The organism is Actinophytocola sp. (assembly GCF_035634895.1).
Lineage (GTDB): Bacteria > Actinomycetota > Actinomycetes > Mycobacteriales > Pseudonocardiaceae > Actinophytocola.
On record NZ_DASQCC010000210.1, the window covers coordinates 1 to 55,226 of the forward strand.

Here is a 55,226-nt window from a genome sequence, read left to right on the forward strand (position 1 = left end):
GTGGATCCAGGTTTCCGCTGGCAAGGCGCCGATTCGCCCTCGTACTGGACCGTACTTGGGCGGATCGGCAACGCCGTCTCGCCGGCCCGGTGCTCGCTGGGCCGCCGAGAGACCCGGCGAACGTTGGTGGACACCGCACTAGACCCGGTCGGGGCGTGCCCACTGGACGGACGCGATGAGGGCCGTGGCCAGTCGGACGCCGTCCCGTCCCAGGAACGTCCGGAACGTGCCTATCCGGGTCAGGGTGTCCTGGTCGGCGTCCCCCAGGCCGTAGGCGATCATGTTCGGGCGGGAGGTCCACGCCGGGTCCGTCAGGGAGGCGTACGCCGCCGGCCAGGTCACCGGATCGGTGGGTTGCCCGTCCGACAGAAAGAACACGATTGGGCGGTGGACGTTTACCTTATGTGACTTTAGGGTGATCACGTCCTGGTCGATCGCTTCGCGGAGGAGTGTGAATGCCGGGCCGAAGTTGGTGCCGGCGCAGAGTTCCAGCGTCGGCAGGTCGGTCAGGCTCGCCGTGGGGTGCAACGGCTGCAGTACCTGCGGTTTCTCCGCGAAGCTGACCACGCAGCAGCGGATCAGCCTCCCCACCGTCGCGTTCGCGTGGACCGCGCCGCGGAACTCCCGCAGGCCCGCGTTCACCTCCTCCATGTGGTCGGTCATCGATAACGACATATCGCACACCACGTAGCACGGCAGCACCTCGGATCCCATGTGTCCGAGCGTTCTCTGTCCGTGTTGATCCGGCGTGGACGAAACGTGACTACCTACCCCGCCGACTTGCGTGGTGTGATTTGCGGGCTGCACAGCTTTCACGCCGGGGAGGCGCAGTGGAGTTTCGGATGCTGGGGCCGTTGGAGGCGTGGCACGACGGCGTCCCGGTCCAGCTGGGTGACCAGCAACAGCGGTTCGTCCTGGTCGTGCTCCTCCTGAATGTCAACAAACCGGTGACCGCCGATCGGATGACGGACATCGTCTGGGGTGGCAACCTCGCCCGCCGGGACATGGTGCGCACCTACATCAAGCGGCTGCGTGACACGTTCAAGGACGCCGCTGACGTCACCATCGAGACGACCGCGACCGGTTATTTGTTGCGGCTCGACGAGGACAAGCTCGACACCGTCCGGTTCGATCGGCTGCGGGCCGAGGCCGAGGAGGTCCGGGCCAGTGACCCGCGGCGGGCGATGGTGCTGCTGCGGGAGGCGGTCGGCCTCTGGCGCGGGTGGTTCCTCGAGGACATCGACATCGATCGGGTGGGTGGCACGGATGTGTTCGTCCCGAACGAAAGCCGGCTTGACACGATCGGGGACCTGGCCGAGCTGGAGCTGACCACGGGCGACCACCGGTCGGCCCGGGACCGGTTGCGGGCCTCGCTCCAGCTCGCCCCTGACCGGCAGCGGTACGCCGAGCTGCTGATGCGGGCACTGCTCACGAACGGCGACCGGGTAGCCGCCATCCGGGTCTTCCACGCCATTCGAACGGCTCTCGCCGAGATCGGGCTCGAACCCGGCACGGTGCTGCGCAACCTGCTCGCGCAGGCGGAGCGCGGCGACCTGCCCAGCTCACTGCCCTCCCGCTCCGCCGTGTTCACCGGACGGGACGCCGAGCTGGCCACGATCGAGACCGCCCGGCACACCCTGTGGGTGAGCGGGCCGCCCGGGGTCGGCAAGACCGAGCTCGCGATCGAGGCGGCGCACCGGCTGCGTGACCGGTTCCCGGACGGTCAGCTCATCGCCCGGCTGAACGGGTTCACGCCCGGGATGCCGGCGACGTCGGTGGGGGACGCGCTCACCCAGTTGTTGGTCGAGCTCGGTGAGCCACCCGAGCAGATCCCGGCCACGGTGGGGCGGAAGGTCACCCTCTACCAGACGCGGCTGTTCGGTACCCGGACGCTGGTGGTGCTGGACAACGCGGGCTCGTTCGACCAGATCCGGCCGCTGGTGCCCGAGGAGCCGGGCTGTCTGGCCATCGTGACGAGCCGGCGGATGGGTGCCGGTGAGCACATCCGGCTCTCACCGCTGATGCCGGACGAGGCCGTCGAGCTGTTCCGCACGCTCACCGACCAGGGCCGCATCCTCGGCCGGACCGCCGAGGTCGCGGCGGTGGTCAAGCTCTGCGGCTTCCTGCCGATGCAGATACAGGTGGTCGCCGGGCTGTTCCGCCGGCACGCCGGGTGGCCGCTGGAGCACCTGCTCCACCTGCTGGAGGAGAACGGGCCCTGGGACGAGGAGGGCAACGCGGCGATGCGGGTGTCCTACCAGCAGCTCGACGAGCCCCGCCAGGCCATGTTTCGCCTCTTCGGCCATCTGCCGGGTCCGGACCTCGACGTGACCGCCGCCGCGGCGCTCGCCGGTGTGCCGAGCGCCCGGATGCTGCTCGACGAGCTGCACGAGGTGAGCCTGGTCGAGGAGGGCACGCCCGACCGGTACCGGATGCTCGACCCGCTCAAGGAGTTCGCCGCCGCGCAGGCGCCGGCCGACACCGGCGCCATGCTCCGGCTCCTGGACTACTACCTCGTCACCCTCGCCGCCGCCGTCGGCGCCGGCTACCCCTTCGACCGCACACAGCTCCCCACCGGCAACACCTCCTCGCCGGCGGCGTTGGACTTCGACAGCGAGGACGCCGCGCTGGCGTGGATCGCCGCCGAGCGGGACAACCTCGTCGCCGCCATCCACTACGCCGCCACGCACGACCTGCCCGACCACACCTGGCGCCTCGCGGTGCTGATGTGGCGTCACTTCAACACCACGGCCCAGCTCGAGGACTGGCTCGGGACGCTGACCCGCGCCTGGGAGATCGTCGCCGCCGACCCGGCCAACGAGTACGGCCAGGCACACGTGCTGCTCCGCCTGTCCATGGCCCACGACCGGCTCGGCCGGCTCGGGGAGGCACTGGAGCTCGCCGCGCGCGCCCTCCCCAGGTGGATCCGGCTGGGTGACGTGGGCGGCGAGGCGGCCACGTTGACCGCGCTCGCGTTCCCCACCATGAAGCACGGCAACCACGACGAGGCCATCGCGAACTTCGCCGCGGCGCTCGAGAAGTACGAGCAGATCGACGACCTGCGCGGCCAGGCCCACGTGCAGAGCATGCTCGGCTACCTCAACGAGCTCATCGGCAACCTCGACGACGCCCTGCGCCAGCAGCAGGCGGCGGCGCGGATGTCGCGCGAGATCGGCGACGTGCGCGGGATGGCGCACACCCTGAGCAACCTCGGGTCGGTACAGCAGAAGCTGGGACTGCTCGCCGAGGCGCTGGAAAGCTACACGGAGGCACACCGCCACGCCGCCGACGCCGGCGACCAGTGCGCCGCGGCCTATGCGCTCAACGACATCGGCAACGTGCACCGGCTGCGTGGCCGGCTCGCCGAGGCCGTGCGCTACCAGGAACAGGCCAGGGTCGCCGCCGCCGACGTGCAGGACGCGGACCTGCTCTTCCAGCTCTACCTCGACCGCGGCGCGACCGCCCAGGCGAGAGGCGAGCTGGCGGACGCGCTGCGCGCCTGCCAGGCGGCACTGGACCTCGCGGACGGCACCACCAACCGTCCACACCAGGCGTCCGCCAACCGCGACGTCGCGAGGATCCTGCACGCGATGGGGCAGCACGAGCGCGCCATCCCCCACTGGGACGCGGCCGAGACCGAGTTCGCCGCGCTCGGGTTCCCGGAAGCGGCGGAGATCTGCGCCGAGCGTGGAGCCCTCACGTGTGCGTGCCGTTCCGTGCGGAAAGGCTGACCGTCCGCTGGCACAGTTTCCTTCACGGCATCGCCTGGTGACGCTGCAGCACCCTGTTGAGACTCGGGAAGATCTCCCTGACCGCGTGATGCCCGCGCCAACGGCTCAGGCACCTGCTCAGCTCCCGCAGGTCCATCCGCACGGTCGCGGAGTCGACCTGCGCCGCGTCGTCGATCGTCTCGGCCAGGGTCGCACAGCTCTGGTCGATCTCGCCGGCGAGCGCGTAGGCCAGCGAGTTGCGTGCGCCGAACCTCGCCCTGGTGCGCCGGTTCGTCACCGGTAACTGCGTCAGCACCCGGTCCAGCACCGCCGACGCCTCGTCGACGCGGCCCAGGTCGACCATGGACCAGCCGCGGGCCAGCGTCAGCGGGTCGGGCGCGGTCGAACCCAGCACGGGATACGCCCGAACGTCCACGGTGTACGAGTCGAATAGCTCCTCGGCCCTGCCCAGCGCACGCTCGCAGGCGTCCCGGTCGCCGGCCAACGCGTGACCCTGCGCCTCACGCCGGGCGGCGAGGCCGAGAGTGCGCGGGCTGGCGTTCCGGTCCTGCTGTGCCTGCTGGGCGAGGTCGATCGTGGTGATCCCGTCCTGCCGGTACAGCGCGAGCCCGGCCTCCCGGATCAGCGTGTAGGTCACGATGTCGCCGTCGCCGTCGCCGCTGGCGCGGGCGAGGTCCGCGGCGTAGCGGGTCCACCACAGCGCGCCCTGCTCGTTCCCGGCCTCCTGGCTCAGCCAGCCGACGTACTCGGCGATCCGGCCCGCGAGCAGCAGCAGCCGTGACCGTGCCGGGTCGGGGTTCTCCCGTGCCAGCGCCTGCACCGTGCGCACCTGCGCGACCAGTGGCTCGAGCACGACCGTCGGGCTGGTCCGCATGCCGAGAAGGCGCAGCTGTTCGAAGGACGTCCGCAGTCCGGTCACCACGCCCTCGTCCGGCACCGGTCGTGGGCCGCCGGCCAGCGCGATGCCGATGAGCGAACCGGCGCCGGCCAGCATCGTCCCGGCGAGCATCGAGCGCCGGTCCAGGCCCCCGAGGTCCACGGCGGGCTGAGGCCGCTCGCGTGCCGCGTGCTCGGCGTTGATGAGCGTGCCGCCGGCGTCCAGCGCGTTGTCGCAGAGCCGGGCGAAGTTCGCGTTCGGCGGTTTGACGTCGTTCTCGATCTTGCTGAGATAGCTCTTGCTGTAGTTGACGCGCTTGGCGAGCGCGCCCATCGACACGTCGGCGGCCTCGCGGCATTTCCTGAGGAGCTCCCCAAAAGATTCGGCCATCGACGTCTCCATTCAGGCTGGTGCCGAGTACATCATTTCCACCGGGTAATACGCAATTGCCGGGTCACCCGCCGGTCCGCGGGTGACCCGGCTTTCAGCGCACCGTCAGTTGTGCCACGGGTGGCCGTCGGCGCAGTAGTGGCCGGGCGGCAGCAACGCGTCGACGCAGGTGGTGGTGCTTGCCGACGCGGTGGCGCCCATCGCGAACAGCGTGGCGACGACGACGCCGGTCATGGCGAGCGCCCCACCGATTTTGGACAGCAGACTGGACATGGACATGACAAATCCTCCACAGGAATTACCCGATTGTTTGGGGCGCCGGAGGCAATTTCCGCGCCCACCACAGAGGATTCGCGATGGGAGATTTGCCAACAAGGAGTTGACCGTTGACCGGTGCCAACGGTCAACAGTGCGCGAAATGCCGTGAGGGGCACCGTCGCGACGTCGAGGTCGCGACGATGCCCCTCACGGCATCGGGTTCAGCGGCGGGCTCGGTCCAGGACCTCCTCCAGCCGCAACGGGCCGGGTGGGTGGTGGCTCAGGCACAGCGGCGCCCGCATGCGGCGGAACCCGAAGGTCTCCCCCGTCACGTAGAACTGCCCGCGTTCCAGCCGCGAGATGTCCGCGACCGTGCTGCCCTTGGCCCTGGCCAGCTCGTTCGCCGCGGCGATCTGCGCCGGGCTGTTCAGGCGGCCGAAGAACTGCGTGGTCGCGTTGCCGGTGACCTGGTTGTGCAGGCCCTTCGGCGCCTGTGTCGCGAGCAGGAGCCCCAGCCCGTACTTGCGTGCCTGCGAGGCCAGCAGGATGGTGGTCTGCGTGCTCGCCGTCGACGCGCCGGACGGCGCGATCGTCTGGGCCTCGTCCATGACGAAGAGGCCGCCGAGCGGCCGGTCCGTCGCGGGGTTGCGCTTGACCCAGGCGAACACCTCCAGCTGGAGCTGGCTGATGAAACCCTGCTTCTGCTCGTCGGACGGCAGCCCGACGAAGCTGATCACCGAGACCCGCGCCCGCTTGCCCCCGGTCGGGGTGAGTAGCGCCGCCGGGTCGGCCGGCTCGCCCGCGCCACCGAGAAGCGGGTCGTTGACCATCGCGGCCCGCAGTGTCTCGGCCAGGTCGGCGGCCATCTTCGTGGCGGTGCTGAGCTTGCTGACGCCGTCCGGCAACTCGGCGAGCACGTCGACGAAGCCGGACAGGCTGCGCGCGTCCCTGCGGGCGTAGTGCGTCAACGCCTCACGCAACACGGCCCGACCACGCACGGCGGCCTTCGCGCCGCCGGCGACCCGGGCATGCGGCACCAGGGCGGCCACGGCCGCCTCGATGGAGGCGGTGAACTCGTCCGGGTCGTCCCGCACCCCCGCGAAGTCGGGCAGCGGGTGGAAGCTGAGCGGCCGGCCGCTGGTGCGTCCCGGGGTCCACACCACGACCTCGGTGTTGGCGAGGTACTCGGCGGCACGGTCCGCGTCACCCGGCCGCCAGCCGTCCGGTGGTCGCGGCCAGGCGTCACCCATGCGCGCGAGGTCGTTGTTCGGATCCAGCACGATCGCCGAGACACCCTGCAGGGCGCACTCCTCGATGATCCGGCGCAGCAGGACGGTCTTCCCGGTGCCGGACCCGGCGAAGATCACCGCGTGCTTGCGCAGCGACTCCAGCTCGATGCGGATCTCGTTGTCCATCCCGAGCAGGATCTCGCCGGGCTTCGGCGGCTGGGAGGACGTGCCGGCGGCCGGCGACGGTTGCGGCGACGGGCCGTCTGCCGGGCGCTGGGTCGTGCTCTGTGCGGGCGGTTGGGTCGTGCCGCGGGCCGGCGGTGGGCGCGTCTCCTGGTGGTCGGCGCCCGTCTGCGCGGGGATGGGCAGAATCTCCCGCAGGAACGTGGTGTGGCTCGCCGGTTTGCGGACCACGAGCCAGTTCAGCAGCTCGTAGGTCTGGTTGGAGAGCATCTCCTTGAGCGCCCAGAAGGTTCTGACGTCGTCCCTGGAGATCTCCAGGCGTGGGCTGCCGACCTGGGCCAGCTCACTGACCTCGGCCCTGGTCTTGGCGCCGGTCCAGCCCTTGCCGCCGTGGTGCAGCAACACGAGGTGCCGGTTGCGTACGCCGTTGCGGATCCCGGCGGCCTCCTTGGCCTCCCGCACCAGGCGCAGCACGGTGTTGCCGTGCCGGCCCGCGATGGCACGGAACATCCAGCGTTCGGCGAGGTCCCGTTCCTCGTCGAGGGTTCGGCGCAGCCCGGCGTGCAGGCGGCGGCCGCCGTCCGGTGGCGGCTCGGTCTCCCAGGACCTGTCGTCGTTGCCGATCTCGGTGATCCACGAGCGCAGGGCGGCATGCAGGAGGTCGGGCATGACCGTGTCCTCGGTGTGCTGGTTGAGCGCTGCCTCCACGTCGGCACGCTCGCACAGCTCCTTGAACCGGCGGTCGAACTCCGCGAAGTACTCGGGTTCCGGGCCGACCTGTTGCGGTGCCTCGACGACGATCTCCTCGTCGAACGAGGTGAGCTCGCGGATCTCGCCGTGCAGGCACACCTCCGCGTGCTCCTGGAGGCGCCGGAGCAGCTGTCTTGGCGTGTAGGGGATCCAGGACTCACCGAACGCGCTCGACGCCACCGGCCAGGTGGGGTGTGGCGGCGTGAAGCCGATCGTCTGGTAGGTCACCCCCAGCCACTTCGCGACCAGCTCCCTGGCGAGCCCTGGATCGTTGATGGCGCCGAGAATCGGCGTCTCGGTGAACCGGTCCCCCACGGTGTCGGACGACACCGAGTGCAGCATCGTCCAGGTGTTGGGCAGGCAGGCCACGATGGACAGCGTGCGTCGCGTCGTCTCCCGCAGCTGCAGCAACCCGTCGGCGATCACCGCCAGCTCGCCGACGAGTGCCGCGTCGGTGACCGTCTCCTCCATCCTGCTGTTCGCCTTGGCGACCAACGTGTCCAGCTGGTCGATCGCGACGACGCTCGGGCCGGTGAGTGCCAGCACCCGGGAGATCTCGGTGACGAGCGTACGAAACGACTTGGGTCTGGGGTGGATGCCCCAGGCCTGCCGCTCGCCGGGTGTGGCCTCCGGCAGCCCGGCGAGGTAGTCCCTGCCGATGTTCATCTTCACGTTGTCGGTGGCGGCGTAGAGCACCAGTGCCCGGATGGTGTCACCGCACTCGACCGCGACCTGGACGTCGACTCCGCGCAGGGCGCCGACGAACTTGTGCAGGTCCTCGACGGTGAGGGAGAGGCCGCCCAGGACCGCCCCGTCGACCGTGGCCGGCACGTTCGCCTTGTCACACAACCGTCGTAGCAGCTTGGTCAGCTGGAACTCGCCGTCGTCGTTCGTCCGCAGCAACTCACTGCGCATGGCCTCCGCGACGTCCTCCCAGAACGCCGCGCCGGTGGTGAGGTCGATCAGGAAGAAGTAGCCGTCCTCGAGTTGCACGGCCCGCCGGACGCCGCCCAGCAGGTGGGTCTTGCCCACGCCCTTCTGGCCCTGCAGGGCGAGTCCGATGGGGCTGTGCCCCGAGCTTTCCTTGGCGTCGAGGATGCCGGCCTGGACTCGGTGCACGGCCCTGGTGTGCAGACCATCCACATGGGACGGTGAGGTCTGCCAGACGTCGTCGGGCGTCTCGGCCGAGTTGAAACGGAGTCGTGCGAGTGCCTGGCGTTGGGGTGCGGTCATGATTCCTCGATGGCCACGAGGTGTTTGTCCTCCTTGCCGATCCTGATGGCGGCGGTGCGGTCCGCATCGGTCAGCGACTTGCGGTCGGAGTCCGGGGCCAGGTGGACGAGGCCGGTCCTGGTCATGGCCAGCAGGACCTTGTCGACCTCGTCCTTGCCGGCGCCGTTGAGCCTCGGGCGGAGCCGCGCGAGGCGTACCCAGTCCTGCGGCTTGCCCTTGAGGTCGTCGTATGCGCTGCGGATCAACGACTCCAGGGTGGTCGTCACCTCCGCGTCGGTGGTGCGGAGGACGTCGGTGAGGCGGATGTTGTGTTGCTGGAAGTACTTCACGAACGGGCGGAGCACGTCGAAGATCACGCTGAGCAGGACCGGGGCGCGTGGCGGTAGCTCCATGGAGACGAGCACCTCCTCGCACCTCGTCACCCCCGCGTCGGTGATCTTGTGCGTGTGTGGGCGCGCGTCGGTGTAGCTGGTGATCAGGTTCTCCTTGTTCAGCTTCTCCCTGGTCTCCTTGCGGAGGTCGATTCCATGGCGTTTCTTGAGGTCCGGAGTGGACACTTCCTCGCCGACCAGCATCAGTGCGATCAATGCGGCCTTCTCCGGGTTTCCCAGTGATGAAGCCATTCCGCCACCCTTCACTTGGTGTACACATCTATCCGTCGGTCGAGCCGGTCCAGCAGGGCGTCGATCCAGGTGCGCAGCTCGTCCGGGGCGGTGACGCGGGCACCGTTCGCACGGACCTCGTTCAGCAGCTCCAGGTCGACGGTCAGGTCCCGCAGCAGCCCGAGGTCACCGGCGTCCAGCGCCTCGGCCATGTCGTGCGCGGTCTGCTCGATGAGCGCCCAGCGGCCGCGGTTGGCCACCTCGCCGGGTACCTTGCGCAGTGCGAACGCCGCGTCCCGCAACGCGTTCAGGTCGTTGTCGGTGCGCTTCGGCGGGGTGTCGGCGATGAAGTCGTGCAGCTGCCGGGCGACCTCTCTCGGGCGCACCGCCGCGTTGAACCGGAGATGGCGGAGGTTGCGCAGGAACACCGGCAGGCGCTCGGGGTCGGTGTTGCGCGTCAGCACACAGAACAGCTGCCGGTCGCCGTCCGCGTCTAGGGTGTGGCGCAGGAACAGCTCCGCCTCGGTGGCCTGCCAGCGGCTCACCTCGCCGTCCACGACCAGGCACAGGTGCTTGGCCGGGCCCCTGCTCTTGTCGAGGAACTCGGGGTCGCCGGACAGGGAGCGGTCCGCGCGCAGGCCGAGCGCCCGCAGTTCCTCGATGAGCTGGTTCGCCAGCTCCAGCGCCGACCGGGGGCTCGACACGAGCAGGTCCAGGTCGTAGGCCCGCTTGTGCGTCCTGGCCGCCGCGACATAGGCGTCCCGGTTGTCCGCGAGCAGATCGGTGCGGTCGAACCGCTGCGCGATCACCGCGGCGACCGTCTCCAGCGCGTAGGAGACCTGGTCCGACGACGGAACCGACTCCTTCAGCACCGGCAGGCTCTCGCCGAAGCTCCAGAACGACACGTACGGCAGCACGACGTGCTGGAACATCAGGTCCTCCGGCACGCTCTGCGCCAGCCAGTTCCGGAACAGCGGCCTGGTGATGTTCACGCACTTCTGCTGCCAGGCGTCGGCGAGCTGGTACTCCACCCGGTTGTCCAGTCGGGACAGGATCGGCAGCACGAGGTGCGGCTGCCGGTCGTAGGGCAGCCGGTCGCGGGCGATGTCCGCGCGGCGGGCGATGTTCACGGCGCCGTTGACGCTCTGCTCGTTTGCGGTGAACAGGAGGACGAGCCGGTCGGGCAGGTGCGCGGTGCAGATGCCGGCGATGTCGGAGATGCCGGTCCGGCTGTCGATCAGCACGAAGTCGTAGTTCTTGGTCCACGTCTCGCGGCAGCGCTCCAGGAACTCGGCGAACCCGCGTTCGTACAGGTCCGCCCAGTCGATGCGCTGCACCCGGCCCGTGTAGGCGTCGTCCTGCCGGCCGGCGGCCAGCAGCGCCAACGTGCCTTCCTCGAAGTCGAGCCGGATGGTGTGCGCGCCCGGCTTCTCGGCGCCGTCCAGGAAGTCGTAGGCGAGGTCGATCACGCCGCCCTTGGGCTGTCTGGGCAGGATCGGCTCGAAGTAGTGGTGCAGGCCGGGCGCTTCGAGGTCCCAGTCGACGGTGAGCACGCGGTAGCCCCAGCGCGCCAGCAGCACGGCGATGTTGGCCAGGGTGAAGCTGCGCCCGACCCCGCCCTTGTACGAGTAGAACGTGACGACTGTCCCGGTCATCACTCGAACCTCGGAATCGGTGCCGGCGGCTGCAGGGGCGGGTCAGGCGGGTCGATCACCGGCCAGTCCGGCTGCCAGTCGGGCACCTGTGGCAGCAGGTCGGCGAGGTCCTCGGCCACCTCGGTGACCTTGTGGTGGAAAGGGACCCAGTCCCGGCTTTCCTGAAAAGACGGCTCTGGCGTGGAGAGCTTCTTGAAATCCCATCGGGAGATCTCCTTGGCCTCCGACGGGAAGTTGTTCGAGTCCGAATAGAGAATGGGATAGACGAGGCCCTGGGGATGTTCCATGCTGCCGAGACCGAGCAGCCTCTCCCGCTCCCGCATGCTCGTCCACTCCGCGAGGCACCACTTCGACCGGAAGTACGGCGGGGAGAACAGCGGGATCATGATCTTGCTGTGGAGCAGGGCCTTCTTCAGGTCGGACGGCCAGTGCACGCCACGGGGCATGGACCGATCGACGTAGACCCTTGGGGTGTGCGCCAACTGGTCGGTGAGGCAGTCCGTGAACTTCGGAAGAAAGTTGTTCAGCAACCATTTCTGTACGCTGCCGTAACGGCAGTAGCTGATGAACACATCGAACTTGTAGCCGGACACGCACCAGATGATAGGCACCGAATACCGGCGAAAAATGGCGAAAAAGTGGCTATTATCGCGGTTCTGGACAGGAAGTGGCCACGAAGAGGGCGGGGGCGAGCGGTCGACTCGCCCCCGGTGGCTCAGGCGGTCCGGTCGGTCACCGTACGGCGTGTCAGCCGGATGATCGGTAGCTCACGGTCGGTCTTCACCTGGTACTGGGCGAAACGAGGGGCCTTGGCGGTGATCTGGCGCCACGCCTCCTCGCGTTCGGCGCCGTGGAGCTGTGTCGCGGTCACGGGGAGCTTGCGGCCGGCCAGCTCGATCTGGACCCGCTCCGGGTGGGCGGCGATGTTGTAGTACCAGGCGGGGTTCCTGGGCGCGCCCGCGGCCGACGCGACGATCAGCCAGGACTCGTCGTCGGGTTGGAAGAAGCCGACGGGGTTGGTGCGTTCGGTGCCACTCTTCGCGCCGATGGTCGTCAGCACCAGTGCGTCCATGCCGCCGAACTTGCCGTTGCGGCGGACCTTTCTCGCGACCCGGGTGTTGAACCACGTCATCAGGCGGCCGGCCTTGGGCTGGCGGCCGCCGCGGGTGCCGTTGCGTGTGTTGAAGGTCATCCGCGTCAGCCCACCGTCCGGTTGTTGGGCGTGAGTTGGTGGGGCTCGCGGTCCTCCTGGCCGATGCCGAAGCTGATGATCCGCTTCGGGTGGACGCGGATGATCGCGCCGTCGATGCCGCCGGTGAAGTCCGCGTACGCGGAGTCGGCCGGTTCGGTGATGGCCTCGCCGGTCCCGCGGATCTCCAGGCAGCGCACCCGCCACGGCTGGATCGACGGCAGGTCGTCGACCACGAAGGCGACGCGGCCGTTCCCGGCGACGTTGCGGAACTTGCGGCTGGCGGCCATGCCGTACCCGCCGATGTCGATCGTGTCGGTGCCTTCGTTGTAGCGGAACCCGACGGGGCTGACCTGCAGGGTGCCGTCCGGCTGCGCGGTGGCCAGCCGGCCAAGTCGTTGGGTGGACAGGTACTCGAGCTCTTGTTCGGTGAACGTCATGCCACTCCTCTCGCGATGGTTACTATTTATAACTTACCGGGATGATGTGCAAGGCTGGTGGCATGCGTCATTCCGCGGATGCGTGCCCCTGCGCGCCACGGACCGGGACCGTGTTCGCGCTGCTGGGCAAGCGTTGGAACGGTCAGGTCATCGACCTGCTGCTGCAGGGGCCCGCGCGGTTCGGGCAGCTGGTCGCGGCGCTGCCGGGCCTGTCGAACCGGGTGCTCACCGAGCGGTTGACCGAGCTCCAGGAGGCCGGTCTCGTCGCGCGCGGCGACGGGCAGACGTATCTGCTGACCGAACGGGGCGAGGGGTTGCGGCCGGCGATGGACGCGCTGGCCACGTGGTGCGTGCCGGGATCGCCCGGCGCCGGTGCCGACGGCGAAGACCAGTGTGGCGACAACCCCTGTGGCAACGGGGCGTGGGAGGCGTTCGCCCAGGCGGGCGAGCGGGTTCGGAGCGCACTGGAGCAGGGTGTGCAGGACGCGGCGGGCATGCCGCCCAGCTACCTCGAACTGCTGGTCCAGCTCCGGCTCGCCGGCGGACGGATGCGGATGAGCGAGCTGGCGACGGCGACCCGCAGCAAGCCGAGCCGGATCACGCATGCGGTCCGGCGGCTCGAACAGGCGGGGTGGGTCGTCCGGGACGGCGACCCGTCCGACGGGCGGGGCAGTGCCGCCGCCATCACCGAGCGGGGCACCCGGGCCGCCGAGGATGCCCTGCCGGCCTACCTTCGGGTCGTGCACGGCATGCTCCAGGCGCTGACGCCGGGCGAGCAGGAGCAGCTGCGGGTGCTCTGCGAGAAGATCTCGGCCGGGTTCGCGGAGAGCTGAACTCTTTCAGTGCTGAACATCTGACATCGGGCCGGTCGCCCGGGCACACCCGGCGGACCACATTTCGGACAATTGGCCTGGCTGAGCGGGGACGAGTCTTCACCGGATCGAAGTTCCGGGGATTCACGGGATTGTCGGAAATTCCCGGACAGTCCGCGCGTGACTCACCGGCGGGCCGATCCGTCCACAATGGACAAAGGGCGACAGAGTGGCGCCAGGCGGAGGAAACGGACGAAGATTGTCTCGATTCGGACAGATATTGCTCGTTCGTGTATTGCGTGCCGTTTGAAGTGCTCCTGCATCGGTGGGAATATGGGAGGCGTTACCGAGAAGGAGTTCTGGTATGTCCGATTATACGACCTCGTACGCCCGGAAACCCGAACTTGGCGGCATTCTGGCCGGCTTCGACGGGTCCGTGGTAGCTCGGGAGGCGGCGCTGTGGGCCGCGGCCGAGGCTCATGATCGCGGCAGCCCGCTCGTTCTCGCGCGCTCGTACGAGCGCCCCATCTGGACCGACGCCGACCCGCTGCCGGACGACGCCCGCGCGTGGCACTGCGACCACTCGCTACGCGTGCTGGCCGACGAGTGCCGCGCCCACCACCCCGACCTGAGGATCAGCGGCCTGATCCGCGACGGCCACCCCGGCAAGGCGCTGGCCGGGCTGGCGACGAAGCTCGACGCCGACCTGGTGGTGATCGGCTCGCGGGGCTACGGGCCGATCGCGCGGCTGGTGCTGAGGTCGACCGCCGCCGACCTCGTCCACCTGGTGGACCGGCCGGTCGTCGTGGTGCGCGGCGCCGTCGGGCCAGGGCCGGTGCTGCTCGGGCTGGCCGGCGCGGAGACGGACCGGCAGGCGATCGAGTTCGCGTTCGAGTTCGCGGCGCGGCACGGGAATGCGCTGCACGCTGTGCACGGGCACCATCACGCACGCAGGCCGGATGCGCTCACGCGGTGTCTCGCGCCGTGGCAGGAGCGGTATCCGGGCGTCGAGGTGGAGACCGAGGTGGTCCGGGACAGGCCGTCCCACGCGCTGCTCGAACGGTCCGCCGGGGCACGGCTGCTGGTCGTGGGAAGTCATCGCCACAACGCCGCGCATCGGGTGCTGCTCGGGTCGATCAGCCACACGACGCTGTACCACGCGGAGTGCCCGGTGGCGGTCGTGCCGGCCGGTCGCGCGGTACGCCGGCCGGCGCCGACCACGGTCACCAGCTCGGCCGGGTGACCGGGTCGACGGTCGCGGCGTCCGGTACGTGAGCGGTCACGACACTGCCGGCGCGGGCCGCGGTGCGCCCTGGATGATGTCCTCGACACCGCGAGCGCCGGCGGTGCCGGTCGTGCCGTGGCGGTAGGGCACCAGCAGAGCGGCGACGACCGCGAGTACGCAGATCCCGCCCGCGACGAGGAAGGCGATCACGTAACCGTCCACAGTGGGCAGTGGCACGCCCGGCAGGGTCCGCGAGGCGAGGATCGCGGTCGCGATGGCCGTGCCGATCGAGCCGCCGACCGAGCGCAGCGTCGAGTTGACGCTGTTGGCGACGCTGGTCTTCTCCGGCGCGACCGAGGTGTTCAGCAGTGCCGGCATGGCACCCATCGCCAGCCCCAGGCCGAGGCCGAGCAGGCCGGAGGCCACGTAGAACTCCCAGTGCTCGGCGTGGAAGCCGGCCAGGTAGGCGAACGTGCCGGCGGCGGTGAACATGCCGATCGCGAGTGGCCACCGGGGACCGACACGCCGGATCAGCGTGGCGACGAGCGCGGCCGCGGCGAGGGTGCCGGCGGTCAGCGGCAGCAGGGTCAGGCCCGCGCCGAGGACGTCGGAGCCGAAGCCGTAGCCGGCCTGGCTCGGGGTCTGCACGAACTGGAGGACCAGGACGAACGCGCCGAACATCCCGGCGCCGGCGAGGAACGCGGTCAGGTTGGTGCCGAGGACGACGGGGTTGCGCATCATCCGCATGTCGACCAGCGGCTGGCGCACCCTGGTCTCCACGAAGCCCCACAGGGCCAGCAGCGCGGCGCCACCGGCGAACAGGCCGAGGATGATGCCGGAGCCCCAGCCCCAGGCCGTGCCGCGGTTGATGCCGAGGACGATGCAGACCAGGCCGCCGGCCAGGGTCAGCGCGCCCCAGACGTCCGCGGTGAACTTCGAGGTCGTCTCCGTCAGCCGGACGAGGACGGCGACGCCGAGCAGGCCGATCGCGGTGGCCGCCGCGGAGATCCAGAACATGCCCTGCGCGGTGACGTCCGCCTTGGTCAGCAGGCCGGAGAACAGCAGGCCCGCGCCGGCGCCGATGCCGGTCAGCGCGCTCAGCAGCGCGAGGCTGGCCGGGACGCGGTGCGCCGGGAAGATCGAGCGCACGATCCCGATCGCGAGCGGCATGGCGGCGAAGCCCATCCCCTGCAGTGCCCGGCCGATCAGCACGACCCACATCGTGTGGGACAGGGCGGCCAGCACCGAGCCGGCGGTGACCAGGACGAGCGTGATCATCAGTACGCGTTTGCGGCCGAGCGCGTCGCCGAGCGAGCCGAGGATCGGCGTGAAGACCGCGGCGGACAGCAGGTTGACCGTGACGACCCAGGAGACGTCGGCCATCGACACGTGCAGCGAGGTCGCGAGGCCCGGCAGGATCGGCAGGACCAGGCTCTGCATCACCACGATGGCGAACGTGGAAAGGGCGAGCACCAGCAGGACGGCGGTCGGGTGCGTGCTCCGCTTTTCGGACACCTCGGACTCCTCATGTAGTCGCTTGACGACTTCGACTGTACGGGTCATGTCATCGACCGACTACATGACCGCCGGTGAGCCTCACCACATGACGTTTCCGCAGGTGTACGGTAAAGTCGTCATTTGACTACTTCTTTACTCCGGAGGCTGACATGGAGGCCACCAGCACACGACGGCGAGACAGCGCGGCAACACGTGCCGCACTGCTGGCGGCGGCGCGGACGCTGATGGCCCAGCACGGGGTGGAGGGGACGAGCACCCGGGACGTGGCCGCGGCGGCGGGGGTCAACCAGGCGCTGGTGTACCGCTACTTCGGGTCGAAGGAGAAGCTGTTCGCGGAGGCGGCGTCCGCCGAGAAGTCACTGGCCGACGACCTGATCACGAGCGCGCCGCTGGCGTCGCTGCCACGGGTGCTGCTGAACCACATCCTCGACCTCGGCGAGGCTGAGGAGGCCGGCGAGCTGTCGACGCTCGTGGCCGCCGCGAACTCCGAGGCCGTGCGGGCGATCATCCGGCACCGGGTCGAGGCGTCGTTCTCGACCCGGTTGGCGGAGCGGCTGACCGGGCCGGACGCGGCCCTGCGCGCGGAGCTGTTCGCCGGGATCCTGGTCGGGGTCGCCTTCCTCCGCCACAAGGTCGGCACGGCGACCATGTCGTCGGCCGACCGTGAGACGCTGTGCGCGTACGTCGAGAAGATGACCACGTCGCTCCTGTACTGAAGGCGTTTGCCACCGGCGGGAATATTCGGGTAGGCTGCGGACGTCTACTGGTTGTGGTCGTGGCCATCGCCCCCACACACCTTCTTTTCGGATCAACAAAGCGTCATCGCCCGCGTGCTTTCCGTAGCCGGGTAGTGTGATCCGCCTATCCTCTTTGGAGATTCTCCATGTCCAGCAATATATCTGGCATCTTCGACAGCACCCGTAACCGTACGTTCGTCCGGGCCGAGGGGTATCTGCCCGGGCCTGACGACGTGTCCGTCCCCGGTGGACTCGTCCGCGAGCACGACCTGCGTCGCGGTGACCTGGTGACCGGGCGGGTCGACGGCGGCAAGCTCGCCGGGGTCGACACCGTCAACGGGCACCGCCCCGGCCGCCGGCGGCCGAGCTTCACCGAGCTCACTCCCTTGTATCCCAACGAGAGGCTCCGCCTCGAGACCGAGCCGCACATTCTCACCACCCGGGTCGTCGACCTCGTCATGCCGGTCGGCAAGGGCCAGCGTGCGCTCATCGTCGCTCCCCCGAAGGCCGGCAAGACCAGCGTGCTGCAGTCCATCGCGCACGGCATCGCCAAGAACCACCCCGAATGCCACCTCATGCTCGTGCTCGTCGGCGAGCGTCCCGAGGAGGTCACCGACCTGGCGCGGGGCGTTCCCGCCGAGGTCATCGCCGCCACGTTCGACCAGCCGCCCGCCGAGCACATCGCCCTCGCGGAACTGGCCATCGAGCGGGCCAAGCGGCTCGTCGAGCAGGGACGCGACGTCGTCGTGCTGCTCGACTCGCTCACCCGTCTCGGCCGTGCCTACAACCTCGGCGCCCCGGCCACCGGCCGCATCCTGACCGGCGGCGTCGACTCCGCCGCCCTCGCCCCGCCCAAGCGCTTCCTCGGCGCCGCACGGAACATCGAGGGCGGCGGGTCGCTGACCATCTTCGCCTCCGCCCTCGTCGAGACCGGATCCGCCGGTGACTCCGTCATCTTCGAGGAGTTCAAGGGCACCAGCAACGCCGAGCTACGCCTCGACCGGCGCACGGCCGAGAACCGCGTGTACCCGGCCGTCGACATCCGCCAGTCCGGCACCCGCAAGGAAGAGCTGCTTCTCGGCCCGTCCGAGCTGGCCGTCGCCCGGGCGATCAGGCAGTCACTGTCCACTCGGGACAACGCCACCGAGCTCCTGCTCGACGGTCTACGCAAGACCCAGACCAACCACGAGTTCCTCACCCGCCGCTGAGATACGCCGCACGTACCGCCTGTCGTTGCCGCTTCCCGCTGGTAGTCCTGGGAATGCCGCCACGCGGCAGCACCACCACGTCCGCCAGCGAGAGTCCGAACGCCTGCCGCACGGCCGTCGCGACCTCGGTGCGCAACCGTGGCCACTCCCCCGGCTTCGCCCTCGTCTCCACCACCGCGACGACCTGCTCGGTGACCGTCGTGTCGCCGTGGTAGGAGAACACCGCGGCGAGACTCGCCGCCGGATGTTCCTCGATGGTCCGCTCGATGTCGTACGGCGGGATGTTCCTGCCCCGCACGATCAGCATCTCCTTGGTGCGGCCCACCACGTACAGCTCACCGTCGACCACCATCCCGAGATCACCCGTGTCGTGGAAGCCACCCGGGGGCACGTTCAGGCCTTCGGTCGTGAGGTAGCCGGCCATCACCGAGCTGCCGCCGACCTCGATCTCGCCGACCTCCCCGTCAGGTGCGTCGACCCGTAACGTCAGCCCCTCGATCGACTGACCACATGAGACGATCTGCCGTGTCGGTTGCAGCTCGTCCCGGGAGGGAGCCTGGAACTCCTGCCAGCGAACCCTGCCGAACGACGTGTCGGTCGTCGCGTGCTTGGTCTGGCACAGGGTCGTCGCGACGACCGTCTCCGCCATGCCGTAGCACGGCGCCAGCGTGTCCTCCGCCAGCCCGTACTCGCTGAACGTGTCCTGGAAGTGCCGCAGGACACCTACCGCGATCGGCTCCGCGCCGACGTATGCCTGCCGCAGCGCGGAAAGGTCGAGGTCCGTCGCGCCTTTGAACCGGTCGGCGGCCACCCGGTAGGCGAACGGCGGCGCCGAGGTGACGGCGGTCCGCCGGTCGGCCATGTGCCGCAGCCAGGACACCGGGTCCCGCACGAACGACGTCGGCGGCATCAGGTCCACACAGGCCCCCGCGGTGAGACCGATGAGCATCAGCATCAGGCCCATGTCGTGGTAAAGCGGCAGCCAGCTCGTCACGCGGTCGCGGTGCGGGGCGAGGGCGAACGCCGCGTGCAGGGCGTGCAGGTTCGCCGCCACGTTGGCATGGGTCAGCACCGCCGCCTTGGGCGCCGACGTCGAACCGGACGTCAGCTGGATGTGGTGCCACTGCCCGGGTTCCGGTCGCCGCAGCGTGCGCCACGGCGCGCGGCCATGCCGGCGCAGGTCGTCGACCGTGAGCACCGGCACGGAGGCGGCCAGCCGGGTGTCGCTGGTGATCACCGCGGCCGGCCTGATCACGTCGATCGCCGCGCGCAGGTGCCGCGCCCCGGCCGAGGTGGGGTCGTCGGGTTTCGGTGGTGCGGCGACGGTTGCCGGCACGACGCCGCTCAGCAGGCATCCCAGCAGGACGGCCAGGTAGTCCGGGCCGGTCGGTTCGACGATGATGACGCGGTCCTGGAACCCGATGCCGTTGTGCGCGAGGCCGGCCGCCGCGGACCGGCCCCGCTCGGTCAGCTCGGCGCCGGTCAGCTCGGCGGTGAGACCGGCCGTGTCGAGGAACCCGACCGTGGCGTAGTCGAAGCGGTAGTCGACCGTGCTCATGCGGGACCCCGCTGTCTGGTGGCCTTGGCGATGGTCTTCTCGTGCACGAAGTCGACCAGCTCGCCGACGGTGGTGAACGCGTACGCCTTGTCCTCCGGGATGTACACGCGGAACCTGTCCTCGACGCCCGTCACGATCTGCATGAGCGCCAGTGAGTCGACGGGTAGGCTCAGCATCGGCGTGCCGGCGTGCACGGCGTCGATGTCGATCCTCGCGAGGTCGACGCCGTCGAGGGTCTCGGCGATCGCCGCACGCAGTCCGACGAGGATCTGCTCGGGCTCGGGAATGTCAGTCATCTCAACTCCGTGGGTCGAGGCCGAGCGCGGCCTTGCCGATCATGTCGCGCAGCACGTCCAGGTTCGCGCCCATGACGGCGCCCGCCCTGGCGTCGCGGTAGTGGCGTTCGAGTCCGTTGCTGCGCAGGAAACCCTGTCCGCCGGTGACCTGCATGGCCAGGTCGGCCACGGCGATGGCGGCGCTGTTGCAGATGTACTTCGCCAGGTTCATGGCCGGCAGCGCCTCCAGCGGGTCGGTCTCCGCGGTGGCCGCGCCGTGCAGCAGCGACAGGTGGGCGGTGTGCAGGCGCGTGGTCAGCTCGGCGATGTGGAACCGGACTCCCTGGTAGGCGGCCAGGTTCGCGCCGGTGTCCGCGTGCACCCGCCTCGTGACGTGCTCGGTGGCGAACCCGCCGGCGGCCCTGGCGATGCCCAGCGACGCGGCGGCAAGGCCCAGCACGAGGGCGGGCAGTGCGTGCCCCAGCAACGGAAGGCCGCCACCGTGGCCGCCGACGCACGCCGAGGGCTCCACCGCGCAGTCGAGCTGGACCGTGTTGGCGCAGTTGGCCCGCATGCCCATGGCGTCCCAGGTCTCCTTGACCGTCAGGCCGACCGTGTCCGCAGGGAGCAGGAACATCGACTGGCTGCGCCGGAACTCGGCCTCGCCGGACGCCGTGTTGACGAGGTAGTAGTCGGTGTGGCCGGCGCCGGTGCAGAACGCCTTGGTGCCGGCCAGTGTGAAGCCGTGCTCCGTCCGGGTGGCCCGCAGCTGCGGCTTGAGGACGTTGCCGCCGGTGCCCGGCTCGGAGAAGCCCCACGCGACCAGCTTGCCGTTGCGGATCACGTCCTTCAGCGCGTCCCGCGCGGTCTGGCCGGGACTGGCGGACAGCAACCTCGTCGCGCCGCAGTGCATCGCGAAGATCAGCGCGGTGGAGCCGCAGGCCTCGGCCAGCTCCGCGACCGCGAGGCCGTAGGCGACCAGGTCGGCGCCGAGACCGCCGTGGCTTTCGGGGATGAGCAGGCCGAGCAGGCCACTGCCGGCGAGGTCGGTGAAGTTGTCCGCGGGGAACTCGGCCGTGCGGTCGTGTTCCGCGGCGCGGGGCGCCAGGCAGCGGCGGGCGATCGCACGTGCCTGGTCGACGATGTCCTGCTGTGCTGGGGTCAAGGCGAAGTCGACCACGGGGTGCTCCTAGCTGTGTCTGTCGACGGCGGCGGCCAGGGCCTCCGGGGTGTGCCAGCGCGCGTCGATGATGCGGTAGTCGGCTACGGGGTCCGCTGTGGCCGGTTGGTAGACGGCGTTGCCCCACACGGTGAGCCGCGGTGGTGCCAGCCCGGCGGGCAGTGGTTCGCGGTGGCCGTGGTTGAGCTGCCAGCGGGCGTTCGCCGTGAGGTGGAACGGCTCGTCGCACAGGGTCCGGCAGTCGGGCGGGCCGGTACCGTGCCGGCGGGCCGTGGGGCAGGACCGGCCGTAGCCGACGGGTACCGCGTCGACGAGCTGCCGCACCGGCCACCGGGCGCCCGTGACGTCGGTGTCCGTGTCCACCTCGATCGCCCTCACGCCGAGGAGATCCATCAGCGCGGCGTCGATCCCGGCCCGGGGCGGCGTGCCGTCCTTCTGGTTCGCGCTGTGCGGGCGGGACCTGGTGAGCCCGAGACCGGCGACGAGCGGGTGGCCGGACAGGGCCAGCGCGGTGCCGATGTCGTTGACGGCGATCGTGGTGGGGCCGTCGCCGAGCACCGCCAGCAGGCGTTCGAGCAGCTCGTCCGCGGTGCGTGGCCACGCGACCGGCGCCACGACGACGACCTCGCGACCGGCCCGCCGGACCCGGTCGGCGGCCGACCGCAGCTCGTCGCTGATGGGCAGCTTCGTCAGGCAGCCCTCCTGGCCGAGGCCGACCGCCGTGGCCGGCAGGGCCAGCGCCTCGTCCAGTCGATCCACAGTGGACAGTCTGATCTCGATCACGGCGACCTCACACGAACGCCCGCTGCTGCGGGGTGTCCTGGAAGCGGCAGCGTCGCTGGTCGCACAGGCGCGGCAGCCAACCCATCTGCCACATCAGCTCGACCCGGTCGATCTGCTCGATCACCTCCGTGATGGGGACGCCCGCCGCGTGACCACGCAGCGCCCGCCGGTACATCTGGGTGATCTTGGCGTTCTGCCGCTCGTTCGGGCTTTCCCGGCCGGGGATCCGCAGTGCGGTCACCCCGATGCCGGCCAGCGCCGGCACGTCGCACAGCGCGCAGTCCGAGGCACCGTCGAGGAACCCACCCAGGTCGACGCCGGCGCCGTCGGCGTACCCGGCCCGGCAACCCAGCCCGATGCCCGGCGTGTCCGCCAGGCGGCACCGCGTGCAGTCGAGACCGGCGCCGGTCTGCACCGGCGTCTCGATCTCCAGGCCGTCGAGCCGGCAGAAGGCGGCCACCTCGCCCAGGGTGAGCGTGTGCGGCACGACCACCCGGCGCACGCCGTAGACGTCCCGGAGGTGTTCGGCGAACCCGAGCGTCGAGACCCCCAGCTCGCCACCGGCCACAATGGACACTTCCGGGAACCAGGCGCACGCCGGGAGCGAGCCGACCACGACCGTGTCCACGCCGGCGTCCAGTGCCCGCGCGACGTGCTCGCGGTACGCGGACTCGTCGTCCGGGCGCACCACCGGCGTGTCGGCGCAGAAGTGCACGCGCAGCCCGCCTTCGTGCGCGACGGTGACCAGTTCCGCCAGCAGCCCCGGGGACACCTGCGTGGGCTCGCCGTCCCGGTTCGCCGGCAGGGCGTCGAAGCTGACGGACTCCTTCGACCGCAGGCCGACGTGCACCTCGGTCGCGCCGGCCCGGATCTGCAGCTCCAGCATCTTCAGTGACCGGACGGGAGCGTTGAGCTCAGCTGGCACCGGACACCGCCGTGCCGGAGACCCGGCGCAGCCGGTCCACCGCGGCGACCGTGGCGGCGACGGCGGCGTCGATGTCGGCCGCGGTCGTGCCGTGGCCGAACGACAGCCGGACGGTCGCCTTCGCCTGCTCCACGGACACACCCATGGCGGTGAGCACGTGTGAGGGGGAGTCCTGGCCCGCGTGGCACGCCGAGCCCGTCGACACGCAGATGCCCTGCGCGTCGAGGACGTCGGCGAGCGTGTCCGCGCGGATCCCGTCGAACGACACGCTGACCGTCTCGGGGACGACGGGATCGTCGGCGTTCACCCGGACCCCGCCGACCACCGACAGGCCGTCGACCAGCCGCTTGCGCAGCCGCCGGGCCGCCGCCCTGGTCAGGTCGTTGTCCAGGTGCTCGGTGGCGTAGGCCGCCGCGGCGGCCATGCCGAGGATGCCGAGCATGTTCTCGGTGCCGGCGCGCCGGCCCGACTCCTGCCCGCCGCCGTGGATCAGCGGCTCCAGCGTGTGTGGCTCCGACAGCCGCAGCGCGCCGATGCCCTTGGGGCCGCCGAACTTGTGCGCCGACACCGACACGAGGTCCGCACCGAGGCCGGCGACCGGCAGCTTGCCCGCGGTCTGCACGGCGTCGACGTGCACCAGCGCGCCCGCCGCGTGCGCCAGCCCGGTGATCTCCTCGACCGGCTGGACCGCGCCGGTCTCGTTGTTGGCGTGCATCACCGACACCAGCACGGTGTCCGGCCGCAGCGCCGCCGCGATCCGCGCCGGGTCGACGTGGCCGGACGGCTCCGGGCCGACCACGGTGACGTCGACGCCCCGGCGGGACAACGCGGCGGCGCACTCCAGCACGGCCGAGTGCTCGATGGCCGTCGTGACGAGGTGGCCCCGGCGACCGGCGAACGTCCCCTGCAGGGCAAGGTTGATCGCCTCCGAGCCACCGCCGGTGAACACGACCTCCTCGGGTGCGCAGCCCAGCAGCACGGCCACCTGTCCACGCGCGGCGACCAGTGCGTCGTGTGCGGACTGGCCCGCGTCGTGCCGGCTGGACGGGTTGCCGTACAGCCGCAGCCCGTCCCGGATCGCCGACGCGGCGGCCTCGCAAAGTGGCGCGGTGGCGGCGTGGTCCAGGTAGATCAGGTCAGGAGGCGCAGGAAATGGGATCGTCATCGCTCACCCCGCTACGGAAGTTGGCCACCAACCGGTGGGCCACGTCCGCTGCGAGCGCGGCCACGTGGCGCTGGTCAGGCGCGAGCCCGCCGGTCAGCTCCTCGATCCGGTCGGCGTCCAGGGTTCCGGCCAGGTTGACCGACTCTCCCATGAGGACGGTCGTGAGCAGGCTGGCCACCGCGAGCGACGCCGAGCAGCCGAAGGCCTGGAACCTGAGGTCCGCGACGATCCCGTCGCTGACGTGTGCGGTGAGCAGGATCTGGTCACCGCACACCGGGTTGCCGACGAACGCACGCACGTTGGCGCTCGCCAGCTGACCGATGTTGCGCGGGTTCGTGAAGTGGTCGACGACCGTGGGGCTGAAGCGTGGCATGCCGGCCTCACTCGGCCTCGGGGATCGCGCACTCGGCGACGATCTGCTTGTTCTCGATGAACTTCTCGATGCTGACCGCACAGCAGCCCAACTCGGCGCCGTGCCGGCGGCGGCGGAAGGTGACCGTCTGGCCGTTGCGGCCGCAGGGACACGGCGACTCGTCGACCTCGCCGACGTCGTCGGAGAGCAGGAAGCCCGGGTAGGACTCGTTGGTGGCGTCCAGGATCGCGATGAGCCCGGTCGCGCCGACCGCCAGCTCGACGTCCACATCGGACACGTCGCGGATGGAGACGTAGCACCACGGCGGCACGTGCTTGCGGTGGTGCTCGCACTCGACCGCCAGCATGTTGGACTCGATCATGCCGTACATGTCGCGCACGCGGTCGGCGGTGATGCCGAGGTAGGACTCGATCCTGCCGTCGAACTCGTCGCGGCTGATCGACTCGCCGGTGTACCGCTTCCAGCCGCCCAGCGTGATGACCATGGAGTCCTGGTCGAGCTTGAGCGACTGCTCCTCCAGCTCCAGATAGCGCAGCAGGCGGTTGACCAGGAACGGCGGGCCGATGATGTGCCTGGTCATCTCGCCGTGCCAGCGGTTGAGGTGGTCGATGGCCTCCTCGGGGTCGAACGCGTAGTCACGCACGACGTAGACGTGGTCGTCGAAGAAACCGTTGAGCAGGTTGAAGACCTTGACCATGCCCATCTCCGGCGTCTCGGCCGTGGACGGGGAGAGGAACAGGCCGGCACCCTTGGACAGCGCGAAGAAGTCGCGGTAGGTGCTCAGGATGCCGATCAGCGCGCGGGAGACGGTCTCGGTGTCGCGCCGTGCGACGCTGGGCACGCCGCCGGTGCCGGTGGAGCGGATCTCCAGCTCGATGTCGTTCAGCGGCGCGGTCAGCAGCACGTGCGCGTCGGGTCTCTTGAACATGCTCACCGGCAGCAGCGGGACGCGCGGCAGGTCGGCCCGCGTCGCGACGTCGTCGGGCGTCACCCCGTTCGCGTCGCACTGGGCACGGAAGAACTCGTTGCGCTCGAAATGAAACCGGAACGCTTCCCGGAGCACGGTGACAATACCGGCTTCCCATTCCCCCAACGGCAGTCTTAACGCGGCGCCCGGGGCACCGATCATGGTCTCAAGTCGCAATGTGGGGCTCCTCCGCTCGCTGTTACCCACCAGTGGTACCACGGTAGTCAATGGGCGGTTACCGTTGTGTGGAAATCGCGTTGGCGCACACCAACCTACCTCCGGAAAACGGCGGTGATCTCAATGCGGACGGTAACTCCGCAGCGTAGGACCGGCGAGGTTCGCCGGCGAGTGGATCATGCGCGATGGCCCGGTCAATGCGACACGACCATGATCCGATCGCGGTTACATTCGGGAATTACCGAGCGATTCTCCCTGCGTGGGCGGTGCCGTTACCTCGCGGAGGAGCCATGAGCGGCGGCCTCGACGGCCAGGTCTTCCGGCAGGCGATGGCGGCACTGCCCACCGGGGTCAGCGTGCTCACCACGATATACGGCGCCGGCGTACACGGCATGACGGTGGGTTCTCTTACGTCGGTGTCGCTTTCCCCGGCGCTGATTTCCGTGTGCCTGAGAAAAGATTCGCCGTCGTTGCGTCTTATTCGCCGCAATGATGATTTCGGGTTGAGCGTGCTGGCCGACGAACAGATATCCGTCGCCAACTGTTTCGCCACCCCCGAACGTGAAACGGATTCAGTCGAGTACGTCTTCCTGGAGGGCGTGCCCGTCGTTTCCGGGGCGGTCGGCTGGCTGGTCTGCACCCAGCGACACATCTACCCGGCGGGCGACCACGCGATCGTCGTCGGCGCCGTGTCCCGTGCCGAGTCCCGTGCCGGCGAGCCGCTGATCCGGCACCGCTCGCGTTACCGCCACCTGAACCCCGAGGAGGAACCCCTTGTCACGCCTCGCTGAGCGGCAACGCTGGTGGGCGGTCGCCGCGCTGACCCTGGCGGTGCTCACCATCGGCTTCGACATCACCATCATGAACGTGGCCCTGCCGACGATGGCCACGGCACTGTCCGCGGGCACCGACGGTCTACAGTGGATAGTCAACTCCTACATCCTGCTGTTCGCGGGACTCATGCTCCCGGTCGGCGCGATCGCCGACAGGTTCGGCCGCAAACGCCTGCTGCTGACCGGTCTTGCCGTCTTCGCGGCGGCGTCGCTCGCGGCGGCGTGGGCCGGTGACACCGGCGCGGTGGTAGCCGCCCGCGCCGCGCTGGGGGTCGGCGCGGCGATCATCATGCCCAGCACGCTCGCGATCATCGCCGTGCTGTTCGAGCCTGCGGAACGCGGCAGGGCGCTGTCCGTGGTGGTGATGGGCATGGGCGCGGGCATCCCGCTCGGCCCGATCATCGGCGGCTACCTGCTGAACCACTTCTGGTGGGGCTCGATCTTCCTGATCAACGTTCCGGTCGTGGCCGCCGCGATGGTCGCGATCGCCGTGCTGCTGACCGAGTCCCGCGATCCCGACCCGCCGCGTGCGGACCTGCTCGGCGGGTTGCTCTCGACCGTGGGCCTGCTGTCCTTCGTGTACGGTCTGGTCGAGGCGCCGGACCGCGGCTGGGACGACGCGCTCGTGCTCGCGGCGCTGGCCGGCGGGGTCGTGCTGCTCGTCTCCTTCGTCTGGTGGGAACTGCGGGCCCCACGGCCGATGATCGACCTGCGGTTGTTCCGGGTGCGGCTGTTCCGGTGGGGCAACATCAACGCGACGGTGGCGAGCTTCGCGTTGTTCGGCCTGCTTTTCGTGGTGCCGCTGTACCTGCAGTTCGTACTGGGCAACGACGCGTTCGGCACCGGCATCCGGCTGCTGCCGCTGATCGGCGGCTTCGTCGTGGGCGTCGGCGCGGGGACCCGGATCGCCGGCCGGGTCGGGCACCGGCTGCCGGTGGCCGCGGGGTTGTTCCTCACCGGCGCGGGCCTGGCGGTCGGCGCGTTCACCGACATGTCGAGCGGCTTCGGTTATGCCGCGATGTGGTACGCCATCACGGGCCTGGGCATCGGCTCGGCACTGACCCCGTCGATGGACGCGGTGCTCGCCGTGCTCCCGCCGGAACGGTCGGGCTCGGGCACCGCGATCACCATGACGTTGCGGCAGGCCGGCGGCGCGCTGGGCGTGGCGCTGCTGGGCAGCGTGCTGTCACAGGTCTACACGGCCGACCTGAACGTGACGGGCCTGCCACCCGCGGCGGCCGCGGCCGCACACGACTCGATCGCCGGCGCGATGGGCGTCGCGGCGAGGGCGAACCTTCCCACGCTGGCCGCGGACGCCCAGCACGCCTACCTCGACGGTATGACCACGGTGCTCGGCCTGTGCTCGGCCGTCGCCATCGCCGCCGGCCTCACCGCGAGTCTCGCGTTCAAACAGGGTGAGTCGCGTTCTGGTGCAGATCTCGAGGTGCACGAAACCGCGACTCGGGGTGTGTGAACGCGGGACTCGCTGTGTTTGAACGCGAGACTCGCGGATGGTCACTTGACGGCGGCGGCGAACGAGCCGGGCTCGTACGAGCCGCCCTTCTGGTGGACGATCACGGCCAGCCGGTTCGCCGCGTTGATCATCGCGACCAGGGCGACCAGCGCGGCGGTCTGGTCGTCGTCGTAGTGCTTGCGGACCTGGGCCCAGGTCTCGTCGGACACGCCCTGGTGGGCGTCGGCCAGCCGGGTGCCTTCCTCGGCCAGGGCCAGTGCGGCCTGTTCCGCCTCGGTGAAGACGGTGGACTCGCGCCACGCGGCCACCAGGTGCAGCCGCACCGCCGTCTCACCGGCGGCCGCGGCTTCCTTGACGTGGAAGTCGATGCAGTGGCCGCAGCCGTTGATCTGGCTCGCCCGCAGCGACACCAGCTCCTGCAGGGAGCTCGGCAGCGTCGAGTCGTGGATCACCATGCTGGCGGCGGCGAACCGCTTCGCGAACCTGGCGGCCAGCTCGTTGGCGAACAGGTCGAATCGGGGTTCCATGAGTCCTCCTGGTCTCGCGTCTGGACAACCACCAGATGCCGGCCACCCCGCCACCGTGACAGCACGTGACGCGTGCCACCGCATGTCACACGGCGACGGAACACGGCGTCTGGTGGGGTGACAGGAAGCCGAGCGTCATGAGGAGTCACCCATGGACGGGAGCATGAGCCCGGACCCCGCCACCGCGGCGTTCATGGCCCATCGCAGCCTGCTCTTCACCGTCGCCTACGAGATGCTCGGGTCGGCCGCCGACGCCGAGGACGTCCTGCAGGAGACCTGGCTGCGCTGGGCGGGGGTCGAACACGACACCGTCGAGAACCAGCGTGCCTACCTCGTCCGGATCACCACCCGCCAGGCCCTCACCCGCCTGCGCACCCTCGGCCGCCGCAAGGAGTCCTACGTCGGCTCCTGGCTTCCCGAACCACTCCTCACCACGCCCGACGTCGCCGAGGACGTCGAGCTCGCCGACAGCGTCTCGATGGCGATGATGCTCGTCCTGGAGACCCTCAACCCCACCGAGCGGGCGGTGTTCGTGCTCCGCGAGGTGTTCGCCCTCGAGTACGACGAGATCGCCCGTGCCGTCGACAAGAGTCCGGCCGCCGTCCGCCAGATCGCCCACCGGGCCCGGTCCCACGTCGCCGCCCGCCGGCCGCGCGGGACCGTGCCGGCGGCCCGGACCCGGCACGTGCTCGACGCGTTCCAGCGGGCCACCGAGACGGGCGACCTGCAGGGCCTGCTCGACATCCTCGCGCCGGACGTCGTCCTGCTCGGCGACGGTGGCGGGATCAAGCAGGCCGTCCCGCGGCCCATCGTCGGCGCCGGCAAGGTCGGCCGCCTGCTCGCGACCGGGCTGGGCAGGGTTCCCGGCACGGCGTCACTGCGGCCGGCACAGGTCAACGGCTACCCCGCGCTGGTCCTCTGGGTCGACGGCGAGGTCGACACCGTCCTCGCGGTACGGGTCGACGACGACCTCATCACCGGGGTCTACGCCGTGCGCAACCCCGAGAAGCTCTCGCACATGCGAAGCGAGACCGCCCTGCGCCGCTGAGCGCGGGTCCGCGGCGGCCGCACATCGAGACGAACACAGGTAAACGAAACGTCCTCGGGTGGAGTCGTACGTAGTGATGGCTGACTACGAGAACTTCGTCCAGGCGGAGCTGCCGCGGTTGCTGCGCTACGCGACGATGCTCACCGGGGAGCGGGAACAGGCCGCTGACCTGGTGCAGGACGTGCTGGTCAAGGTCTACCGTCGCTGGTCGCGGATCAGCGATGCGGACCATCCGGACCGGTATGTCGTGCGGATGGTCACGAACGGCTACCTGTCCTGGCGGCGTAGCCGGGCGGCACGGGTGTTCGCCACGGGTGATCTTCCCGACGAGGCGCGGCCGGGCGACTTCGCCACGGACCACGCGTTGCGGGAGGACATGTGGCAGCGCCTAGCGCGGTTGCCTCGGCGTCAGCGAGCCGTGGTGGTGCTGCGGTACTACGAACAGGCGCCCGACGCCGAGATCGCCGACCTGCTCGGCTGTGCCCAGGGGACCGTGCGCGCGCACGCACACCGTGCGCTGGCGACATTGCGAGACGGCTTGACCATCGAGCAGATGGCCGAGGCCAAGGAGAGTTGATGGACGAGCTGACGAAAGTAGAGAACTTGCTGAAGGACACCTTTGCCGCGCACGAACACGTCGCGCCCGACGGCGACCAGGTGCTCGCCGACGCACGGGAGCGCATCCAGCGGAGGCGCGCCGTGCTGAGCCGGCCTCTCGCGGTCGCCGCCGGCGTGATCGTGCTGACCCTCGCCGCGGTCACCGTCGTCGTGCTGAACCGGCCGGCCGACGGGACACAGGCCGCCGCCCCCACCGGCCAGGCGCCGCCCACCACCTCGGCGAGCTCCGGGCCGGCCATCCCGGAGCTCCACATGCCCTACTCCCTCGACTGGCTGCCGCCGGGCGACATCGACTACCTGGTGCACCGGATCAACCTCGGCGGCACCGCCGAGCACCCGGACACGCCGATCTACGGCGGCGAGTACATGTTCAACGTCACGAACAAGGGCCAGGTCCTCTACGTCGACGTCCAGCACTTCGGGATGTCGACGGTGGACGACGCGGCGTTCAAGTCCGGCCCCGGCAACCCCGTCACCATCAAGGGGCTGCGTGGCGTCGAGAGCTCGATCTCCGACGGGCCCGGCGGCTACGAGCTGTACCTGACCCATCCCGGCGGCGGCACGATGTACGTGAACGTGTCCGCCAAGAACGGGACGACGGCGCCCGCGCAGCTGCTGGTCGACACCGGCCGGCGGATCGGGGAGCACATTCGCTTCCCTGGCAACACGTCCGTCACCCCGCTGTTCGGATTGGGTGAACTGCCCAACGGGCTGAAGGTCTGCGCGTTCGACCTCGAGAAGGGGGGTTTCGACGCGCCCTCGGCCTCGGGCACGCGGCACGCCAGCACGGGCTACCAGCTGGGCACGTGCACGACCCAGCCGACGATCAACGTGTTCACCGCCGACTCGCGTGACGTGGGCGGCACCGCGGGCCAGCCCGTGCTGGGCCACGAGACGCGCTACGTCGACGAGAACGGCTACCACAAGCTGTTCGTCCTGGACGCGGTCAACGGCCAGTCGATCATGATCGCGGGCAGCGTCCCGGTGGCCGACCTGTACGACATCGGCGGCCGGCTCATCCTGCCCAACTAGGCACAATACGGCGCTGGGCCTCCTCCCCCTGGTGAGCAGGCCCAGCGCCGTTCGTGCCTCGTGGACCCCTTTTGGGACGACCGCGGGGAAACTTGGCCTGCTACCGGGCTGGTTCCCTCAGGCCGGCCAGGACCTCGCGCAGCGTGACGGCGAACTCCGCCGGCTTCTCGGCGTAGCCGGCATGGAGACCGGGGAACTCGACCACCGGCACCCCCAGCCGTTCCGCCACCGCCTCGCCGCCGCGGGCCGGGTAGTACGGCCGGCTCTCCACGCCGACACCCACCACGATCGGCACCCCGCTCGCCTTCAGCGCCGCGAAGTCCGGCTCGAACGTCAGGAACGGGCCGACCTCCCGCGACATCAGGTACTCCGAGTTCCCCATGAACCGGCCCACCTCGCGCAGCGGGAGCGGTCCGTACCGGAACGCCGCCCGCCCCGCCCGTACCGCACCCGCCAACAGCCGCCGCCCGAAGGGACTCCGGACCAGCGCCGGGCTCTGCGGGCGGTCGATGCTCGAGACGAACCGGACCCAGGCCGGCAGTGGCCCCTCGCGGCGCGAGACCTCCTCGATCTCCGCGAACAACGCGCGGTCCGCGTCCGTCAGCAGGCTCAGCACCGGCGGCTCGTGTGCGATCAGGCCCTGGACGGCCGCCGGCGAACGAGCCGTCAGGTCCAGTCCGATCAACGCGCCGCCGCTGCCGCCGAACACCACGGCCGACTCGAGATCGTGGTGGGCGAGCACGGCCAGCGCGTCCGCCACCTGCTCCGCCATGGTCATCGGCAGCGAGCGGTCGTCGACCGTGCTTCGCGAGTTGCCTCGGCGGTCGTAGGTCAGCACCGTGTACGCGTCGGCCAGGTGGTCCCCCACCCCGCTGTAGTAGCCGGCGTCGCCACCGCCGCCGGAGATCATGAGCAGCGCGGGCCCGCTGCCGCGGCGCTCGTGGTACAGCGTGGCGCCGTCCGTGCGGATCCTGCCGGTCTGGGTCATCTCAGTCCTCCGATGAGAATGCCGAAAGCGTGGTCGATCGCGGCTATGTGGTCGGGTGTCACGTCGGCGGCCTTCTCGCCGGCGAGCATCCGGCCCGCGGTCTCCGTGTAGACGGTGCGGTAGGCGGCGACCACGAGTGCCGCGGTGAGTCGTGGGTGCGGGTCGACGCCGGTCAGCAGCTCGGCCAGGTACGCCTCGAACTCCGCGACCGCCTCGCGGACCCGGGCCCGCAGCGGGGCCGAGCCGACCACGGTCTCCAGGAAGCGGAGGTACCGGTCCTCGAACCCGCCGAGCGGGTGCCTCCGCTCGGCCAGGTCGACGGCCAGCCGCCACAGCGCCACCAGTGGCGTCTCGTCCTCGCGCCGGTCCCGGACCGCCTCCATGATGAGGTCGGCGGCCTGCGGGAACCGGTCGAAGAAGATGTCCTCCTTGCGGGGGAAGTAGTTGAACACCGTCACCTTCGACACGCCGGCCGCCTCGGCGATCTCGGTGATGGTCACGTTGTCGAACCCCCGCTCGACGAACATCGACGTCGCCACGTCAGCGATCCGCTGCCGCGTCTCCGCCTTCTTCCTCTCTCGCAGTGTCGGACGGGTCACTCCGCTCATCCGTGGGCCGCCTCCTTCCCTCGTCGCGGACCCGACGCTCGTCCTCGCTGCAGGGCCCATTCCGCGGTCAGTCTGGCGGCGGCTGTTTCGCCCCGCTCCCACGACGTCACCCACAACACTATACCCGACTCAATTTTGAGTCGAGTAAAGTGAACGGCATGAGCTACGACGTGATCATTTCCGGGGCCGGTCCGACCGGCCTGATGCTGGCCTGTGAGCTGCGGTTGCACGGGGTATCGGTGCTCGTCCTCGAACAGCTCGCCGAGCCGGACCTCACGATCAAGGCAGGCGCCATCAACACCCCCTCTGCCGAGGCGTTCTACCGCCGAGGGCTGCTGCCGCGCCTGGCCGCGATCCAGGAACAGAACATGGCCAAGTTCCTCGCCTTCATGAAGGGCCGCCCCGGCCCCATGAAGCCCCCGCCGCGCTTCGCCGGACACTTCGCCGGGCTCCCCATGCGCGGCGAGAACCTGGACGAGTCCGACCCGGACTTCGCCGGTCACGGCCCGGCCGACAAGGTCGGCTTCGTCATGCAGTCGGACCTCGAGGCGATCCTCGCGGAACGGGCCGCCGAACTCGGTGCCGAGATCCGCCGAGGCGTCGAGGTGACCGGGTTCGAGTCGGTCGACGGCGACGTCACCGTGCACACGGACGGCGAGCCGTTCACCGCGGGCTGGCTCGTCGGCGCGGACGGGGGCCGCAGCGTCGTGCGCAAGCACGCCGGCTTCGAGTTCCCGGGCACCCCGCCGGAGATCACCGGGCACCAGGCCGTCGTCGAGATGGAGGGCGGCGAGGCACTCAGCAGGGGCTGGACCACGACCCCGATGGGCGTGTACGTGACCGGCCCGCTGCCCGGCCGCATCCTGACCGTCGAGTTCGACGGCCCGCCGGCGGACCGGCACACGCCGATCACCAAGGAGGAGCTGCAGCAGAGCCTCCGCGCGGTGTCCGGCGTGGACGACGTGACCATCACGGCGGTCAGGTCCGCCACCCGGTTCACCGACAACGCCCGCCAGGCCACCACGTACCGCCTCGGCCGCGTGCTGCTGGCCGGCGACGCCGCGCACGTCCACTCGCCCTTCGGCGGCCAGGGTCTCAACCTCGGCATCGGCGACGCGGTCAACCTGGGCTGGAAGCTCGCCGGGGCCGTCCAGCGCCGGCTGGCCGAGGACGTCCTCGACACCTACACGACCGAGCGCCACCCGATCGGCGCCTGGGTGCTCGACTGGACCCGCGCGCAGATCACGATCATGCGCCTGGACTCGCACGCCCGCGCGCTGCGGAAGATCGTGACCGACCTGATCGACACCACGGCCGGCACGACGTACTTCGCGAAGAAGATCTCCGGGGTCTGGCAGAGCTACGACCTGCCCGGCGACCACCCGTGGATCGGCCGCAGCGCGCCGGACCTGGCGCTCGCCGACGGCACCGCGCTCGGTGACCACCTGCACGGCGGCACCGGCCTGCTGCTCGACCTCGGCGGCCTGCCGGCCACCGTCGACGACAAGCGCGTGCCGGTGCTGCGGACGGGCTGCCAGGACCACGAGGACGTGCCGGGCCTGCTCGTCCGCCCGGACGGCATCGTGGCGTGGGCCGGCGGCGACGGCCTCGACGAGGCGCTGTCCACCTGGTTCGGCGCGGCCGGAGCTACGGCCGGAGCCTGACGCGGAGCCTGGTGAGGGCAGTGCGCATCGTGTGCCGGCGAGCCACCGCCACCACCAGCGTGAGGCCGCCGAGCAGCGCGGGGAGCGACGCGTCGCCGTCAACCAGCAGGAACAGCTCGGTGGCGACCGCCCCGGCCATCACGCCGGCGAGGCCGAGCGCGGCCAACCCCGACAGGAACGGGATGACCAGCCCCACGGCGCCGGCCAGTTCGAGGGTCCCGGTGAGGTGACGGAGCCACTGCCCGAACCCGATCTCGTCGAACTTGCCGACGAGGTCACCACCGAACAGGAGGGACGCGCTGTAGACGAAGTAGGTGGCCACCAGCACCTGCACGGTCCACACGAGCACGTCGAACGCGACGGCGACGGGCCTGCCGGACAGTGGTCTGCTGGTGGCGAATCGACTGGTCACGGCAGGCTCCTCTCCCCGGGCAACCGCTCCTGTGGGTAAGGACGGACACCAGGGAGAGCTGGTTCTGAACCGACACCATCGATTTCCACGGCTTCGTCCGGCGCCAACCGTGCGCGGACGGTAAGCGTCAGAGTTCAGCGCCTTGTCGACACGTACAGGAACAACGCGCCACGGTAGTTCGCGAGAGTCGAGCTGTAAGCAGTGCAGCTGGCCTCGACAATGCCTCCGCGAACCGTACGAGGCAGAACCGTCGAGCATTCGGCCAGGTCGCTGGTCGATGACCGAACCACAAACGTGGCGATCGCGCTGCCGTCTCCTCCGACATTTCGAAAGGTGGCGCGAACGAGACACCCGGAATCGCACGGGCCCGCCCAGTCCTGGGTTTCGATCCAGAAGTTGGGCGGAGATGGCGGCGGCGCAGGAGGACTGGGGTTGACGAGGACTTTCAGCGGATTCCAGCCGGTCAGCGCCTGAATGCCGATCAGGATGGAGATGATGGCTGCCGCCGCCGTGGCGAACCGCTTGAAGTCGGAGCTGCTTTCAGGCTTGTCTTCCTTGTCGCTCGCACTCCCATCGGACTCGGTGATCTCGTCGGTCACGAGTTCGATTCTACCGGTGGCGCCGCCCTGGACGTTGGGCGCTTGCGACAGGACATCGCCCGAGTATGTCGTCGCGACCGGACACGACGAGCAAGACAGATGCAACTGAAAATCACTCCACCGGTGACAGGATCCGTTGTCTCAAGCCGACTTCCGTGGAGGTTCGGATGGTCAACGAACCGAGGGTGCCGATGCGGCGGATCGCCGTCGCGAGCTGCGTTGGCACCACCATCGAGTTCTACGACTTCTTCATCTACGGCACCGCCGCCGCCCTGGTCTTCCCCAAGGTGTTCTTCCCGGCACTCGGCCCGGCCGCGGCGGCGGTGGCGTCGTTCGCCACGTTCGCCGTCGCGTTCGTCGCGCGGCCGGTCGGCGCCGTCGTGTTCGGGCACTTCGGCGACCGCATCGGCCGCAAGCGCACGCTGATCTCGACGCTGCTCGTCATGGGCCTCGCGACGACGCTCATCGGGCTGCTGCCCAGCGCCTCGGCGATCGGGGTGACGGCGCCGATCGTGCTGGTCGTGCTGCGGTTCGCGCAGGGCTTCGCGGTCGGCGGCGAGTGGGCCGGGGCGGCGCTGCTCACCGCCGAGTACGCGCCGGGGGGCTCGCGTGGCCGGTACGCGACCTACCCGCAGCTCGGCGCGTTCCTGGCGTTCGGGCTGTCGAGCCTCACGTTCCTGGCCACGGGGCTCCTGATGGGCGACAAGGACGCGGCGTTCCTGGACTACGGTTGGCGGATTCCGTTCGTGCTCAGTGCACTCCTGGTCGTCGTCGGGCTGTACGTGCGGCTGCGGATCGAGGAGACGCCGGTGTTCCGCCAGGCGCAGGAGCGGGCGCCCGCGCCGGCACGCTCGCGGCCGCCGTTCCGGGAGGCGGTCCTGCGCCAGCCGAGGGAGGTCCTCCTCGCCGCGGGCTCGCTGACGATCGTGTTCTCGTTCTTCAACATCGGCACCACGTACCTGACGAGCTACGGCGTGAACCCGGACGGTGCCGGGCAGAGCCGGCCGACCGTGCTGGTCGCCGGCGTCATCGCCGCGGTGGTCGCCGGCGTGGTCACGATGGTGACGGGCACGCTGTCCGACCGGCTCGGCCGCAAGCGGCTGATCATGTCCGCCGGGGTCGTCGGTGTCGGGTGGGGACTGTTGCTGTTCCCGTTGCTGGACACCGGTTCGACGCTGGCGTTCGGGCTCGGGCTGGTCGTGACGCTGTCGATCGTCGGGATCTGCTACGCGCCGACCGGGGCGTTCCTGCCGGAGCTGTTCGAGACCCGGTACCGCTACACGGGTGCCGGCCTGTCGTACAACCTGGCCGGCGTCGTCGGCGGCGCGGTCCCACCGCTGCTGGCGCCCGCGCTGACCTCGTCGTACGGCAGCATCGCGATCGGCGTGGTGCTGTCGGTGTCCGCGGTGCTGAGCTTCGTCTGCACCGCCGCCCTGGCCGAGACGAAGGACCGCGCACTGGCCGCCAGGGCGGTCGAGCCCGACCTCGCTCCGGTCGGCTGACCGGGCCCCCTACCTCACGAGATGGTCCTCCGGAACGCGGACCGCGGTGAAGACCGGCTTGGCGCGTAACCGGAAGCCCATCGACTCGTACAGCCGGATCGCCCCGGAGTTGGACGCCGCCGCGTGCAGCAGCGCCTGCTCGCCACGCTCTCGGATGCCGGCCACCAACGCGCGGACCAGGCCCGTCGCCAGGCCCTTGCCGCGGTACGCCGGGTCGGTGCACACCGCGCTGATCTCCGTCCAGCCCGGTGGATGCAGCCGCTCCCCCGCCATCGCGGCCAGCCGGCCGTCGAGGCGGACGCCCAGGTACGTGCCCAGCTCGATGGTCCGCTCGCGGAACGGGCCCGGTTCGGTGTGGGAGACCAGGTTCAGCATCTCCGGCACGTCGGACTTCGTCAGCCGTACGGCTTCCGGGAACGGGGTCGCCGCGACCCCCGCGTCCACCAGTTGCACGCCGGGGATCTCCTCGACCGTCTCCCAGTCCGCCGGCGCGGGGACGCCGGCCACCACCACGACCGCGCCAGGACCCGCCATGGCCGCGACATCGCGCCAGCCCGCGGCGGAGCCGATGGCCAGGAACGGCGCCACGTCCGGCAGGTACCGCGCCGCCTCGCCGCGCCGGTCGGCGAAACGCCGGTGCGGGCCGGTCAGCGAGGCCCACACCGGATTGTCCAAAAAGGACTCACTCACGCTCATACGGAGTCCGCTCCCCCGCGGTCACCGCGAACGGCAGGTGGTTGCCCGCAGGCGGCAGCGGGCACGTCGCGAAGTCGGTGAACGCGCACGGCAGGTTCGTCGCGCGGTTGAAGTCCAGCGTCACCGTGCCGTCCGCCGCGACGTCCGCGCTCACGGACCGGTTCGCGGCGTAGGTCGTCACGCCGCTGGTCTCGTCGGTGAACAGGATGTTCAGGTCGTCGTCGGACTTGCCGTTGAACGCGGTCAGCGTGTGTTCGGCGCCCTCGTGCGAGAAGGTCACCACGCCGGGCGCCACGTACACATGGCTCAGGCCCTCGACCACCGCGCCGACGGTGGTCGGCCGTGGCGACTCGAACGGCGTGAACCTGCCGTGCAGCACCCACTGCGGATCCGGGTCGTAGACCGGCACCCCGCGGAACGCCGCCAGCGTGGGCGCCGCCGGGTCGTGCACGCGGATCAGGTACCCGGACCGCCTTGCCACCTCGATCTCCAGGTCACCTGCCGTCACCCGCACACCCGGACCACTGTTCACCAGTTCGAACCGCCGCACGCCCGCCACCGCCGAGTCCTCATAGGACAGTGCGGCGCCGGCCGGGTCCAGGTACGCGGCGTCCGCGTCCTGCCACCACAGTCCCGGCAGGTCGCCGTACCTGCGCGGTGTGTCGTCCAACCAGTCCAGTGACACCAGGGCGAGCCAGCCGCGTGGGTCGGCCAGCGTCCGTTCGCGCGCCACCCGCCACTGCTCCCACCGGTGAGCGAATCGCGGCTCGACAGTCGTCGTCATGACAGTCCCCAATCCCGGGAAGAAGGTCACCACCAGTGTCCGCTTTTCCACATCACCTTGACGTGGCGTTTCAGTCTGTGGACGCTCCGCGGGTTACGATCGCAGTGCGCACCGTCACCGAAGGGGAACCGCATGTCCGAGGCGAGGCAGCCATGAAAGCGAAGAAAGTCATCCTCCTCGTCGTGGCCGCCGTCCTCATCTACACCCTGATCGCCCACCCGACCCAACTCGGCGACGGCGTACAGACAGTCCTGAACTGGATAGGCGACGGCCTAGGCGCGATCGTCGACTTCATGCGCAGCGTAGTCGAGTAACCACCCCGCGAGTCGCGCGTTCGCACACACCGAGTCCCGCGTTCATGCACCCCGAGTTGCGGTTTTGTGCAGGTACTGGCGTGCCCGTTCGGGTCTTCGTATGCAGGTACGGGTCTTCGTGTGCACGAATCCGCAACTCGCCATGTTTGAACGCGCGACTCGCTAGGTGTGAAGGCGGGACTCGCGGATCGGTCGGGTGTTATGGCGTCTCGACGAAGGCCTTCAGTGCGCGGACCGTGCGCTCGCTCTCCTTGCGGAAGCGGGCAAGGATCAGCGGGGCGAACGGCCTCACCACGGGTGGCAGCGTGAGTTCGACGACACGTTCGAGAGCCACGCTCCCGTCGACGGGCGTGACCGAGTAGCTCACGACGATCTCGATCACGCCGAAGAACCGCGGCCGCAGGGTCATCGGCTGGTGGAAGACGACGTGTTCCGGCGCCCGCAGCGCGGTCACCACGCCACGCCGCACGCCGAGGCGGCTCCGCTCCACGTACTCCGTGCCGGCCTGGACCGGGCCCTGTGTGATGTCGACCGTGCCCGGGTAGTCCGCCGACAGGTCGAGCCACCGGCCGTACCCACGCAGGTCGGTGAGCGCCTCGAAGGTGTCCTCGGCCGAGCCGCGGATCCTGGTCGTCAGCGAGATCGTCGGCATGGACCGAAGAGTAGCGGGCGTACGACTCACGAGGTACGGATCGCGTGCCACACTTGTCCCCGGCGCCGGACGTCCTGGCCGCGGCGCGCAAGGCGCCTACGAGGACGGCGTCGTCAGTCCTGGGGAGTGAGATGCGCAGGTTCGCGGTAGTGGTGGCCGTCGTGTTGGGTCTCGTGGCGCCGGGGGTCGCGGACGCGACGCCGTCACGCGGAGTGACCGCCACGATCCTCGCACAGTGGACCGCCGGCGGCACCGACTACACGCTGCGGGAGATCACCGTGCAGCCCGGCGGCAGTACCGGCTGGCACCACCACGACGGCACGCTGTACGCGGTCATCAAGCAGGGCACGCTGACCCGCACGATGTCCGACTGCACCACCACCTTCGTCACCCGAGCCGGCTCGACGCTGGTCGAGGAGCCCGTCCAGGTGCACATCGGCCGCAACCTGGGCACGTCACCGACCGTGCTCGACGTCCTCTACGTCCTCCCGCACGGCAGCCCGCTGGCGGAGGACGCACCCAACCCCGGCTGCGACTTCGAGTGAACGCGGCCGGGCTCCCGCACGTGTAGAGAGATATGAGCGGACGTCTGCCCGGCCTGGTCGCGGCGGTTCTCTGCGCGCTGGCGGTCGCCGGCTGCGGTGTTCCGGCGCAGACGGCACCCGTCACGACCACCAAGTCGTGGCCCGACCCCAAGCCCACGAAGCCGTACACCGTGGAGCAGCTGGCCAGGACGGTCGGCTGCACGCCGACGTTCCAGGGCAAGGCGGCCGACTTCCGCCAGGCGAGCTGCAAGGTCGGCAAGACCGACTACATGCTCCTGGACTTCGTCACGGACCAGAACCAGAAGGACTGGTTCGAGTACGCGATCATCTACGGCAGCAGCTACCTCGTGGGCGAGCGCTGGATCCTGACCAGCTCGTCCGAGGACGAGATGGTCAAGCTCCAGGGCAGGCTCGGCGGCCACATCGAGCAGGACGAGTCGATGGGGGCCAGCCACGGCATGGAGATGGGCGGCGGCTCCTAACGCGTGTGCGTCGCGGCGCTGCGGTAGTCGCTGTACTGGTACGGGTTGTCCAGGACCTTCGACTCGGGAATCTCCGGGTGCATGCCGGCCACCCAGGCCTCCTCGCCCATCTCCGAGCGCAGGTACTCGATCGTCCGGTCGACGCCGGTGCGGGCCGCGGCCAGGTCCACGCCGACCAGCTTGTGGTCCTGCTTCACGACACGACCGTTGACGAGCACCGTGTGCACGTCGCCGCGCTGGGCCTGGAACGCCACGTGGCCGTAGGGGTTGAGCACGGGGAACGACACCGGCGAGTCGTCGTTCTTGAGCAGCACGACGTCGGCCTTGCTGCCGGTCTTGAGCTCGCCGATGTCCGACCGGCCGAGCGCGTCGGCGCCGCCGCGGGTCGCCCAGGCCACGACGTGCTCGGCCCGCAGCAGGTGGTTGGTGACGGTCTCGTTCTTGGCGTGTGCCTCCAGGTGCGTGCGCGACCGGTCGGCGCCGAGCGTGGTGCGCATGGCGCTGAACAGGTCGCCGCTCCACCAGACGCTCGTGTCCATCGACAGCGACACCGGGATGCCGTGGGCGCGGATCGCCCACGTGGGAGGGTAACCCTGGCCGGCGCTCTGCTCACTCTCCGTGGACACCGAGATCGACCCGCCGGTGGCCGCGATCCGCTGGTAGGAGTCGGCGGACAGCGACGCGGCGTGCACGTAGATCGTCTGCGGCGTCATGAAGCCGTTCTCGTACATGAGGCGGATGCCGTCGTCGCTGGTCGCGCCCCAGACGCCGGCGTGGGTGGTGACGCTGACGCCGAGGTCGCGGGCCACCTCGAACGCCGCCTTCTCCGGGAACTCCGGGTCGCCGAGCACGTCGAACGCGAGCTGGAAGCCCAGGTCGCCCTTGACCCGCCGGTTGACGAAGTCACGGAACTCGGGGCTGGCCGTCCACACCGCGGGCGGCTCCTGGATGTTGCCGTACGCCAGGACGAACCGGCCGGGCACGGACTCGAGCGCGTCGACCGCGGCATCGGCGTGGTCGGTCGTCTGGAGGCCGTGCGACCAGTCGACGACGGTGGTGACGCCGGCGTCGATGGCCTCGATGGCGGCGAGGACGTTCCCGGCGTGGATGTCCTCGGGGCGGAAGAGCTTGCCGTGCTCGAGGTAGTACCAGACGAAGTACTGGGTGAGCGTCCAGTCGGCGCCGTAGCCGCGCATGGCCGTCTGCCACATGTGGCGGTGGGTGTCGATCATCCCAGGCATGACGATGCCGCCCGTGGCGTCCACGACCAGCGCGTCGTCCGGGGCGGCGATGTTCCTGCCGACCTCGACGATCCGGTCGTTCAGGGTGAGGACGTCGGTGTCGGCGAGCACCGACCGGGCGTCGTCCATCGGCAACACGGTGCCGCCGCGCAACAACACAGGTCTTGACTCGTTCATCGTTGAACCTCTTTCGGACGATTGTCCGCATGCCGGTTAATTCTGGGAGTTACTCTGATCCCGCCACCCGGGGGAAGTCAACAGTTCCCGCGACCGAAGGAGCCGTCGTTATGCCGAGGGAAGGAGCCGGGCCCGACTTCATCGAGGCCCTGGCGCGAGGCCTCGAGGTGATAGCGGCGTTCGCACCGGGCCGGCCGGTGATGTCGCTGACGGAGGTGGCGTCCGCGGCGGGTCTGGCCCGGCCGACGGCACGGCGGATCCTGCTGACGCTGACGGAGTTGGGTTACGTGCGCACGGAGGGTGCCGGGTACGCGCTGACGCCGAGGGTGCTGGAGCTGGGCGTGGCGTACGTCCGGTCCCAGGGCCTGTGGGAGATCGCGCGGCCGCACATGGAGGCACTGTCGGCGGCGACGAACGAGTCGTGCTCGATCGCGCAGCTGGACGGGTCGGACATCGTGTACGTGGCGCGGGTGGCGGTGCCGAAGATCGTGGCGCTGGCGGTGCAGATCGGGACGAGGTTCCCGGCGTTGCAGACGTCGCTGGGGAAGGTACTGCTGGCCGCGCTGGAGCCGGCGGAGGTGGCGGCGGTCCTCGCGGAGCCGACCCGGTCGGGGCTGGAGCCGCGGTGGCAGCCGGGCCGGGACGAGCGCGAGGCGGAGCTGCGGGAGGTTCGGGCCCGGGGCTGGGCGCTCACGGACCAGCAGCTGACGCTGGGCATCCGCTCGGTGGCGGCGCCACTACGCGACGGCACGGGCTGCGTGGTGGCGGCGTTGAACGTGAACACCCACGCGGCGGAGACCACGGTGGACCACCTCCTCGAGAACCACCTGCCCCTGCTGCTGAAGGCGGCGGGCGACATAAGCGCCGACTATGCCCGCCTGGCGGCGGTCCCCCACGTCACCCGCACAGCCGCCTCCTGACCTCGCGAGTCCCGCGTTCGAACATAGCGAGTCCCGCGTTCGGACATAGCGAGTCGCGTTTTCGTGCACACAGGATCGGTACGGGTACACCAAGATCTGCACGAAACCGCAGTTCGGTAGGTCTGAACGCGGGACTCGGGGTGTTTGAACGCGGGACTCGCGTGGCTTGACAGGAGGGGCGGCGGGGCCAAGACTGCGGACAGATGTCCGCTGCACGGACGGAGGCTTATGAAGGGTCCGCTTGACGGTGTGCTCGTCGCTGACTTCTCCCGGATTCTCGCCGGGCCCTACGCCACGATGCTGTTGGCGGACATGGGTGCCGAGGTGATCAAGGTGGAGGGGCCGCGAGGCGACGACACCCGGACCTGGATGCCCCCCGTGCGGGACGGAGTGTCCACTTACTACCTCGGTATCAACCGGGGGAAGCGGTCCATCGCGCTCGACCTGCGGGACGACGCCGACGCCACGGCGGCGCGGGAGCTCGCGCGGCGGGCGGACGTGCTCATCGAGAACTTCAAACCGGGTGGGCTCGAGCGCTTCGGCCTGGGCTACGACGACGTCCGGAAGGCCAACCCGGGCATCGTCTACGCCTCGATCACCGGGTTCGGCACCGGCGCCGGGCGGGACGTGCCCGGCTACGACCTCATGGTCCAGGCCATCTCGGGGCTCATGAGCCTCACCGGCGATCCCGACGGGCCGCCCTACCGCGCGGGGATCTCCGTCTTCGACGTCATGGCCGGCAACCACGCCGTCATCGGGATTCTCGCCGCGCTCCGGCACCGGGACTCCTCCGGGCAGGGACAGCGGGTCGAGGTCAACCTCCTCTCCTCCGCCCTCACCGGGCTCGTCAACCACAGCTCCGCCTACGCCGCCGGCGGTGTCGTGCCCTACCGGATGGGTAACGCCCATCCGAGTGTCTTCCCCTACGAGCCGCTGCCCACCAAGGACAACGACCTCATCATCTCCGCCGCCAACGACGGGCAGTTCCGCAAGCTGTGCGAGGTGCTCGGCATCCCGGACGTCGCCGACGACCCGCGCTACGCCATCAACGCCAACCGGACGGCCAACCGGGAGGAACTGCGGCCACTGCTCGTCGACCGGCTGACGACCAGGTCGGCGGTCGAGTGGTTCGACCTGCTCGTCGCGGCCGGTGTGCCCTGTGGACCCATCAACACGATCGACGGCGGGTTCGCCATGGCGGAGCGGTTCGAGCTCGACCCGATCGTGACCGTCGGCGACGGGGATAGGGCCGTGCCGACGACCCGGCACCCGATCCGGTTCTCCCAGACGCCCGTGAGCTACGCGCTGCCCCCACCGGAACTGGACGAGCACGGCGACGAGATCCGGAAGTGGTTGGGGGACAAGGATGCCTGAGTACCCCACGGCTCTCGGCGCGTCCTCCAGGGACAGGATCACGCTGCTCGGCAAGGACCTCGCCGAGGACGTCATGGGTGAGGTCGGGTTCGGGGAGCTGGCGTTCTGGCTCGCCACCCAGCGCCGGCCCGGCAAGGGCGAGACCCGGGTGTTCGAGGCCGTCCTCGCCGCGCTGGCCGATCACGGGTTCACGCCGACCGCCATCGTCACCCGGCTGACCTATCTGTCCGCGCCGGACTCCGTGCAGGGCGCGCTCGCCGCCGGGTTGCTCGGCGGCGGGTCGCGGTTCCTCGGGGTCACGGAGGACTGCGGCCGGTTCCTGCACGAGCGGCTCGAGCAGCACCCGCGGCCGCTCGACGAAGACGGCTGGGACGCGCTGGCACTGGAGGTTCTCCAGAACCACAAGGGACAACGTGTTCCCGGCCTGGGGCACCACGTGCACAAGGACGGCGACCCCCGCACGCCCAGGCTCTTCCGGATCGCCCGCGAGGAGGACCTCTTCGGGCCACACCTCTCGCTCTTCGCGGCGATCGGGCGGGTGCATCCGCGGGTGCTCGGCAAGACCCTGCCGCTCAACGGGGCCGGTGTCTGCGGCGCGGCGCTCGCGGACCTCGGGTTGCCGCTGGAGCTGTTGCGTGGCTTCGCGTTGCTGGCGCGCACCGCCGGGCTCATCGGTCAGCTCGCCGAGGAGCTGCGCAACCCGGTCGCCAACGAGATCTTTCTGTCCGTCGATCTGAACAACTCTTCCGTCCCCCCCGAGCCGTACGGAGGCCAGCATGGCTGAGCTGGTCGCGGTCATCGCGTCCACGCACCACCCTTTCTACTACCGCGCAAGCACCTCGACCGGTGAGGACCGGCCGCCCTTCGCGGACGAGTGGGTGCGCAAGGTAGAGGCGTTCCGCGAGACCCTCACCAAGGCCCGTCCCGACGTGCTGGTGATGGTCGGCTCTGACCACTTCCACCAGCTCTGGCTCGACAACATGCCGCAGTTCCTCGTCGGCAAGGCGCCGGTCTACGACGCCAACTGGTACAACGAGGAACGCGAGTTCGGCCTGCCCCGCATGGTCATGAAGGGCCAGGAGGACCTGTCGAGCTACATCCTGCGCGAGGGCCTCGACGCCGGGTTCGACCTCGCGTTCTCCAACGAGCTGCGCATCGACCACTCGATCACCTGCCCGATCATCACGCTGCGGCCGCAGAACGACCTGCCGATCGTCCCCATCTACACCAACATCTTCGCGCCGCCACTGCCGCAGCCCAAGCGGTTCGTCCAACTGGGACAGACGATTCGCCAGCTCGTCGAGTCGTGGCCGTCGAACCAGCGGGTCGCCGTGATCGGCACCGGGCACCTGTCGCTCGAACTCGGTGGGCCACGCCAGTTCGGGCCCCACGGGCCGGACCCGGAGTTCGACCGGAGGGCCGTCGAGTGGATCTCCACCGGTGACCTGGACGGCTGCTGCGGCGAGGTGACGCTCGACAGCCTGCACCTGCCGGGCAACGCCACGCACGGGTTCATGGACTTCATGCTGATGATGGGCGTCGCGGGCGAGGGACAGAAGGCCGACTACGTGGACACCTACGACCTGTTCCACACCATGGAGGCCTACTTCACCTGGTACCCGAAGGGCGTCCCGGCATGAGCAAGTACCTGCTGAACAAGTTCCTCTTCACGGTCGACCGCGATCCGGAGCTGGTCGAGCGCTACCGCGAGGATCCACAGGCGATGGTCGAGTGGTGGGAGTCCAGTGAGGCCAACCGGATTCTCGCCTGCAACCTCGGCGAGTCCTCCACCTGGCTCAGGTTCGAGGACGAGGAACGCGTCGCGCTGTCGACCCACGACTACCCGAAGCTGTTCGAGCTGGGCGCCCACCCGTTCCTGACGCTGACCCTGTTCATCGCGATGTTCGAGCGCGATCACGAGGAGCCGCTCGGCTTCCAGTTGGAGTACGCCCGCCGCCTGTCCCACCTTTCGCTGCCCTACCCGGACATCGCGACATGAGTTGGGCGGTGTCGCTCCACTCCCCCGGCGAGCCGCCGAAGCTCGTCGGCTGGGAGGCGCCGAGCCCGGGGCCCGGCGAGGTCCTGGTCGAGGTGACGGCGGCGCCGATCACCCCGCTCGACCTGCTCTGCGCGTCGGGCACGTCGTACTTCGGCGTGCCGGCGACCCCGTACGTGCCCGGTGTGCAGGGCATCGGGACGGTCGACGGGCGCGCGGTCTGGTTCCCCACCACCGCGGGCATGCGGCCGGGGGACGGCAGCATGGCCGCGACGGTCGTGGTGCCGGAGCAGGAGCTCGTGCCGCTCCCCGAGGGCGCCGACCCCGTTCTGGTCGCCGCACTGGGACTTTCCGCGGTCGCCGCGCACATGGCGATGACCTGGCGGGGCGAGCTGGCCGCCGGCGAGCAGGTGATCGTGCTGGGCGGCGGTGGTGTCGTGGGCCAGTCGGCGATCCAGCTGGCCCGGGCCGCCGGCGCACGCCGGGTCGTGGCCGGCGCCCACTCGCCGGACGGCCGTGCCAGGGCGGAAGCCGTGGGCGCCGACGCGGTGGTGATGCTGGACTCGTCCGACGTGGACGAACTGGCGCAACGCTTCGAGTCCACAGTGGACGGTCCGGTGGACCTGCTGCTCGACCCGCTGTTCGGCGTGCCGGCCGTGGCCGCGGCCCGGTCGCTGCGGCCAGGCGGACGGTGGGTGAACCTGGGTGGCGCGGCCGGTGAGACCGCGCCGGTCACGTCGTCGCTGCTGCGCAGCAAGTCGTTGCGGTTGCTGGGTTACACGAACAACGAGCTGACTTCCGGACAACGTGCCGAGGCGATCGCCATGATCGCCGCGCGGGTGGCGGACGGCATGCTGACAGTCGCGCATGAGACCGTCACCCCACAAGCCGTCCCGGCCGCGTGGGCAGGGCACGCGGCCGGGACGGCCCGTCTTCGCTCGGTGGTGGTGCCGTCAGCGGACGGCGCGGTGTCGTGAGCCCGAGACCGACTCGGCGACTCCGATCAGCAACACCGACGCGATCACGGCGACGATGAAGCCGAGGACGTTCAGTTCCATGATGTCGCCGGTGCCGAGCAGGTTGGCGATCGTGCCGCCGATGACCGAACCGACCAACCCGAGCAGCAGCGTCGCGATGATGCCGAGGTTCTGCTTGCCGGGCTTGATGAGTCGGGCCAGTGCCCCGATGATGAGGCCGGCGACGATGAAACCGATCATGAAAACCTCCTGTACGTCGTCGACCTGAGCATTACCCGGCGCCCCGGGCGGGCAAACGCCGGTGGGTCCGCACGATCCCCCGGATCGCCGACGTCAGCGGCTCGTTCGGCCTGCTCGCTCGTGCCCCGGCGTCAGCGGGCCCCGGCCGTGGTGAGCACCGACGCGAGGGGCTCGTCGGCGGCGCTGGTGAGCAGCACGTCCGCGGCGGTGAACAGTGCCGCGTCGGCGTTCGGGTGCGGGACGGCGACGCACCGCAGGCCCGCCGCCCTGGCCGCCGCCACGCCGTGGACCGTGTCCTCGAAGGCGACCGCACGGTTCGCGGCCACGCCGAGCCGGTCCAGGGCCAGCAGGTAGACGTCCGGCGCCGGCTTGGCCGCGGCGACCTCGTCACCGCAGGCCAGGAACTCGAAGCGGTCGAGGAAGTCGATGCGGGACAGGTGGTCCTCGATCCAGGACCGGGGCGAGCTGCTGGCGACCGCGAGCCGCAGGCCCAGCTCACGTGCCTCGTCGAGCCAGGCGGGAATGCCGTCGGCCAGTTCGAGCGCGGCGTGCAGCTCGTCCCGGTACGCCAGGCGTCTGGCGTGGCTCGCGGCCTGGTCGTAACCCGGTCCGACGGCGGCGGCGAGCGCGGCGTACCGCTCGGCGATTACGTCCCCGCCGTGCGGCGCGAAGAACGTGGCGACGTCCAGCTCCAGCCCGTGGTACCGCCAGAGGTACTGCCACACCCGCAGCGACGTGGTCTCGGTGTCCATCAGCAGGCCGTCGAAGTCGAACACCAACGCGTCGATGCCCATGCCGGCAGTATGCCCCGAGTACGCTGCCGTCTCGTGAAACCAGCGAGCGACGAGCTGACGCCGGACGGTGTGGACTACCAGCTGCCCAGCCGCGAGCAGCTCATGACCGTCCGCCTCGACGGCCGCGCCGACGTGCTGATCCTGACCGTCGAGGGCGATGTCGACGGGCTGACCGCGCCGCGGCTGTCGTCGGCCATCGGCGAGGCGTTCCGCGCCCTGGCCGGCAGGACCCTGGTGCTCGATCTCACACAGGTTCGGTTCCTGGGTTCCGTCGGCCTGCGCACGTTGCGGGACAGCGCGCACGAGGCCGCCCGCCACGAGGGCTTTCAGCCGCTGCGGGTCGTGGTCGACCACACCCGGCCGGTGATCCGGCCGATCGAGATCGTCGGTCTCGACCAGATTCTCGCCCTTTACCACACGGTCGAGGACGCGATCGCCGCCGGCGATCTGCGGTAGCGGGCAAAGCTGGGACAATAGCGACCGTGCCGCCAAGCTCCGAGCGCCAACTGGGCAACGAACCCACGCGCGCCGGCGTCGCGCAGACGTTGGACCTGGTTCTCGCCGCCGACTGGATCTCGCCATCCGTGGCGCGGGACCGGGTGCGGGTCTGGCTCAAAGCGAACCGCTGGTCGCCTGCGCACACCGACGACCTGGTGCTGGCGGTCAACGAGGCGGTCAGCAACAGCATCGAGCACGGCTACCAGGTCGGCCCGGAGGACCCACCGAGCACCGAGATGGTCGAGGTCCACGGCGTCATCCGCCGCGCCGAGACCGGTGCGCGGCACGTGGAGTTCACCGTCCGCGACGCCGGCACCTGGCAGCCGCCCAGCGAGGACCGCCACAGCACACGTGGGCAGGGCCTACGCCTCATGCGCGCGTGCGTGGAGCACGTGACGGTCGACAGCGGCGACGACGGCACGACGGTCACCCTGCACAGCCACCCGGTGCCGGTCTAGGGGCCCGCGTCACCAGCGGCCAGGGCGGGCTGGGCCGGCATCGTCGGGGAGGCGCCGGAAGGCGTCGCGAGCGGGGCGAGCGTGTCCCAGCCGGTCGGACTCGTCGCGGCGAGCGTGCCGGCCGGGGCCCGCGTCAGACGTCCTGCAGTGCGGCGGAAAGCGCTGGGTAGATGGCCAGGAGGCGGTCCAGGCCGGTCACGCGGATCGGGCGCAGGGTGTCGCGGTTGTCGGTCACCACCCGGACCTTCGTGTGCTCGCCACCCGCCTCGTGGGCGGCGACGATCGCCGACATGCCGACCGACGCGAGGAAGGTGACGCCGGTCAGCTCGATCACCAGTACCGGTGGCCGCCCCGCCAGCTCCCGTGCGCAGGCCTCGGCCAGCGTGGGGGCGGTCAGCATGTCGAGCTCCCCGGCCACCCGCAGCACGACGGCCGGACCGCGATGCTCGACGTTCACCGAGACGCCGAACTGGTCGCCCGGGGTCACAGGGGCGTTGGACATGACCCGTATCTTGCCCGCCCGCCGCCGGACACGACAGGGCGGCCACGCTTCGGGAACCGTGGCCGACAACCGGTGTGTGACGGACCAACGTGGACGCTGACCAAGCGGGACGACTCGCACACGCGGGACCCGCGTGTCCACCCGGTGAAGACAGGTCCCGCTCAGGTTCCTGGGCGCGGCTTCTTCTTCATCGAGTCCGCGGTGCCGCCGGCGACCATGAGCACGACCCCGACCGGGATGAACACCCACCACAGCCCGAGGAACACCGTCAGCAGGATCGCCGAGGGGATGCCGATGCCGAACGCGAGGCCGGCGACCATCTCCAGCGCCTTGCTCGCCGGCGTCTCCACCAGCTCGGTCTTGCGACCCCGCATGGGCGGGCTGACCAGCTGTCCCGCCTTCTGGATCAGCTGCGCGGGCGGGCTCGCCGAGCTGAGGTCCGGGTGCGGCGCCGGCAGGTCGGTGAACAGCGCCTCCAGCTCGCCACGGGTCCTGGCGACCGCGGCCTGGCCGCAGCGCTCCTCGTACTCGGACAGCTCCAGCCGTCCCGTCGACAGGTGCACGCCGAGAGTCGTGACGGCCGCGTCCCGCTCCTCGTTGCTGACGCGGATGTCCGCCGTTGCCATGCGGAGATTCTAAGCAACATCGCCGCGGCGGCGGCAGTCACCGCATGCGTGGCACCGCGTGTTTCGCCTGGACCGCCCGCAGCACCGACACCGCACCCTCGTTGTCCCTCGACGCGAGCAGCGCCAGTGCCTTCGTCACCGCGTCCTGCAGGGCCATCTGGTCCATCGCCTGTGCGGTCAGCTCGGCGCTCTTCTGCCACAGGTCGATGAACACCGCGACCTTGGACCGCAGCACCCACGGGTCGAAGGGCTTCGTGATGAAGTCGACCGCGCCGATCTGGTAGCCGCGGAACGCGAGGCGGGCGTCGTAGTCCAGCGCGGTCAGGAAGATGATCGGGATGTGCCGGGTCCGCTCCCGCTGCTTGATGTGCGTTGCGGTCTCGAAGCCGTCCATCGTGGGCATCGACGCGTCCAGCAGGATCACCGCGAAGTCGTCCACCAGCAGGCGTTTCAGCGCCTCCTCGCCGCTGGTGACCGCGATCGTCTCGACGGCCAGCCCCTGCAGGATCGCCTCCAGCGCGACGAGGTTCTCCCTGCGGTCGTCGACGAGCAGTGCCTTCGCCGTCACCGCGTCGCCCTTCGCATGACCCACGAGGACACGACGTCCAGCAGTTGGTCGAGGTCGACCGGTTTGGTGACGTAGTCGTCGGCGCCCGCGGCGAAGCTCGCCTCACGGTCCTCCGCCATGGCCTTCGCGGTCAGGAACACCACCGGGGTCTGTTCGGCGCCGGTGGACAGCTGCCGGATCTGGCGGGTCGTCTCGTTGCCGTCCATGTTGGGCATCATGGCGTCCATCAGGACGATGTCGATCTCGGGGTGCTCGGTCAGCAGGCGCACGCCGTCGGCGCCGTTGTCCGCGTACAGCACGGTCATCCCGTGCAGCTCCAGCGCGGACGTCAGCGCGAACGCGTTGCGCACGTCGTCGTCGACGATCAGCACGGACACGCCGGTCAGCTCGCGCGCGACCGCGGGCGCGCCGACGGTGGGGCGCAGGATCGGCGTGCCGATCGGCGGCAGGCCGTCCTCGGTCTCGGCCAGCGGCGTCGACCGCTTCCGGTCCACCCCCGGCGCCGAGACGGGCACGAACAGGATGAACGTCGAACCCTCGCCGAGGGTCGACTCCACGGAGATGTGCCCGCCCAGCAGGCGCGCCAGCTCCTTGGAGATCGACAGGCCGAGGCCGGTGCCGCCGTAGCGCCGGCTCGTGGTGCCGTCGGCCTGCTGGAACGCCTCGAAGATCATCTCGAACTTCTCGTCCGAGATGCCGATGCCGGTGTCCTTGACGGAGAAGGCGACCTCGTCGGCCGTCCGTCCCGGTGAGATCGTCAGCGTCACCGTGCCGCGCTCGGTGAACTTCACCGCGTTGGACAGCAGGTTGCGCAGAATCTGCTGCAGGCGCTGGATGTCCGTGACCATCGACGCCGGGGTGTCCTCCGCCACCAGGACTTCCAGCTCCAGGCCCTTCTCCTCCGCCTGTGCCACCAGTGCGCGGCGGGCGTCCGCGGCGACCTCCGCGAGGTTCACCGGTCCGGGGTGGATGGTCACCCGGCCGGCCTCGATCTTGGACAGGTCGAGGATGTCGTCGATGAGCGCGAGCAGGTCCGAGCCGGCGTTGTGGATCGTGTTGGCGAACTCGATCTGCTTGGGCGACAGGTTCTTCTCCGGGTTGTCCGCCAGCAGCCGGGCCAGGAGCAGCAGGGAGTTGAGCGGCGTGCGCAGCTCGTGGCTCATGTTGGCGAAGAACTCGGACTTGTACTGGCTCGCGACGGCCAACTGCTGCGCGTTCTCCTCGACGCGGCGCCGGGCGGCCTCGATCTCCAGGTTCTTGATCTCGATGTTGCGGTTCTGCTCGCCGAGCAGCGTGGCCTTGTCCTCCAGTTCCGCGTTGGTGCGCTGCAGCTCCGCGGACTGGTTGCGCAGCTCCTGTGCGAGCCGCTGGGACTGTGCCAGCAGCTCCTCGGTACGCACGTTCGCGTGGATGGTGTTGATCGCGATGCCGATGGTCAGCGCGAGCCGCTCCAGGAAGTTCATGTGCAGCTCGGAGTAGTCGTTGACCGAGCCGATCTCCAGCACGCCGACGGTCTCGCCCTCGAACAGCACCGGCGTGACGACCAGCGCGGTCGGCGTGAACGTGCCGATGCCGGACCGGATGGGCGCGAAGTTCGCCTTCGAGCCGGTCAGTACGACCGGCTGCTTCGACTCGGCCGCCTGGCCGACGAGCGCCTCGCCGCGGCCGAAGCGGACCGGCAGGTCGTCGGTGCCGAGGCCGTACGAGCCGAACAGCCGCCACTCCTGCTCGGCGTCCGGGTCGCCGCTGCCCGGGTTCAGGAAGAACGCGCCGGCCTGGCCGTCCACCAGCGGCACGACCTCGTTCATGATCATCTGACAGACGGCGATGAGGTCCCGCTGCCCCTGCAGGAGGCCACCGATGCGGGCGAGGTTCGAGTCGAGCCAGCTCTGGTTCTTGTTCTGCGTGGTGGTCTCGCGGAGCGTGACGATCATCTGGTTGATGTTGTCCTTGAGGTCCGCGACCTCGCCGCTGGCCTGCACGCCGATCTGCTGGGTCAGGTCGCCCCTGGTCACGGCCGTGGACACGCCGGCGATCGCACGCAGCTGGATGGTCAGTGTGGTGGCCAGCTGGTTCACGTTCTCGGTGAGGTTGCGCCAGGTGCCGGACACGCCCTTCACCTGCGCCTGACCGCCCAGCTTCCCTTCCGTACCAACCTCACGCGCGACACGCGTGACCTCGTCGGCGAACGACGACAACTGGTCCACCATGATGTTGACGGTCGACTTCAACGCCAGGATCTCCCCCTGCGCGTCGACGGTGATCTTCTGCCCCAGGTCACCCTCGGCGACCGCCGTGGCGACCTGGGCGATGTTACGCACCTGGCTGGTGAGGTTGGACGCCATGTAGTTCACGTTGTCGGTCAGGTCCCGCCAGGTCCCGGCCACCCCCTTCACCTGCGCCTGGCCACCCAGCTTCCCTTCCGTACCAACCTCACGCGCGACACGCGTCACCTCGTCCGCGAACGAAGACAACTGATCCACCATCGTGTTGACCGTCGACTTCAACTCCAGGATCTCACCCTGCGCGTCCACGGTGATCTTCTGCGAGAGGTCGCCCTTCGCGACGGCCGTGGTCACCTGCGCGATGTTGCGGACCTGTCCGGTCAGGTTGGAGGCCATGTAGTTCACGGTGTCCGTGAGGTCCCGCCAGGTCCCGGCGACGCCACGCACCTGTGCCTGGCCGCCGAGTTTCCCTTCGGTGCCAACCTCACGGGCGACACGCGTCACCTCGTCCGCGAACGACGACAACTGATCCACCATGATGTTGACGGTGGACTTCAACGCCAGGATCTCACCCTGCGCGTCCACGGTGATCTTCTGCGACAGGTCGCCTTCCGCCACGGCGGTCGAGACCTGGGCGATGTTACGCACCTGGTTGGTCAGGTTGGACGCCATGTAGTTCACGTTGTCGGTCAGGTCCCGCCAGGTCCCGGCGACACCCGTCACCTGTGCCTGGCCGCCGAGTTTCCCTTCGGTGCCAACCTCACGGGCGACACGCGTCACCTCGTCCGCGAACGACGACAACTGATCCACCATCGTGTTGACCGTCGACTTCAGCTCCAGGATCTCGCCCTGCGCGTCCACGGTGATCTTCTGCGTCAGGTCGCCCTTCGCCACCGCGGTCGTCACCTGCGCGATGTTGCGGACCTGTCCGGTCAGGTTCGAGGCCAGCCGGTTCACGCTCTCGGTGAGGTTGCGCCAGGTGCCGGACACGCCCTCCACCTGCGCCTGACCGCCCAGCTTCCCTTCCGTACCAACCTCACGGGCGACACGCGTCACCTCGTCCGCGAACGACGACAACTGATCCACCATCGTGTTGACGGTGTCCTTGAGGGCGACCATCTCGCCCCGGGCCTCCACGGTGATCTTCTGCGTCAGGTCGCCCTTCGCCACCGCCGTGGTCACCTGCGCGATGTTGCGGACCTGCTCGGTGAGGTTCGCGGCCAGCTGGTTCACCGCGTCGGTGAGGTCCTTCCACGTGCCGGCCACGTTCGGCACGGTCGCCTGGCCACCCAGCCGGCCCTCGGTGCCCACCTCGCGGGCCACCCGCGTGACCTCGTGCGCGAACACCCGCAGCGTGTCGGTCAGCGAGTTGATGGTCTCGGCCAGCTCCGCGATCTCGCCGCGGGCGCTCACCGTGATCTTGCGGGACAGGTCACCCTGCGCGATGGCGGTCGCGGCGGAGGAGATCGACCGCACCTGGTTGGTGAGGTTGGAAGCCATGGTGTTCACGGAGTCGGTCAGCGCCCGCCACGTGCCGGACACGCCGTGCACGTCCGCCTGGCCACCGAGCCGGCCCTCCGTGCCCACCTCACGGGCCACCCGCGTGACCTCGACGGCGAACGACGACAGCTGGTCGACCATCGTGTTGACCGTGCGGCCGATGCGGTTGAACTCGCCACGCAGCGGCCGGCCCTCGATCTCCAGCGCCATGTGCTGCGACAGGTCCCCCTCGGCGACCGCCGCGATCACCCGCGCGATCTCCGATGTCGGCCGCGCCAGGTCGTCGATCAGCGAGTTCACCGCGGCCGCGCCGGACGCCCACGACCCGTCGAACTGGTCCTCGTCCATCCGCTCGAGCATGCGGCCCTCGCGGCCGACGACCCGGCTGATCCGCAGCAGGTCCCGGTTGCGGCGTTCCTGCAGTTCGAGCAGTGCGTTGAAGCCGTCGACGACCTGACCGGGGAGACCGGTGCCGCGCCTGGCGAGCCGCACGTCGAACGAGCCCTGCCGGACGGCGGACAGCGCCGTCACCAACTCGCTGAGCAGGCCGTCGAGGTCACCCTGCTCGTCGTGCTCGGCGGCCGTGACTTCTGGGGCAGCCATGGGCCCTCCACTCGGTTGCGCTTGCGGTGTCGCATGCTCGCTCCGCTCAGTGAAGTCTAGGCGTGCGCACGCCTGGTAAAGAGTGCCTGTCCACACACGGTCCGCTACCAGGCACACTCTGGGCGTGTTCTCGCGACGAGCCCAGTTCCCCGGAGACGCCGGCGCGCCAGGTGCGGCCCGCCGGTTCGTGCGGGCGATGCTGGCCAGGGCGAGACGTGACGACCTGGTCGACGACGCCGTGCTGCTCGCCAGCGAGCTGTGCGAGAACGCCGTGCTGCACGCCGGTACCGGGTTCACGATCGAGCTCGT

57 protein-coding genes (1 of these 57 running past the window's edge) are annotated in these 55,226 nt (G+C 70.0%); 24 read left to right on the top strand and 33 right to left on the bottom strand.

What is annotated here, in order from left to right:
- Positions 1–138: 138 nt before the first annotated feature.
- Entirely contained in the window at positions 139–714 is a 576-nt protein-coding gene (locus VET29_RS31405) for a vWA domain-containing protein (RefSeq protein ID WP_324927370.1), read from the bottom strand.
- A gap of 128 nt (positions 715–842) precedes the next feature.
- Here VET29_RS31405 and VET29_RS31410 point away from each other — a divergent pair, with 128 nt between their 5' ends.
- Positions 843–3,731, top strand: coding sequence for an AfsR/SARP family transcriptional regulator (locus tag VET29_RS31410; RefSeq protein WP_324927373.1), 2,889 nt, complete (start codon positions 843–845; stop codon positions 3,729–3,731).
- A 22-nt stretch (positions 3,732–3,753) separates the two neighbouring features.
- Here the strand turns inward: VET29_RS31410 and VET29_RS31415 are convergent, their stop codons facing one another.
- The 8 genes from VET29_RS31415 to VET29_RS31450 all read right to left on the bottom strand — a co-directional run bounded on the left by VET29_RS31415 (position 3,754) and on the right by VET29_RS31450 (position 12,537).
- Complete coding sequence (locus tag VET29_RS31415; RefSeq protein WP_324927375.1) at positions 3,754–4,998, bottom strand: helix-turn-helix transcriptional regulator; 1,245 nt, start codon at positions 4,996–4,998, stop codon at positions 3,754–3,756.
- A 105-nt stretch (positions 4,999–5,103) separates the two neighbouring features.
- Positions 5,104–5,277 carry a hypothetical protein gene (locus VET29_RS31420; RefSeq protein WP_324927377.1) on the bottom strand — a complete coding sequence of 58 codons (174 nt, stop codon included), beginning with the start codon at positions 5,275–5,277 and terminating at the stop codon, positions 5,104–5,106.
- Positions 5,278–5,477: 200 nt separating this feature from the next.
- Positions 5,478–8,651, bottom strand: coding sequence for a helicase HerA domain-containing protein (locus tag VET29_RS31425; RefSeq protein WP_324927380.1), 3,174 nt, complete (start codon positions 8,649–8,651; stop codon positions 5,478–5,480).
- The gene (locus tag VET29_RS31430) at positions 8,648–9,274 is read right to left on the bottom strand and encodes a hypothetical protein (RefSeq protein WP_324927382.1); all 627 of its coding nucleotides are present in this window, start codon (positions 9,272–9,274) and stop codon (positions 8,648–8,650) included. The genes VET29_RS31425 and VET29_RS31430 overlap by 4 nt, the downstream gene beginning before the upstream one ends.
- An 11-nt stretch (positions 9,275–9,285) precedes the next feature.
- Complete coding sequence (locus tag VET29_RS31435; protein ID WP_324927384.1) at positions 9,286–10,908, bottom strand: CATRA system-associated protein; 1,623 nt, start codon at positions 10,906–10,908, stop codon at positions 9,286–9,288.
- The gene (locus VET29_RS31440) at positions 10,908–11,501 is read right to left on the bottom strand and encodes a TIR domain-containing protein (protein ID WP_324927386.1); all 594 of its coding nucleotides are present in this window, start codon (positions 11,499–11,501) and stop codon (positions 10,908–10,910) included. The genes VET29_RS31435 and VET29_RS31440 overlap by 1 nt, the downstream gene beginning before the upstream one ends.
- A gap of 122 nt (positions 11,502–11,623) precedes the next feature.
- Entirely contained in the window at positions 11,624–12,100 is a 477-nt protein-coding gene (locus VET29_RS31445; protein WP_324927388.1) for a nitroreductase/quinone reductase family protein, read from the bottom strand.
- A gap of 5 nt (positions 12,101–12,105) precedes the next feature.
- Positions 12,106–12,537 carry a PPOX class F420-dependent oxidoreductase gene (locus tag VET29_RS31450; protein WP_324927391.1) on the bottom strand — a complete coding sequence of 144 codons (432 nt, stop codon included), beginning with the start codon at positions 12,535–12,537 and terminating at the stop codon, positions 12,106–12,108.
- A gap of 110 nt (positions 12,538–12,647) precedes the next feature.
- Between VET29_RS31450 and VET29_RS31455 the strand changes: the two genes are divergently transcribed.
- Both VET29_RS31455 and VET29_RS31460 read left to right on the top strand, forming a co-directional pair.
- The gene (locus VET29_RS31455; RefSeq protein ID WP_324927393.1) at positions 12,648–13,370 is read left to right on the top strand and encodes a winged helix-turn-helix transcriptional regulator; all 723 of its coding nucleotides are present in this window, start codon (positions 12,648–12,650) and stop codon (positions 13,368–13,370) included.
- Between the two features lie 343 nt (positions 13,371–13,713).
- A complete protein-coding gene (locus VET29_RS31460; RefSeq protein ID WP_324927395.1) occupies positions 13,714–14,592 on the top strand; it encodes a universal stress protein in 879 nt (292 codons plus the stop codon).
- A gap of 36 nt (positions 14,593–14,628) precedes the next feature.
- On the opposite strand, the gene VET29_RS31465 is transcribed toward VET29_RS31460, so the two are convergent.
- Positions 14,629–16,089 (bottom strand): MFS transporter, encoded by a 1,461-nt coding sequence (locus tag VET29_RS31465; protein ID WP_324927397.1) that lies wholly within the window; start codon positions 16,087–16,089, stop codon positions 14,629–14,631.
- A 152-nt stretch (positions 16,090–16,241) separates the two neighbouring features.
- On the opposite strand from VET29_RS31465, the gene VET29_RS31470 reads away from it, so the two are divergent.
- Positions 16,242–16,808: a TetR/AcrR family transcriptional regulator gene (locus VET29_RS31470; protein WP_324927399.1), complete on the top strand. Its 567-nt coding sequence runs from the start codon at positions 16,242–16,244 to the stop codon at positions 16,806–16,808.
- A 167-nt stretch (positions 16,809–16,975) separates the two neighbouring features.
- On the top strand, positions 16,976–18,037 hold the full coding sequence (gene rho, locus VET29_RS31475) for a transcription termination factor Rho (protein WP_324927402.1): 1,062 nt from the start codon (positions 16,976–16,978) through the stop codon (positions 18,035–18,037).
- Here rho and VET29_RS31480 read toward each other — a convergent pair.
- From VET29_RS31480 to VET29_RS31515, 8 genes are read right to left on the bottom strand one after another with little or no spacing between them, the layout of a single operon-like run.
- Positions 18,024–19,595 (bottom strand): AMP-binding protein, encoded by a 1,572-nt coding sequence (locus tag VET29_RS31480; RefSeq protein WP_324927404.1) that lies wholly within the window; start codon positions 19,593–19,595, stop codon positions 18,024–18,026. The genes rho and VET29_RS31480 overlap by 14 nt on opposite strands.
- Positions 19,592–19,891 (bottom strand): acyl carrier protein, encoded by a 300-nt coding sequence (locus VET29_RS31485; RefSeq protein ID WP_324927406.1) that lies wholly within the window; start codon positions 19,889–19,891, stop codon positions 19,592–19,594. Before VET29_RS31485 ends, VET29_RS31480 begins: the two co-directional genes overlap by 4 nt.
- Before the next feature lies 1 nt (position 19,892).
- On the bottom strand, positions 19,893–21,050 hold the full coding sequence (locus VET29_RS31490; protein WP_324927408.1) for an acyl-CoA dehydrogenase family protein: 1,158 nt from the start codon (positions 21,048–21,050) through the stop codon (positions 19,893–19,895).
- Positions 21,051–21,059: 9 nt separating this feature from the next.
- A complete protein-coding gene (locus tag VET29_RS31495; RefSeq protein WP_324927410.1) occupies positions 21,060–21,833 on the bottom strand; it encodes a hypothetical protein in 774 nt (257 codons plus the stop codon).
- Between the two features lie 7 nt (positions 21,834–21,840).
- Positions 21,841–22,758 carry a peptidase U32 family protein gene (locus VET29_RS31500; RefSeq protein WP_324927412.1) on the bottom strand — a complete coding sequence of 306 codons (918 nt, stop codon included), beginning with the start codon at positions 22,756–22,758 and terminating at the stop codon, positions 21,841–21,843.
- The gene (locus VET29_RS31505; RefSeq protein ID WP_324927414.1) at positions 22,748–23,923 is read right to left on the bottom strand and encodes a cysteine desulfurase family protein; all 1,176 of its coding nucleotides are present in this window, start codon (positions 23,921–23,923) and stop codon (positions 22,748–22,750) included. Before VET29_RS31505 ends, VET29_RS31500 begins: the two co-directional genes overlap by 11 nt.
- The gene (locus tag VET29_RS31510; RefSeq protein WP_324927417.1) at positions 23,895–24,296 is read right to left on the bottom strand and encodes an iron-sulfur cluster assembly scaffold protein; all 402 of its coding nucleotides are present in this window, start codon (positions 24,294–24,296) and stop codon (positions 23,895–23,897) included. The genes VET29_RS31505 and VET29_RS31510 overlap by 29 nt, the downstream gene beginning before the upstream one ends.
- A gap of 7 nt (positions 24,297–24,303) precedes the next feature.
- Positions 24,304–25,440, bottom strand: coding sequence for a hypothetical protein (locus tag VET29_RS31515; protein ID WP_324927419.1), 1,137 nt, complete (start codon positions 25,438–25,440; stop codon positions 24,304–24,306).
- A gap of 290 nt (positions 25,441–25,730) precedes the next feature.
- On the opposite strand from VET29_RS31515, the gene VET29_RS31520 reads away from it, so the two are divergent.
- Complete coding sequence (locus VET29_RS31520) at positions 25,731–26,231, top strand: flavin reductase family protein (protein WP_324927421.1); 501 nt, start codon at positions 25,731–25,733, stop codon at positions 26,229–26,231.
- Positions 26,215–27,747, top strand: a complete 1,533-nt coding sequence (locus tag VET29_RS31525; protein WP_324927423.1) for a DHA2 family efflux MFS transporter permease subunit — start codon at positions 26,215–26,217, stop codon at positions 27,745–27,747. The genes VET29_RS31520 and VET29_RS31525 overlap by 17 nt, the downstream gene beginning before the upstream one ends.
- A gap of 41 nt (positions 27,748–27,788) precedes the next feature.
- Here the strand turns inward: VET29_RS31525 and VET29_RS31530 are convergent, their stop codons facing one another.
- A complete protein-coding gene (locus VET29_RS31530; protein ID WP_324927426.1) occupies positions 27,789–28,274 on the bottom strand; it encodes a carboxymuconolactone decarboxylase family protein in 486 nt (161 codons plus the stop codon).
- A gap of 151 nt (positions 28,275–28,425) precedes the next feature.
- Here VET29_RS31530 and VET29_RS31535 point away from each other — a divergent pair, with 151 nt between their 5' ends.
- The 3 genes from VET29_RS31535 (at position 28,426) to VET29_RS31545 (ending at position 30,972) form a co-directional block, all read left to right on the top strand.
- Positions 28,426–29,322: an RNA polymerase sigma-70 factor gene (locus VET29_RS31535; RefSeq protein WP_324927428.1), complete on the top strand. Its 897-nt coding sequence runs from the start codon at positions 28,426–28,428 to the stop codon at positions 29,320–29,322.
- Between the two features lie 76 nt (positions 29,323–29,398).
- A complete protein-coding gene (locus VET29_RS31540; RefSeq protein WP_324927432.1) occupies positions 29,399–29,899 on the top strand; it encodes a SigE family RNA polymerase sigma factor in 501 nt (166 codons plus the stop codon).
- Complete coding sequence (locus VET29_RS31545) at positions 29,899–30,972, top strand: hypothetical protein (RefSeq protein ID WP_324927434.1); 1,074 nt, start codon at positions 29,899–29,901, stop codon at positions 30,970–30,972. Before VET29_RS31540 ends, VET29_RS31545 begins: the two co-directional genes overlap by 1 nt.
- Before the next feature lie 100 nt (positions 30,973–31,072).
- Here VET29_RS31545 and VET29_RS31550 read toward each other — a convergent pair whose 3' ends face one another.
- Together VET29_RS31550 and VET29_RS31555 are read right to left on the bottom strand one after the other, a co-directional pair.
- Positions 31,073–31,960: an alpha/beta hydrolase gene (locus tag VET29_RS31550; protein ID WP_324927436.1), complete on the bottom strand. Its 888-nt coding sequence runs from the start codon at positions 31,958–31,960 to the stop codon at positions 31,073–31,075.
- Positions 31,957–32,568 (bottom strand): TetR/AcrR family transcriptional regulator, encoded by a 612-nt coding sequence (locus tag VET29_RS31555; RefSeq protein ID WP_324927438.1) that lies wholly within the window; start codon positions 32,566–32,568, stop codon positions 31,957–31,959. Before VET29_RS31555 ends, VET29_RS31550 begins: the two co-directional genes overlap by 4 nt.
- Positions 32,569–32,726: 158 nt before the next feature.
- On the opposite strand from VET29_RS31555, the gene VET29_RS31560 reads away from it, so the two are divergent.
- Positions 32,727–34,232: an FAD-dependent monooxygenase gene (locus tag VET29_RS31560; protein WP_324927441.1), complete on the top strand. Its 1,506-nt coding sequence runs from the start codon at positions 32,727–32,729 to the stop codon at positions 34,230–34,232.
- Here the strand turns inward: VET29_RS31560 and VET29_RS31565 are convergent.
- Entirely contained in the window at positions 34,216–34,644 is a 429-nt protein-coding gene (locus VET29_RS31565) for a DoxX family protein (protein WP_324927443.1), read from the bottom strand. The genes VET29_RS31560 and VET29_RS31565 overlap by 17 nt on opposite strands.
- 134 nt (positions 34,645–34,778) lie before the next feature.
- Positions 34,779–35,243, bottom strand: coding sequence for a hypothetical protein (locus VET29_RS31570; protein WP_324927445.1), 465 nt, complete (start codon positions 35,241–35,243; stop codon positions 34,779–34,781).
- Between the two features lie 167 nt (positions 35,244–35,410).
- On the opposite strand from VET29_RS31570, the gene VET29_RS31575 reads away from it, so the two are divergent.
- A complete protein-coding gene (locus VET29_RS31575) occupies positions 35,411–36,745 on the top strand; it encodes an MFS transporter (protein WP_324927447.1) in 1,335 nt (444 codons plus the stop codon).
- Between the two features lie 9 nt (positions 36,746–36,754).
- Here VET29_RS31575 and VET29_RS31580 read toward each other — a convergent pair whose 3' ends face one another.
- Both VET29_RS31580 and VET29_RS31585 read right to left on the bottom strand, forming a co-directional pair.
- Positions 36,755–37,435: a GNAT family N-acetyltransferase gene (locus VET29_RS31580; protein WP_414636671.1), complete on the bottom strand. Its 681-nt coding sequence runs from the start codon at positions 37,433–37,435 to the stop codon at positions 36,755–36,757.
- The gene (locus tag VET29_RS31585) at positions 37,428–38,225 is read right to left on the bottom strand and encodes a DUF1684 domain-containing protein (RefSeq protein WP_324927454.1); all 798 of its coding nucleotides are present in this window, start codon (positions 38,223–38,225) and stop codon (positions 37,428–37,430) included. The genes VET29_RS31580 and VET29_RS31585 overlap by 8 nt, the downstream gene beginning before the upstream one ends.
- 152 nt (positions 38,226–38,377) lie before the next feature.
- On the opposite strand from VET29_RS31585, the gene VET29_RS31590 reads away from it, so the two are divergent.
- The gene (locus VET29_RS31590; protein WP_324927457.1) at positions 38,378–38,539 is read left to right on the top strand and encodes a hypothetical protein; all 162 of its coding nucleotides are present in this window, start codon (positions 38,378–38,380) and stop codon (positions 38,537–38,539) included.
- Positions 38,540–38,738: 199 nt separating this feature from the next.
- Here the strand turns inward: VET29_RS31590 and VET29_RS31595 are convergent, their stop codons facing one another.
- Complete coding sequence (locus VET29_RS31595) at positions 38,739–39,191, bottom strand: SRPBCC family protein (protein ID WP_324927459.1); 453 nt, start codon at positions 39,189–39,191, stop codon at positions 38,739–38,741.
- A 44-nt stretch (positions 39,192–39,235) separates the two neighbouring features.
- On the opposite strand from VET29_RS31595, the gene VET29_RS31600 reads away from it, so the two are divergent.
- Positions 39,236–39,736: a cupin domain-containing protein gene (locus tag VET29_RS31600; RefSeq protein ID WP_414636672.1), complete on the top strand. Its 501-nt coding sequence runs from the start codon at positions 39,236–39,238 to the stop codon at positions 39,734–39,736.
- Between the two features lie 32 nt (positions 39,737–39,768).
- Positions 39,769–40,218 (top strand): hypothetical protein, encoded by a 450-nt coding sequence (locus VET29_RS31605; protein ID WP_324927463.1) that lies wholly within the window; start codon positions 39,769–39,771, stop codon positions 40,216–40,218.
- Here VET29_RS31605 and VET29_RS31610 read toward each other — a convergent pair.
- Positions 40,215–41,636: an amidohydrolase family protein gene (locus VET29_RS31610; RefSeq protein WP_324927465.1), complete on the bottom strand. Its 1,422-nt coding sequence runs from the start codon at positions 41,634–41,636 to the stop codon at positions 40,215–40,217. The two genes, VET29_RS31605 and VET29_RS31610, sit on opposite strands and share 4 nt — an antisense overlap.
- A 110-nt stretch (positions 41,637–41,746) precedes the next feature.
- Between VET29_RS31610 and VET29_RS31615 the strand changes: the two genes are divergently transcribed.
- The 6 genes from VET29_RS31615 (at position 41,747) to VET29_RS31640 (ending at position 46,903) form a co-directional block, all read left to right on the top strand.
- Positions 41,747–42,556, top strand: coding sequence for an IclR family transcriptional regulator domain-containing protein (locus VET29_RS31615; RefSeq protein ID WP_324927468.1), 810 nt, complete (start codon positions 41,747–41,749; stop codon positions 42,554–42,556).
- A gap of 228 nt (positions 42,557–42,784) precedes the next feature.
- The gene (locus VET29_RS31620) at positions 42,785–43,930 is read left to right on the top strand and encodes a CaiB/BaiF CoA-transferase family protein (protein ID WP_324927471.1); all 1,146 of its coding nucleotides are present in this window, start codon (positions 42,785–42,787) and stop codon (positions 43,928–43,930) included.
- Complete coding sequence (locus VET29_RS31625) at positions 43,923–44,714, top strand: citryl-CoA lyase (protein ID WP_324927474.1); 792 nt, start codon at positions 43,923–43,925, stop codon at positions 44,712–44,714. The genes VET29_RS31620 and VET29_RS31625 overlap by 8 nt, the downstream gene beginning before the upstream one ends.
- Entirely contained in the window at positions 44,707–45,570 is an 864-nt protein-coding gene (locus tag VET29_RS31630; RefSeq protein ID WP_324927477.1) for an extradiol ring-cleavage dioxygenase, read from the top strand. Before VET29_RS31625 ends, VET29_RS31630 begins: the two co-directional genes overlap by 8 nt.
- Positions 45,567–45,929, top strand: a complete 363-nt coding sequence (locus VET29_RS31635; RefSeq protein ID WP_324927479.1) for a hypothetical protein — start codon at positions 45,567–45,569, stop codon at positions 45,927–45,929. Before VET29_RS31630 ends, VET29_RS31635 begins: the two co-directional genes overlap by 4 nt.
- On the top strand, positions 45,926–46,903 hold the full coding sequence (locus VET29_RS31640; RefSeq protein WP_324927482.1) for a quinone oxidoreductase family protein: 978 nt from the start codon (positions 45,926–45,928) through the stop codon (positions 46,901–46,903). The genes VET29_RS31635 and VET29_RS31640 overlap by 4 nt, the downstream gene beginning before the upstream one ends.
- Here VET29_RS31640 and VET29_RS31645 read toward each other — a convergent pair.
- Both VET29_RS31645 and VET29_RS31650 read right to left on the bottom strand, forming a co-directional pair.
- Complete coding sequence (locus VET29_RS31645; RefSeq protein ID WP_324927484.1) at positions 46,880–47,143, bottom strand: GlsB/YeaQ/YmgE family stress response membrane protein; 264 nt, start codon at positions 47,141–47,143, stop codon at positions 46,880–46,882. The genes VET29_RS31640 and VET29_RS31645 overlap by 24 nt on opposite strands.
- A gap of 131 nt (positions 47,144–47,274) precedes the next feature.
- Positions 47,275–47,937 (bottom strand): HAD-IA family hydrolase, encoded by a 663-nt coding sequence (locus VET29_RS31650; protein ID WP_324927486.1) that lies wholly within the window; start codon positions 47,935–47,937, stop codon positions 47,275–47,277.
- Positions 47,938–47,970: 33 nt separating this feature from the next.
- Between VET29_RS31650 and VET29_RS31655 the strand changes: the two genes are divergently transcribed.
- A complete protein-coding gene (locus VET29_RS31655) occupies positions 47,971–48,393 on the top strand; it encodes an anti-sigma factor antagonist (protein WP_324927488.1) in 423 nt (140 codons plus the stop codon).
- A 26-nt stretch (positions 48,394–48,419) separates the two neighbouring features.
- The gene (locus VET29_RS31660; protein ID WP_324927491.1) at positions 48,420–48,893 is read left to right on the top strand and encodes an ATP-binding protein; all 474 of its coding nucleotides are present in this window, start codon (positions 48,420–48,422) and stop codon (positions 48,891–48,893) included.
- Positions 48,894–49,026: 133 nt separating this feature from the next.
- On the opposite strand, the gene VET29_RS31665 is transcribed toward VET29_RS31660, so the two are convergent.
- The 4 genes from VET29_RS31665 to VET29_RS31680 form a co-directional block, all read right to left on the bottom strand.
- Positions 49,027–49,395: an STAS domain-containing protein gene (locus tag VET29_RS31665; protein WP_324927494.1), complete on the bottom strand. Its 369-nt coding sequence runs from the start codon at positions 49,393–49,395 to the stop codon at positions 49,027–49,029.
- Positions 49,396–49,556: 161 nt separating this feature from the next.
- Complete coding sequence (locus tag VET29_RS31670) at positions 49,557–50,021, bottom strand: DUF1707 domain-containing protein (RefSeq protein ID WP_324927496.1); 465 nt, start codon at positions 50,019–50,021, stop codon at positions 49,557–49,559.
- A 37-nt stretch (positions 50,022–50,058) separates the two neighbouring features.
- On the bottom strand, positions 50,059–50,613 hold the full coding sequence (locus VET29_RS31675; protein WP_324927498.1) for a response regulator: 555 nt from the start codon (positions 50,611–50,613) through the stop codon (positions 50,059–50,061).
- Positions 50,586–54,917: a HAMP domain-containing protein gene (locus VET29_RS31680; protein WP_324927500.1), complete on the bottom strand. Its 4,332-nt coding sequence runs from the start codon at positions 54,915–54,917 to the stop codon at positions 50,586–50,588. The genes VET29_RS31675 and VET29_RS31680 overlap by 28 nt, the downstream gene beginning before the upstream one ends.
- Before the next feature lie 124 nt (positions 54,918–55,041).
- On the opposite strand from VET29_RS31680, the gene VET29_RS31685 reads away from it, so the two are divergent.
- A protein-coding gene (locus tag VET29_RS31685; protein ID WP_324927502.1) for an ATP-binding SpoIIE family protein phosphatase crosses the window boundary here: on the top strand, positions 55,042–55,226 show its start. Its footprint extends 1,816 nt past the window's final position; the window shows 185 of its 2,001 coding nt (coding positions 1–185); its start codon is at positions 55,042–55,044; its stop codon lies beyond the right edge, outside the window.

Excerpts from the sequence above, each read along its gene's own strand:
- VET29_RS31445 (WP_324927388.1), bottom strand. The coding sequence starts at position 12,100 with ATGACCTTCAACACACGCAACGGCACCCGCGGCGGCCGCCAGCCCAAG.
- VET29_RS31680 (WP_324927500.1), bottom strand. The coding sequence starts at position 54,917 with ATGGCTGCCCCAGAAGTCACGGCCGCCGAGCACGACGAGCAGGGTGAC.
- VET29_RS31520 (WP_324927421.1), top strand. The coding sequence starts at position 25,731 with ATGAGCGGCGGCCTCGACGGCCAGGTCTTCCGGCAGGCGATGGCGGCA.
- VET29_RS31665 (WP_324927494.1), bottom strand. The coding sequence starts at position 49,395 with ATGTCCAACGCCCCTGTGACCCCGGGCGACCAGTTCGGCGTCTCGGTG.
- VET29_RS31560 (WP_324927441.1), top strand. The coding sequence starts at position 32,727 with ATGAGCTACGACGTGATCATTTCCGGGGCCGGTCCGACCGGCCTGATG.
- VET29_RS31610 (WP_324927465.1), bottom strand. The coding sequence starts at position 41,636 with ATGAACGAGTCAAGACCTGTGTTGTTGCGCGGCGGCACCGTGTTGCCG.
- VET29_RS31650 (WP_324927486.1), bottom strand. The coding sequence starts at position 47,937 with ATGGGCATCGACGCGTTGGTGTTCGACTTCGACGGCCTGCTGATGGAC.
- VET29_RS31405 (WP_324927370.1), bottom strand. The coding sequence starts at position 714 with ATGGGATCCGAGGTGCTGCCGTGCTACGTGGTGTGCGATATGTCGTTA.
- VET29_RS31425 (WP_324927380.1), bottom strand. The coding sequence starts at position 8,651 with ATGACCGCACCCCAACGCCAGGCACTCGCACGACTCCGTTTCAACTCG.
- VET29_RS31535 (WP_324927428.1), top strand. The coding sequence starts at position 28,426 with ATGGACGGGAGCATGAGCCCGGACCCCGCCACCGCGGCGTTCATGGCC.
- VET29_RS31585 (WP_324927454.1), bottom strand. The coding sequence starts at position 38,225 with ATGACGACGACTGTCGAGCCGCGATTCGCTCACCGGTGGGAGCAGTGG.
- VET29_RS31645 (WP_324927484.1), bottom strand. The coding sequence starts at position 47,143 with ATGATCGGTTTCATCGTCGCCGGCCTCATCATCGGGGCACTGGCCCGA.
- VET29_RS31510 (WP_324927417.1), bottom strand. The coding sequence starts at position 24,296 with ATGCCACGCTTCAGCCCCACGGTCGTCGACCACTTCACGAACCCGCGC.
- VET29_RS31670 (WP_324927496.1), bottom strand. The coding sequence starts at position 50,021 with ATGGCAACGGCGGACATCCGCGTCAGCAACGAGGAGCGGGACGCGGCC.
- VET29_RS31635 (WP_324927479.1), top strand. The coding sequence starts at position 45,567 with ATGAGCAAGTACCTGCTGAACAAGTTCCTCTTCACGGTCGACCGCGAT.
- VET29_RS31410 (WP_324927373.1), top strand. The coding sequence starts at position 843 with ATGCTGGGGCCGTTGGAGGCGTGGCACGACGGCGTCCCGGTCCAGCTG.
- VET29_RS31625 (WP_324927474.1), top strand. The coding sequence starts at position 43,923 with ATGCCTGAGTACCCCACGGCTCTCGGCGCGTCCTCCAGGGACAGGATC.
- VET29_RS31620 (WP_324927471.1), top strand. The coding sequence starts at position 42,785 with ATGAAGGGTCCGCTTGACGGTGTGCTCGTCGCTGACTTCTCCCGGATT.
- VET29_RS31450 (WP_324927391.1), bottom strand. The coding sequence starts at position 12,537 with ATGACGTTCACCGAACAAGAGCTCGAGTACCTGTCCACCCAACGACTT.
- VET29_RS31420 (WP_324927377.1), bottom strand. The coding sequence starts at position 5,277 with ATGTCCATGTCCAGTCTGCTGTCCAAAATCGGTGGGGCGCTCGCCATG.
- VET29_RS31480 (WP_324927404.1), bottom strand. The coding sequence starts at position 19,595 with ATGAGCACGGTCGACTACCGCTTCGACTACGCCACGGTCGGGTTCCTC.
- VET29_RS31530 (WP_324927426.1), bottom strand. The coding sequence starts at position 28,274 with ATGGAACCCCGATTCGACCTGTTCGCCAACGAGCTGGCCGCCAGGTTC.
- VET29_RS31460 (WP_324927395.1), top strand. The coding sequence starts at position 13,714 with ATGTCCGATTATACGACCTCGTACGCCCGGAAACCCGAACTTGGCGGC.
- VET29_RS31550 (WP_324927436.1), bottom strand. The coding sequence starts at position 31,960 with ATGACCCAGACCGGCAGGATCCGCACGGACGGCGCCACGCTGTACCAC.
- VET29_RS31540 (WP_324927432.1), top strand. The coding sequence starts at position 29,399 with ATGGCTGACTACGAGAACTTCGTCCAGGCGGAGCTGCCGCGGTTGCTG.
- VET29_RS31470 (WP_324927399.1), top strand. The coding sequence starts at position 16,242 with ATGGAGGCCACCAGCACACGACGGCGAGACAGCGCGGCAACACGTGCC.
- VET29_RS31605 (WP_324927463.1), top strand. The coding sequence starts at position 39,769 with ATGAGCGGACGTCTGCCCGGCCTGGTCGCGGCGGTTCTCTGCGCGCTG.
- VET29_RS31430 (WP_324927382.1), bottom strand. The coding sequence starts at position 9,274 with ATGGCTTCATCACTGGGAAACCCGGAGAAGGCCGCATTGATCGCACTG.
- rho (WP_324927402.1), top strand. The coding sequence starts at position 16,976 with ATGTCCAGCAATATATCTGGCATCTTCGACAGCACCCGTAACCGTACG.
- VET29_RS31575 (WP_324927447.1), top strand. The coding sequence starts at position 35,411 with ATGGTCAACGAACCGAGGGTGCCGATGCGGCGGATCGCCGTCGCGAGC.
- VET29_RS31485 (WP_324927406.1), bottom strand. The coding sequence starts at position 19,891 with ATGACTGACATTCCCGAGCCCGAGCAGATCCTCGTCGGACTGCGTGCG.
- VET29_RS31615 (WP_324927468.1), top strand. The coding sequence starts at position 41,747 with ATGCCGAGGGAAGGAGCCGGGCCCGACTTCATCGAGGCCCTGGCGCGA.
- VET29_RS31555 (WP_324927438.1), bottom strand. The coding sequence starts at position 32,568 with ATGAGCGGAGTGACCCGTCCGACACTGCGAGAGAGGAAGAAGGCGGAG.
- VET29_RS31640 (WP_324927482.1), top strand. The coding sequence starts at position 45,926 with ATGAGTTGGGCGGTGTCGCTCCACTCCCCCGGCGAGCCGCCGAAGCTC.
- VET29_RS31415 (WP_324927375.1), bottom strand. The coding sequence starts at position 4,998 with ATGGCCGAATCTTTTGGGGAGCTCCTCAGGAAATGCCGCGAGGCCGCC.
- VET29_RS31505 (WP_324927414.1), bottom strand. The coding sequence starts at position 23,923 with ATGACGATCCCATTTCCTGCGCCTCCTGACCTGATCTACCTGGACCAC.
- VET29_RS31545 (WP_324927434.1), top strand. The coding sequence starts at position 29,899 with ATGGACGAGCTGACGAAAGTAGAGAACTTGCTGAAGGACACCTTTGCC.
- VET29_RS31435 (WP_324927384.1), bottom strand. The coding sequence starts at position 10,908 with ATGACCGGGACAGTCGTCACGTTCTACTCGTACAAGGGCGGGGTCGGG.
- VET29_RS31590 (WP_324927457.1), top strand. The coding sequence starts at position 38,378 with ATGAAAGCGAAGAAAGTCATCCTCCTCGTCGTGGCCGCCGTCCTCATC.
- VET29_RS31595 (WP_324927459.1), bottom strand. The coding sequence starts at position 39,191 with ATGCCGACGATCTCGCTGACGACCAGGATCCGCGGCTCGGCCGAGGAC.
- VET29_RS31630 (WP_324927477.1), top strand. The coding sequence starts at position 44,707 with ATGGCTGAGCTGGTCGCGGTCATCGCGTCCACGCACCACCCTTTCTAC.